This window comes from Acinetobacter sp. R933-2, from assembly GCF_030325485.1.
GTDB classification, from domain to species: domain Bacteria; phylum Pseudomonadota; class Gammaproteobacteria; order Pseudomonadales; family Moraxellaceae; genus Acinetobacter; species Acinetobacter sichuanensis.
This window is the reverse complement of sequence record NZ_JACAIJ010000011.1, coordinates 1-57,671: the sequence shown is the minus strand read 5'-3', so window position 1 is coordinate 57,671 and position 57,671 is coordinate 1. Positions and strand designations below refer to the sequence as shown.

Below are 57,671 nucleotides of genomic sequence, written 5' to 3'. Positions count from 1 at the left end.
TTTTAGCGGATTTACATTAAAAATCCGACTTAAACGCTATAAAGCAGGTCAAAAGTAGCAGTATTTCCTACTTTCGACCTATTCACTTTATCCAAATATAACAATCGACTGCAATAATTCCTCATCAATGGATGTATTTTTCAATTCAATCGAAAAATCACTAAGAGTGCTTTGTTGCTGATTATTGGATGCAGGTTCTTGACTTGGAACATCAGAAAATTCATTTAAAATATGGTCTACATATTGCTGCGAAAGCATATTTTCTTGTTGTTGCAATAAAGCATTTAAACCAGCTTCTGACTGATCAACCACTTTAGTTTGCGACATAGGCAGAGCCATTTCCTCTACAACCAATGTGTCTAATAATGTTGAAATTGCATGATCATCTTCAAGCATAAATGCTGTTGTTGTGACTTCAGCCTTTGCTTGCTCTGGCGCAATAACAGTAAAATGAAATGGATCACTCATGGCACTACTATTGGTTGCGGCATCCATTTGTGTAAATGTAAAGCTATGCTCACCTAATGCCAAATCTTTGGCTGGGGTGAATGTCCATTTACCTGTATTATCTACCGTTACAGTTGCAATGGCTAAACCATTATCATAAATCGTGACGATTGCACCAGACTCACCTGTACCTGCAAACTCAGGACGAGCATCATCTGTTTGACCTTTATTTGAAATCGTTTCTTTATTTTCTGTACCGACATCATCTGTCACTGTTTTTAAAACCACTTTATTTGGTGCAATCGTATCTTTAGTTCCAACAACTTTTGTTGTTTCAGAACGATTTCCTGCTTCATCATAGGTATAAATATCTGCAACTGCTTTATCAGTCAAACCACCATCTAAAGTGATTGTAAATTTTCCACTTTCGTCCGTTTTTCCAGCACCAATTAAAGTACCGTCTTTATTATAAATTTCGATTTTTTGGTTAGCACCTGCTTGACCTGTTACTTCAGTACCATCGCTATTTAGCTCTGCGCTTACTGCATCAGGCGCGATAGTATCCATTCCAGCCTCTATCGCTAAATCGGCAGATTGGTTACCTGCTTCATCTGTAACATTTATCGTTGCTGAGTCTTTTTCCGCTAAAGCAGGTTTAATTTGAATAGAAAAATAGCCCTGATCATCGGCTACACCTGAACCAATTTCCACACCATCACTATTTTTAATTTGGACTTTACTATTGGCTTCAGCATAACCTTGTACTTGATCTCCTGATTGACTGACTTCAACGGTAGGTTGTTCAGGTGCTAAAGTATCTTTACCCACAATCACTGAACTTGATTCAGATTTATTGCCTGCCGCATCTTCAACAATAACTTTTGCTTCATCTTCTTGAGCCAATGCTGGTTTTAAAGAAATTGAAAATGTGCCATCTGCTGCAACCGTAACAGGACCTGCAAGTAAGTTTTTACCTGTCACATCATAAATATAGATTTTTGCGCCTGCTTCTGCCTTACCTGAAATAATACTGCCTTCAGCATTAATTTGTGCATTTGCAGCATCAGGTGCAATCGTATCTTTTGTCCCTGTTATAACAGTCGATTTTGACTCATTGCCTGCTGGGTCTTTTGCATAAATCAGAACTTTTTCATTATTAATAATTTCTCGATCTAAATTTAGCTTAAAATTTCCATCTGCATCGACGGTTGCTTCACCAATCAATTTTCCATTAATGTCTTTAACATAAATGGTTGCGCCAGCTTCTGATTTTCCAGTTAATACCTTTCCATCAGCATCTAAACTTGCACTTGGTGTTGCGGGTGCAATTAAATCTGGTGTACTGCTACTATCATCATCGTCTTTGTCATGGAATGCAGCTAAATAAATCCCTTCAAGCCCCAATAAAATCAAAACAGGTTTAACCAGTTCTTTTTCATACCATGCAACTTTTTCAGTTTCCTCTGCTGTCGCAGCCTGAGGTTGTTGCACTGCCGCTTGACTTTGTTCAAGCTCATCAACCACACGTTTTGGGTCATAATTAATATGATAACCTTCAACCGTGATTACTAACTCTTCAAAAATGCCTTTGCTATTTGTTAAAACCACTTGATGCGGTGTATGTTGACCGTCTACAAAGAAATTTTCTAATATAATTTTTTCACCATTTTTAAGAATAATGATCGCATTATTGCCTGCATACTCAACTGAAGTGATGTCCTCTTTGCTATAGCCCAAGCGTACAATAGAAGCCTGATTTAAAACAATATGTTTATTTTCTGAGTTTTGCAAAGTGACCAAAGTTGATTTATCTAACACGATAATGCCTGTCATCATTCCCTCTTTTGAAATCAACATTTTATATAAAAGGCTAAGCTAACAAATGTATCGTCAAAGCACAATCAAGAACGACTGAATTAATTACAATTAAAAATCATTATAAACATATAATTAACTCACTTTTTTCTTTAGACTCTGATTAAAACAGCCAATAAGATGTAGAGACAAAAAAGCCAATGATTTATAAAAATTTAACAACGCAACATTGGATCAGTTTAGCCATCCTCTTACTTGCAATTATTATTGCCAGTATTCACCCCTTAGAGTTTGAATCTTATCTATTACATCAAATTGGCACAGTACTCATGTTAATCATGCTTTTGATCTGCCAGAAGAAAATAGGACTCAGCTATCCAACATTTTTACTTTATATTATTTTTTTACTCATTCACGTTTCAGCCGCACATTATTTATATTCCTACGTTCCTTATAATGATTGGATTAAGTCAGTATTTCATTTTGACTTAAATCAAGTGATGGGTTGGCAGCGCAATATGTATGACCGTTTTGTTCATTTTGGTTATGGCGTATTACTCTATCCATTCTTTTATCGTTTATTTCAAGTTGCTTTGCCTCATCTAAGCCCTAAAGCACTATTTTTGATTAGCATCCAATTTATTATGGCAAGTAGTTTATTTTATGAATGGATTGAATGGTGGTTAGCGATTGGTTTATCGCCAGAACAAGCTGAAAACTATAATGGGCAACAAGGTGATGTATGGGATGCACATAAAGATATGTTTCTAGCAACAATAGGCGCATTATTTACGGGTTTAATGATCTATTGGAAATCTACTCAAGCGCAGTTAACTGCTAAATAACATAAACAATAAAAATGCCAATCTTTTATGATTGGCATTCAAAGAGATCAAAAATAATCTAGAACTTAAAGTTTAGGGTCACGCATTTGCACCAAACTTGCATTAGCTTTACTCAAAGTATCGACCAATTTATTCATGACAGAAGGGATTAAACTATCCGCCATTTGTGCAGCTTGTAAACCCAACTTTTCACCTAAAGTTGGCTTACGGCGGGTTTGAATAGCATAAACATCATGTTGCGGAAGTAAACTTAAAAGATATTCATCAGATGTTTGTAATTTATCAACTAAATTCAAACTTAAAGCATCTTCACCATACCAATGTTCACCTGTAGCCACTTTTTCTACATTTAATTGTGGACGATACTTTTCAACAAAATGTTTAAACAAAGCATGTGTCTGCTGCAACTCTTCTTCAAACTTTGCTTTGCCTTCTTCGGTATTTTCACCAAACATGGTGACCGTACGTTTATATTGCCCTGCTGTATACAGCTCAAAATCAATATTATGTTCTTTCAATAAACGATTAAAATTAGGAACTTGTGCAACCACACCAATTGAACCAACGACAGCAAAAGGTGCAGAAATGATTTCAGACGCAATACATGCCATCATATAACCGCCACTGGCAGCAACCTTATCAACACAAATGGTTAAATGGAAACCCGCATCACGTAAACGTACCAATTGCGCTGCTGCCAAACCATAGCCATGCACCATACCACCCGGACTTTCTAGGCGTACCACAACACGATCACGTCCTGATTTTGCAGTCGCTAAAATTAAAGTGATTTCTTCACGTAAATTTTCAACTGCTGATGCTTGTACATCACCTTTAAAATCTAATACATAGATTTTCTGATTGTTCTTTTTACGCGCACGTGCTTCTTTTGCAAACTGTTGAGTTAATTGCAGTAATTCAAGTTTTGATGCTGTAGTTTGTGCAATTTTTTTTCGTTGTTCATTAATTCGTGCATTTAAATGACTCACACGAATTTCAGCAGGTAATGTAGGTAAATGAAATAGCATATAAATTCTAATCTCTTGAGACAATCGTTGCTTTTTAATAAAGATGCGGTCAAATTAGACTAAATTCAATGACTATTTTGAAATTTTTAAAAATATAAACCTCAGTCACTCATTTATGAACCATATTTCTGATCTATGTTTAGTTTTTATCCAATTGAATATGATCATTATATTGACATCAAAATACATATTATAAAAAAAAGCACCTTACGGTGCTTATTCACATCTTCAGCAATTAAGCTTCTGGTGCTGGGCTATACTGTTCAACAAGTGCTTTTAACTCACCATTTTGGAACATTTCTAGCATAATATCGCTTCCACCGATCAACTCGCCATTGATCCATAATTGTGGAAATGTAGGCCAATTTGCAATTTGTGGCAAAGTTGCGCGAATGTCTTGATTTTCCAAGATGTTTACATAAGCAAATGGACGACCAATTTGGCTAAGTGCTTCTACTGCACGTGCAGAGAAACCACATTGTGGGAATTGTGGTGTACCTTTCATGTAAAGTAACACTGCATGTTTAGCAATTTGATCGCGAATTAACGCTTCTGTATCACGTACTTGTTCAGTCATTGATTAAATCCTCAACTCATCTGCCTGCATTATACCTAAATCCATCATAAAGAGTATGACTTCAAGATTATTTCCAATTTTATTTGTATTTGGGCTTTAAATCTGTGTCATATTTTGCTTATATAAACTTTTATTTTTTACTTCTCAGACAAAGAAAAGAGTTCGTCATGAATAACGTTACGCTCGCTCCAATACAACCTGATCAACCTTCACATTTGATGCCTGTATTTAGCCGTCAACCGATCAGCTTTGTGCGAGGACGAGGCTCTTATCTATATACAGAAGATGGCACAGAATATTTAGATGCGCTTACAGGTATTGCTGTATGTGGTTTAGGTCACGCACATCCTGTACTTGCAGAAGCAATTGCAGAACAAGCGGCAACCTTGATTCATACCAGTAATATTTACGAAGTGCCTTGGCAAACGGCTGCTGCACAAAAACTTGCTGAAGTTTCAGGCATGGAAGAAATTTTCTTCTCAAATAGTGGTGCAGAATCAAATGAAGGTGCAATTAAAATTGCGCGTAAATTTGGTCATTTACAAGGGATTGCCAATCCTAAAATTATTGTTGCTGATCATTCTTTTCATGGTCGTACTTTGGCAACACTTTCTGCAACAGGTAACAAAAAAGTTCAAGAAGGCTTTGCTCCTTTGGTTGAAGGTTTTATTCGTGTTCCATTTGGTGATGTAGAAGCGATTGAAGAAGCTGCAATCAACCATCCTGACATCGTGGCTATTTTAGTTGAACCGATTCAAGGTGAAGGTGGTGTCAACACAGCACCTCAAGGTTTTAGCTACTTAGAAGATATTCGCCAGATCTGTAATCAACACAACTGGTTAATGATGCTCGATGAAGTGCAAACAGGTAATGGTCGTACGGGTCAGTATTTTGCGTATCAACACACAAATATTGTTCCAGATGTTCTCACCACTGCTAAAGGTTTAGGAAATGGCTTCCCAATTGGCGCTGTGATGACTCAAGGGCGTGGCGTTGGTGTACTGACAGCAGGTAATCATGGTTCAACTTATAGTGGTACACATTTAGGTTCACGTATTGTTTATACTGTGATTGATTTGATCCAAAAAGAAAATATTGTGGCAAATGCTGCTGAAATTGGTCAGTATTTAGTGGAACAATTCCGCACTCAGCTTGCAGAACAACAAGTCACTGTGCGTGGTTTTGGCATGATGATTGGTATTGAATTACCAAAAGACTGTGGTGATCTGGTCAATATTACACGAGATGAACACAAGCTGATCATTAATGTCACTTCTGGCAATGTTGTCCGTTTACTGCCTGCGCTCAACATGAATAAAGAACAAGCCGATGATCTTATTCAACGCTTAGTACCTGCAATTAAAGCATTTCTTGCCTAAATAAAATCAGATAAATCAATGAGTATCTTCGTGATACTCATTTTTTATGCCTAAAAAAACCGAGCTATTTAAATAACTCGGTTAATTTGTTAATGAGTGATGAACTTATAAAAAAATAAAGCTTAATTATAATAATCAAGAAGCTTCTTGATAAATACGCCCACCGGGTAATTGACTAAAATACTGTTTTAAAGCATCTAAACAACGATGAATTTTCATTGGTTGTTGTTCACGTTTCAATGTCATTGCATTTAAAGTAAAGGTTGGTAATTTCCAATCTGGTAATACTTCAACCAATGTCCCATTCATTAACTCTTTTTGTACATCTAAATATAAAATTCGCGCAATACCATGTCCATTTTGACATAAAGATTTCGCAACAAATACATTATTGGTTTGTAAACGATTCTGCATTTCTACATGAATGTTTTCACCCGATACTGCATGCTGAAAAGCAAAACTTTGGTAATTTTTCATGATATTAACAGGAATTAAATCATGATTAATTAAATCTTCAGGACGTGCAATTGGTGCCGTTTGATTCAAATAACTTGGTGATGCCACCAACACTTGGTCAACACGTGCCAATGGTATTGCAGTTAAATTATTCGAATCTTCTTCTTTTGCACACATGCGAATTGCAATATCAATACGCTCTTGAATTAAATCAATAAATTGATTATCTGCTTCAAAATGTACCATCAATCCACGATGTGCAGACATCCAATGAGATAAAGCAGGAACAACATGCGTCGCACCTAATTCAGGTGTGGTTGCAATACGTAATTCACCGACTAAATCATCTCTCAATTCATTAATACGAATTTTACCGCGCTCTGCTGCTGCGAGCATTTCTTGGCAACTATGAAAAAAGGCTTGACCAGCTTCTGTTAAACTCAGTTTACGTGTAGAACGATGAAGCAGAGTTACTTCCATTTCTTGTTCTAGGGATCGAACTTGCTGACTAACGGCACTGGTTGTGATGCCAAGCTCGCGCGCAGCACCACTGAATGAGCTTTTTTCAACGACACAAGCAAATACACCCATCGCTCGAAGTTGATCTAACATAAATTTCCCTCTGAAATTATGAGATGCTTCACACTTTTTGTTAAAAGCAACTCATTGTATTATACGAAGAAAATATATATTTGCATTAAATAAATTAGACAGATGGTAAAATATTTGCTGGATTAATCGGTTTTCCATCTAAACGAATTTGAAACTCTAGCATAGTTTGGGTAGCACCAGATGAGCCCATTTCCGCAATTTTCTGACCAACTGTGACATTATCGCCACTTTTCACTAAAATTTTACTGTTATGAGCGTAGGCTGTTATATAACCATTAATATGTTTAACTAAGACTAAATTACCATATTCTTTTAGACCATCGGCAGCATAAACCACCTGCCCAGCCGCAGCAGCAACAACTGGATCACCGACATTGCCACCAAAACGAATACCTTTAATATTTTGAGCTAAATTATAGTTAGCAATCACAGCACCATTAGATGGTTTAACCCAAACCAAACCATTTGATGCTACAGTTGTTGGCGTTGTGGTGCTTGGAACTGTTGGTGTTACAGGAATAACTGGTGTTGGCGTTACAGGCTTAGCTGTTGTTGTGGTCTGGTTACTTGGTAGAGTAATCGTTTGACGTTGAATACCTGTATCAGTATTACTTAATGCTTGTGTAGCTGGTCGATTATTATTTGTACTATTTGATTTTTTTAGACGAATAGATTGATTCACATAAATACGATATGGCGGTGCAATATCATTCATTTCAGCAACACTGATATAACTTAAGCCATAACGTGCAGCAATACCACTCAATGTATCACCTGAACGCACAGTATAATAATCAGGTGCATTCGCATAGCGAACAGGGTTATTAATTTGTGGTTTTGACGCACAACCTGTCATGACTAAAGTAGTAATCACAGCGGAAGATAAAACGATGGCATTTATCCAGCTTTTAGGTGATAGATAAAGTTGCTGTGATCGTAACGAAAGCATTGATTTCTTTCTCCAGAAATAGTGTTAAGTTGTATAAGATTAGCAAAAAAGCCAAGCTTTTTAAGGTTTAGCTCAGCTTTTTCACAAACTTATAACATAGAGCTCATTTAGCGCTTTTCAGGGTGTAATAACTGTTGTTGTAAGTGATTTAAAACACTGTAATTGGTTGCATCCATTTGGATGGGTGTAATACTGACATAGCCATTTGCGACTGCGAAAAAATCAGATTGAATATCTAAGTCATTTTTCTTAGGATCAGTAACCGCTTCCCCTGCTAAACCAATCCAATATACTTGACGCCCACGTGGGTCAACCTGACTGGTGATTGGTTTAGACTGGATACGTCTTCCTTGATATGTAATTTGAGCACCTTTTAATTGTTGTACATCAGGAATATTAATATTTAAAATGTGACGTTCTGGCAAAACAGGAAGACCTTGAGCAATAAAGTCGTGTACCCACTGTGCTGCAACTGCATAATCTTCTGGGTTGAGATAAGAACGGACATTACTGCCTGCTAATGACACTGCAATTGCTGCTTGCTTCATTAAACGACCTTCAAATGCAGCTCCCACTGTACCTGAATATAAAACATCATCACCAAGATTCGCGCCACTATTAATCCCACTGACAACCAAATCAAATTCAAAATCAAATAAACCATTCATTGCCAAGTAAACACAATCTGCTGGCGTACCATTTACTGCCCAAACATCTTGTGTGACCTGTACAGGTCGCAGTGGTCGATCTAAAGTCAATGCGCTAGAAAATCCACTACGTTCACTTTCAGGAGCCACAATAACAACACGTCCTAAAGGTCGTAAAGCTTGTGCTAAGGCTTGGATTCCGGGTGCAAACACACCATCATCATTGGCAATTAAAATATTCACTCAATTTCTCTTCAATTTAAACGGACAATATTGCTGATTCATCTTAGCAAAATATGACCGATTATTTTGATTTACACAGATTTAAGCGAGTTAAAACTTCGCTGTTATTACTAATACTACTAAAAACGTTACTAAATAAGCATTCGCTAAAAAATGGGATCTAATTTGAATACTGTGTTGTATTCATGTACCCAAGCTGATGTCAAATTTTCACCAAAAGATGCTATTTTATTTAAATCCAACATCTTCAATACATTTTCTCTATTTTATTTTCATAGAATACGTTTATTCTAGTCAAATCATTAAGTTAACAAGGCTCATTATGCGTACTCTTTTTAAAACTTTTGCTCTGGGGATTTTATCTACTTCTATTGCTATGCCTTATGCATTTGCAGCCGATCAAATAAAAGAAGACGCTCATGATGAAAAAATTGAAGTCACACAGGTCAATGTGACAGATCAAGAATTAGCAGCAATCTATGTACTTTCAGATATTTGCCCAAAATTAGTGAAAGATAAAGATGCCTTTGATGCAGGCTATCAACGCCTTTTAAAAGACTTTATTCCTGATGCTGCTGACCCAGAAGCAACAATTAAAAAATTAGTGAAAGAAAAATCTTTTAAAAGCATCTTAAAAGAAGCACAAGGTGATGCTAAAAAAGCTGGAAAAGAAGCAAACACAGGTGTTTGTGAAGATGTGCTCAACTATCAACCACAAAACTAATTGACCCAATCGACAAGCAACGAATTAGTTACAAATCCTATGAAATAAGCCGACTTACCCCATAGAAGTCGGCTTTGCTTTGTCCTAAAATGCTAGGCTCTTTTCGTGCTCGTACAAAGATTGGAACTACCTAGAATGACCCCAAAAAGCGCCCTCGCTGCATTGTTACTCTTTCCTTCATTTTCCTATGCAGCAACTGTTTTATCCAATCCACCAGAATTAAATAATAAATCCTATGTTTTGATGGACTATGAGACAGGGCAAATCCTTGCATCTAAGAATGAAAATGAAAAACTCGCTCCTGCATCAATGACAAAAATGATGACGAGTTACATTATTGAACAAAAACTACTCAAAGGTGACCTTACAGAAGACGAAAAGGTTCGTATGAACGAATCGGCTTGGTGTCGTGGTAGCAGCACAGAGTCATGTATGTATGTTCCTTTAAATGGCACAGCAACTGTACTTGAAATGCTGCGTGGTATTATTATCCAATCGGGTAATGATGCATCAAAAGCAATGGCTGAGCATATTTCTGGTAATGAAGGTACATTTGTACATGAAATGAACCAAGAAGCTAAACGTATTGGCATGAGCAATACAAGTTTTATTAATGCGACAGGTATGCCAGCTGAAGGTCATTATTCAACTGCAAAAGACATGGCAATGCTTGCCAAACATATTATTCACGATAGTTCAAAATATTATCCAATTTATTCAGAAAAAGAATTTACTTTTAACGGCATTAAACAAGGTAACCGTAATGCCCTTTTATATACTGACCCAAGTGTAGATGGCTTAAAAACAGGTCATACCAATGAAGCAGGTTTTTGCTTAACGACTTCAGCAAAACGAGGTCCAATGCGATTAATTTCAGTGATTTTTGGCGCACCATCAATGAATGAACGCGCATCACAAACACGCGAATTACTCTCTTGGGGTTATTCAAACTTTGAAACTGTTAATGTACAACCTGCAAACCAAGTCATGGCAAAAGCCAAAGTCTATTTTGGTAAAGAAAGTGAAGTACAAGTAGGTTTACCTGAAGCATTTAATGTCACTATGCCAAAAGGTCAAGCCAATGCCATTAAAACGCAAATCTCAGTTCAACCGAACTTAAATGCACCACTGCAAAAAGGACAAGTGATTGGTAAATTGACTGCTACGCTCAATGGCAAAGTCATTACTGAAAAACCTTTAGTTGCAATAAATGCGGTTGAAGAAGCAGGCTTTTTTGCACGTATGATTGACCATATTAAAATGTTCTTTAGCAACTTATTTTAATTTTGTTTAAATGTCATCAAAAAGAAGCATTCATGTCTAGGATATGAATGCTTTTCTTTTATACTGCACTTGGTAAATTTTACGCGTGTAAAAAATCTTATGAAAAAAAATATTCGTGGTTATTTAGAACATCATCCTAAGATTGACTCAACCTGTTATATCGATGACTTAAGCGTGGTTATAGGTGAAGTAAGCTTAGCAAAAAATGTATCCGTTTGGCCATTTGCTGTGATTCGTGGTGATGTCAATGCTATTAAAATTGGACAAAATAGCAATGTTCAAGATCATTGCATGTTACATGTAAGCCATAAAAAAGACAGCAAGCCAAATGGTTCGCCTTTAATTATTGGTGAAGATGTTACTGTTGGGCATCATGTCACTTTACATGGTTGTCAAATTGGTGATCGTGTATTAATCGGTATTAATACCGTCGTACTTGATGATGTGATCATTGAAGATGATGTCATGATCGGTGCGGGTAGTTTAGTTCCTCCACGTAAAGTTCTAAAAAGTGGCTATCTTTATGTAGGCAGTCCAGTCCAACAAATACGACCACTGACTGAAGCAGAAAAAGAATTTTTACCCTATTCAGCTCGACATTATGTCAAAGTTGCACAAAATTACTTAGATCAGGAAAATGAAAAATAAAGTCTATAATTTTCAAAGTTCCTAGTAATATTTCATTGAACATTCATAATTACATGCTTTATATAGATTAAAATCATGTCTTTATGCTACAAAGCTATTCATAGTTAAAATATCAATATTTTGAGTACATGAACACCCATGAAAATGACGCCTAAACACTTACTCGGTTTGGCAGTAATAATGGCTTTTAGCCCTGCCTTTGTCACCACGACATATGCACAATTGCATTTAGAAATTGCTAAAGCACCAGAAGAAGCACCCAAAATTGCTATTCTGCCATTTGGTAATGATCAAACAATTTATCCTATTGTAGAAAATGACTTAAACCGCTCTGGGCGTTTTAGTAGTGCATCAAAAAACCTTCCTGCAACAGCAAGCTTAAATAATATTAATGCAGAAGCATGGAAAGCAAGTGGCGTTCCTTATGTGGTTGTGGGCGATACTAAAACCAACCCTGATGGTTCATTAGCAGTACACTACCAACTCTACGATGTGGAAAAACAACAATTCTTACTCAATGAATTATTAACTGTGCCTGCATCACGTTTACGCTCCGCAGCACATATGATCTCTGATGCGATTTATCAAGCTCTGACAGGTATCAAAGGTGATTTTAGTGGACGTATTGCCTATGTGCTACGTAACCCTGCCACACCTGAGCAACGTTATACCTTACAAATCGCTGACACAGATGGCGAACAACCAAAAACTATTTTGACATCACGTGATCCAATTTTATCACCTGCTTGGACGCCTGATGCACAAAAAATTGCATATGTTTCTTTTGAAACTAAACGCCCTGCGATTTATGTACAAGACCTTGCTACAGGGCAGCGTGAAAAATTTGCAAGCTTCCGTGGTTTAAATGGTGCTCCAAGCTTCTCACCAGATGGTAAATTCATGCTGTTTACTGCATCTATGCATGACAATCCTGAAATTTATCAAATGGATTTAGAAACTCGTCAAGTTAAACGTATGACCAATGATAGTGCGATTGATACCGAAGCACGCTATGCCCCAGATGGTAAATCATTTATCTTTACCTCTGACCGCGGTGGCTCAGCACAAATTTATCGCTATAACTTGGCAGATGGTACAACCAAACGCTTAACGTTCCGTGGTGCATTTAATGCACGAGGTTCTTTAAGTGCGGATGGTAAATATGTTGCGCTTGTACACCGACCATCTGGTAGTAACTATAAAGTTGCGATTCAAGAAATCTCAACAGGTATCACAAATATCTTGACGCCTACCAGTCTAGATGAATCACCAAGTTTTTCTCCAAATGGACAAATGGTGGTTTATGCAACACGTGAAGGCTCACGTGGATTATTATCGATCATGTCAACAGATGGTCGTTTCCGCATGAACTTACCAAGTGAACAAGGTGAAGTTCGTGAACCTGCATGGGCACCTAAATAATTCAAATATAGATGTTTTTATTTCAATAATGCGGTAAATTTTAAAATAACTTTATGGAGTTAACAATGAATACGATTAAATATTTAGCACTACCTTTACTTGCAGTAAGTTTGGTCATGACAGGTTGTGCAAACCGCAAACCAACCACTGATGCCAATGCAACAACAAACCCAAATAGCGTCAATACAAGTGGTTTAAGTGAAGATGCTGCATTAAATGCTCAAAACTTAGCAGGTGCATCTTCAAAAGGTGTTACTGAAGCAAATAAAGCTTTTCTTGCAAAACGTGTGGTTCATTTTGACTATGACAGCAGTGATCTTTCAAATGAAGACTATCAAACACTTCAAGCACATGCTCAATTTTTAGTTGCAAATGCAAACTCTAAAATTGCTTTGACAGGTCATACAGATGAGCGTGGTACACGTGAATATAACATGGCACTCGGTGAACGCCGTGCAAAAGCAGTACAAAGCTATTTAATTACCAATGGTGTTAATGCAAGCCAATTAGAAGCTGTAAGTTATGGTAAAGAAATGCCAATCAATGCAGGTCATAATGAAGCAGCTTGGAAAGAAAACCGTCGTGTAGAATTAAACTATGAAGCAGTTCCTCCACTTTTAAAATAATTTAAAATCTCATTTAGAATTATTTATTCCCAATTAAAAATGCCCATTATGATCATGGGCATTTTTATAAGCTACGCTTTTGATTCCTCAGGCTTGGGGCTTTGCATGGACTCGATAAGATCATGCTTATTGAACTTTTTATATTCAGGTTTTGCTTCGTAATCCTTCCAAGCGTCCTTCACATTTTCGGCACTAATTTCATTTAAATCAATACCATCAGTTGGCGTTGGAGTCGCTTCAAACTTTTGTACGGTCATATGAGTGCTCCTTTACTCTATTCTTCTGTATCTTCAACATAACAGTTTATAAAATACTTGCAAGCGTAAAAATATGACAAATAATGCAGGATAATTTTTATTTTGAGTCAAACTCATCTAAAATAGCCGAATTGTTTAATTTGTTAGAAAATTATCGCTTTTATTGGAGCAGCTTTGCTATGTCAAATCGTACTTTATCCCAGTACTTAGAACAACAACAAGGGAATTTAACACCTGAACTTGCTGATGTTATCGAAACTATTGCTAACACTTGTAAATCTATTGACCAACTTCTTCAAAAAGGTGCATTGGCAGGTGTTTTAGGTAGCGCACAACACGAAAATGTACAAGGCGAAGAGCAAAAGAAACTTGATGTTATTTCTAACGATTATTTAATTGATGCGTTAAAAAATAACAAAAATGTGGGCGGTTTAGCTTCTGAAGAACTTGATGAATTTACCCCTGCACAAGATAATGGTCAATATTTAGTCTTATTTGACCCACTTGATGGTTCAAGTAATATTGATATCAACATGTGCGTAGGTACAATTTTTTCTATTTTACCTGCTAAAAATGCCGTAACCCAAGCCGAAGATTTCATGCAAGCAGGTACACAACAAGTTGCTGCAGGTTATGTGCTCTATGGTCCATCTACCATGATGGCATTAACTGTAGGTGCTGGTACTGTATTCTTTACATTTAACCCTGAAACTCAACAATTCCTCTTAACATCTGAAAATATTCAAGTTGCAGAAGAGACTAAAGAATATGCGATTAATGCATCAAATCAACGCCACTGGGAAGCACCAGTAAAACGTTATATTGAAGAATTACAAGCAGGTAAAACATCTGTTCGTGAAAAAGATTTCAATATGCGTTGGGTTGCATGTATGGTAGGTGACATTCATCGTATTCTTTGCCGTAGTGGTATTTTCTTATATCCATACGATACTAAAGATCCGAAAAAAGCAGGTCGTTTACGTTTAATGTATGAAGCAAACCCGATGAGTATGCTTGTAGAGCAAGCAGGTGGCGCATCTACAACAGGTCGTGTTCGTATTTTAGAGATTCAGCCAACTGAACTCCATCAACGTGTACCTGTCGTGATTGGTTCAAAAAATGAAGTTGATTTAGTGACTCATTACCACAACTGATTTTTATATTTTACTCTCTTACTTTAAGGGAGTAAGTCCATTCAGGGGTTGTCGCAATTGCACAACCCCTACTTACATTTATTGGATGCACTCCCATGCCAACCATTTTTCTAGAATCTCGTGACAATCCCAAAATCAAACACTTACGTGGATTAATCGAACAGAATACTTATCGTAAGAAACAAGGTCAGACTGTACTTGAAGGCACCCACTTGTGTCTTTCTTGGCTAGAAAAAAACCGTAAAATCAAATCAATTTTCACCACTGAACATGCACTTGAACACGAAGATTTTGTAAAAATTACAGAATATTATCAAGGTGTTATTTTTGTCGTCAGCGAAGTTTTATATAAAGATTTAAGTACTTTAGGTACCACTTTAGCATGTTTAGCTATTGTAGATTTACCAACATCTACACAGGCTTTAAATTTTACTGAAGATACCCTCATTTTGGAAAATGTACAAGATCCCGGAAATGTAGGTACATTACTACGCTCTGCCGCGGCAGCAGGCATTGAACAAGTCGTATGTACCAAAGGTTCAGCTTCACTCTGGTCACCACGTGTTTTACGCGCAGGAATGGGTGCTCATTTTTCCTTACACACCTATGAAAATATTGTCTTAGAAGACATTCTAAAACAATTTAAAATTCCCGTTTATGTCACAAGCTCTCACGAGTCAGAAAGCTTATACAGCAAAAACTTACGCTCACAATGCGTGTGGATTTTAGGAAATGAAGGTCAAGGTGTTTCAGAATTTGCCTTGCAACATGCTCAAGCTGTCACCATCCCGCAACCAGGTGGACAAGAATCACTCAATGTTGCTATTGCAGGTTCAGTATGTTTCTTTGAAATGGTACGTCAACGACTTTAATTCGTTAATTTATTTTATTGATTTACCTTTCATCTTCAAAAATCCTTTAAACTGATAAAAATAATTGTTTTTATGTGTCAACCCATCAGAGTTTTTAAACGTTATATAGATAGGTTTATAAAATAATGGTGGGTACCCAATGACGGGATTTTCCATCTCTATGGATTTAGCGCCAAAGAAGTCACAGTCTGAAACAGCCGCCGCTCTAAAGAGTACTGCTGAACAACGCCTGAAGTTTTTTATGCAGGATGTGACAGGTCGTGCCTTAGTAATGATGGAAAGTGCAACTCAGGGGCATAATGGCATCGCGATGGACTTAGTCCAAGAAGCTTTTATTTCACTGCACAAATCTTATGCTGAAAAATCCACTGAAGAATGGTATCCCCTATTTTATACGATTTTAAACAACAAGTTACAGGATTGGCGTCGTAAAGAAGCTCGTCGTGCTTCACCTTTTTCATTATTTCGTAAAGTCAGCTTAGATAATGATGATGAAGAAGCAATGGACATCGTCGATGAGTCAACGCCAAATCCATTACAGTTTTTAGATCAAGACCTTACGATTGAAGAAATTCAGGAAGCGATTAGTCGCTTACCTGTGCGTCAGCAACAAGCATTTATGTTACGTGCATGGGAAGGTTTTGACACCCAAACCACAGCATCTATCATGAATTGCACAGAAGGTAGCGTTAAGACCCATTACCATAGGGCGATTCAAGGATTGAGAACTACGTTATCGCATTTAAATCCTTATGGAGGATCATCGGATGAATAATGATGATTTTACAAAACAAGTCACATCCAAGTTAGACGGGCTTGCACATAATCATCGCAATAAAGCAGTTGTGATGAACAATGTCCTTGATCATATTCAAGACAAATCAACGTCTCGTTATGGCAACTGGAAAATGACAGGTTTTGCTCTAGCAGCAGCATTGACAGGTATTATTGTTTTACCAAATGCGTTCGATACTAAACCAACAAAACCAACTCAACAGCATGTTGCTGTGAGCCCTAAACTTTCACCACAAATGATGGAAGATTTAGAAATGTTATCAGTTTTTGGTGAGGATAAAAATTCCCATGGCAGCTAAAAAATTAGTTTTGGCTTTTTGTGCTATCGGTTTTTTGCAAACAAGTTTTGCTGGCTTAGAGCGTTTTTGGATTTTTTCCAAAGATACGACCACTCAAGCCAATGATACATGGGACTCTCTTTCTGATGATGAGCAACGTGCATTAATTAAACGCTATCAAAACCTCAAGGAAATTCCTGAAGAGCAAAGTATTGCCTTACAACAAAAAATGGATTGGTTTACACAACTTCCAGATGAAGAAAAACAAAAAATGCGTGAAGTTTGGCAACAAATGAGCAGCACTGAACGCAATGAAATGCGTCAAAAAATGCAAAAAGCCGAAACAGCAGGACAACGTAATGAATTACGAACTGAATATATTCAAAAATACCTTTCTGCTGTAAATTCAACTGCGCACTAATTCTAAGCCTCATTCTGAGGCTTTTTCATTTTTTGTATAATCCAATTCAAAAGTAACGTGCTTATTATATTTTATAGGCTATTTAGCTAATTTTAATTTATTCCTATATAGAGATAAAACATGAAAATTAAACCAATAGTCTATTTCAGCCTATTAAATTTACCTATTTCGATGAGTTTTGCTTTAACACTTACTGATGCACCTATTTCCAATGTTACGCTTTATCCAAACACAGCAAAAATTGAGCGTAACATTCCCGTAAAATCTGGGGAAAATATTGTCACATTACAAGGTCTTGCTGCAAATTTTGATATTTCTCAATTACAATATCAAACTGAAAATAATATTGAGGTAAATGCTGTTTCCCACCAAGACAGTGCCTTAGATAAGCCTTCAGGTGCTGAGTCTCGTGAATTAAAAACGCAAATAGAACAGATTGAAAATAAAATCTCAGAACAAAACTCGATTATTCAAGCAGCCGAATTGCAAAATAATTTCTTAACCAATCTAACAAAAGGCTCTGCCAATAAAGTACGAAAACAGGCTTATGACGCTTTTATTGCGATTGACCAAGCCAAAGCTGAAAAAGTGAAACTTGAGCAACGACTACAAGAATTAAGACAAGATTTAGCAGCCGTTGGAGATCATCAATTTAAACAACGCAGCCTTAAATTTTATGTCAAAGCACCACAAAATGGTGTAATTAGAATGAGTTATTTAGTGCCTTATGCGCGCTGGCAACCCATTTATAAAGCTGAACTTGATACACAGACCAAACAAGTAAAACTCACACGCATGGCTATGATTGCACAAAAAACAGGAGAAGATTGGTCAAATGTCAAATTAACGCTTTCTACCGCCACACCACAAGGCTATGTACAGCAATTAACACCACAAAACTGGTGGGTAGATTATTATGAGCCTCAGCCCATTCGTGTCACGCCTTTCAATGCAGGATATTCATTTCAAGAAGCTGCCATGCCTGCACCTGTTGCTAAACTTTCCAACACTCAAGACTCTTTAGCGCAAGAACCACAATTTCCGCAATTTCAGGCAAACAATTTAAACCTGAGCACCGAGTTTCGTTCCGATACGCAAGCTACAATTTATAGCAGTCAGCAACAAATTTATTTACCTTTAAGCAGTGAAAGCTTTCCTGCCCAACTTTCTCTTTGGGTCATTCCAAAACAAAGCCAAAAGGCTTCTATGATTGCTAGTATTGCAAAACTTGATGATCATTTACCTCATGGTTTAGTCAAATTATATCGTGATGGTGATTTTGTTGGTGAACGCCAATGGCAAAATGGGACTTCTGATCATTTAGAAATAAGCTTTGGTACAGATGATCAAATTAAAATTCATGTGATTGATTTATCAGATCAAAAAAGACCTGTTGCAGATGCTAAGTTTCAAACCGTTCAAAAGCAACAGTATAGTATTGAGAACTTACACCCTTACCCTGTTCAACTGACTGTATTTGAAGCTGAACCGCAAAGTCGCAATGGAAAATTAATGACGCATTCAACCTATCAACCACAGCCAAATCACACAACGTGGCAAGGTCAACCCAATATTAACCAATGGAATGTTGAATTAGCTTCAAAACAAAAATTTAATTTAGACCTACAACACCAGTTTACTTATCCAAATAAAGGGAACATATCGGGGTTTTAATGGTTAATCAGATCTCAGAAGACCCCAAAACAGAAAAAGAATTTTCGATTGAGATAATGTTTATTATTTTTCTCATTTTTATTGGGTTTTTCTTTCAAAATCTTGCCTTTAACGAACTAAAACAAGCGATGTTTATATATGAATATCATCAGGTTAAAGATTGGAAAACAGTCAAACTGTCTGATGATTTATTTGAGTTAAAATATAATCATTCAGGAATTAATGCACGTAAAGAAACCCCAACATTTTCAATTTATGACCCTCAACTCAAAAAACATGTCATAAAAAAACAATATTCATATCTTCAGGCAAATCTTATCTATGATGCTCAATCTATATATCCTTTAAATAGTAAGACAACATATAAGTTAGATCATGCACTATTTATAACCACCAATCAAAAAAGTGTAGTTGACCCAACCAGACCTATTATACTTTTTGTACGAGGAGAATTATTACTTGAAGATGGTCATGTTTTAACAGTTCAGGCAAATGATTATTTGCCATCATCAAAAGCCAAAGATAAAATTCAATTGCAACGTCAATTATTGTTCTTTTTTATACCAACAAGTATTTTATTCGCAATACTTTCAGTGTTTTTTTGTTTATACCAAAATTTTAAGGAAGATGGGGTGGATATCATCTGCTTTGCAATAACAGGTATTGCTCTTTTTTATCTAGGATTTATCTCTATTTCTAAAGTCATTATTCCATGGATGAAGTTGACTTGATCATTTATGAAAATAAAAAACCCGCCTAAGCGGGTTTTCTTAACTCAATTCAATCTATTAAAGACGAACCAATTCTACAATTTTCTCAGCCAATTCTTCTGCTGTTTCCTGAGCAAAAGTAACATCCGTACCCTGCTCAACATCTGTTACAACCACGACACCTGTTTGACGCAGCAAAGTAACCTGTTTAACTGTTAAACCTGCTTTAGCAATTGCCACTACACCTTGTTGAATGAGCAAGCTTTCAAGTACTTGCGCTTGCTCCAATCCTTTGGTCGTCACAGTTACAGCAGCAGGTTTTTGACCTAAGCGCGCAGCACGTGCTTCCGCAGTCACAGGTTCATCATGTGCAGTCCATTCAACTGCAGCCTCAACCATACCTGCACCAACAGTCACGTTGCTTAAACGGTCAATGAAGATGAAAGAACCTGTATAACGGCTGTCCTGATAACGGTCAAACAATACGGGTGCATCAAACTCGATTTCAACATCGGCAATCGCATTTAAATCCAGTTGATCGACCTGAGTTTTTTCCAAAGTATTCACATTGGTACGGTAGTTAATTTTCTCAACTTTGGCAGGAACAGTTTGCGTACCAATTTTGATGTTATATAACTTACCAACCACCAAAGGCTGATCTGCCATCCACACCACGGTTGCACGTACAGAACGTGATAAAGATGGTTGTTCACCCGCTTTCACCAAGACATTACCACGGGAAACATCAATCTCATCATTCAACGTCAGCGTTACAGCCTGACCTGCAATCGCATGATCCAGATTACCATCAAAGGTTACAATTTCTTTCACCGTCGATTTCTTGCCTGAAGGTAAGGTAACGATTTCATCACCAACTTTGACTGAACCTAAAGCAATCGTACCGCAGAAACCACGGAAGTCGAGATTTGGACGGTTGACGTATTGCACAGGAAAACGGAATTCATGTGCGCTGGTATCACGCGAAATTTCAACGGTTTCCAAAGTTTCCATCAAGGTTTGACCCTTGTACCATGGTGTATTTGCAGACTTGTTGACGACGTTATCACCATTCAATGCAGAAATTGGTGAGAAGATAATATTAGCAGGCTTACGATCACCCAATTGGTTGACGAAAGTATTGTATTCTTCCTGAATCTCGTTGAAACGTGCTTCAGAGAATTCAACCAGATCCATTTTATTGATCGCAACCACAATATTACGAATACCGAGTAGGCTCGCAATATACGTATGGCGACGGGTCTGGGTTTGTACGCCATATCGCGCATCAATCAAAATAATCGCAAGGTCAGCCGTAGATGCACCAGTCGCCATGTTACGGGTATATTGCTCATGTCCCGGAGTATCGGCAATAATGAACTTACGTTTTTCTGTGGAGAAATAACGATACGCAACATCAATGGTAATCCCTTGCTCACGTTCAGCTTGCAGACCATCTACAAGTAACGCTAAGTCAGGTGCATCACCTGTCGTACCGACTTTTTTAGAGTCACGCGTCACAGCTTGTAATTGATCTTCATAGATCAATTTTGAATCGTAAAGCAAACGACCAATTAAAGTCGATTTACCATCATCCACATTACCGCAAGTTAAAAAGCGTAATAAGTCTTTATTTTCGTGCTGTTTTAAATACGCCAAAATATCTTGGCTAATCAATTCTGATTGATGAGACATTGCTCAAAGCTCCACATATTCTTTAGAAATCGGTTTCTTTTAATCCCCCTGTATCCCCCTTTTTCAAAGGGGGAAATTCTCCTCTCTTTTCTAAAGAGAGGTCGGGAGAGATTCTTAGAAATAACCTTCCTGCTTTTTCTTTTCCATCGAGCCCGCTTCATCATGGTCAATCATACGACCTTGACGCTCAGAACTCGTTGCCAAAAGCATTTCTTGGATAATTTCAGGCAATGTGTCTGCTGTAGACTCCACCGCACCTGTCAATGGATAACAGCCTAAAGTACGGAAACGTACCGATTTCATTTGTGGAACTTCACCTTCTTTCAGGCGCATACGTTCATCATCCACCATGATCAGTGTGCCATCACGTTCAACCACAGGACGTTCCGCAGCCAAATACAAAGGCACTAAAGGAATGCTCTCTTGGTAAATATATTGCCAGATATCCAGCTCGGTCCAGTTCGACAATGGGAATACACGAATACTTTCGCCTTTGTTCACCTTACCGTTATAAAGATTCCAAAGTTCAGGACGTTGATTTTTTGGATCCCAACGATGTTTTGAGTCACGGAAAGAGTAAACACGCTCTTTGGCACGAGACTTTTCCTCGTCACGACGCGCACCACCAAATGCAGCATCAAACTGATATTTATCAAGTGCTTGTTTTAAGCCTTGAGTTTTCATAATGTCGGTATATTTTGAGCTACCATAATCAAATGGGTTTACATTGGCATCTTTACCTTCTTTATTTTGATGCACAATCAAATCAAATCCGTGTTGTTTTGCCATATTGTCACGGAATGTGATCATGTCCTTAAACTTCCAGCCTGTATCGACATGCAACAGTGGGAATGGAAGTTGGGCAGGATAGAATGCTTTTAAAGCAAGATGCAGCATAACCGCTGAGTCTTTCCCGATCGAGTAAAGCATGACTGGGTTTTCAAACTCAGCAGCAACTTCACGGATAATATGAATACTCTCAGCTTCAAGCTGTTTGAGATGAGTAAGTCTTTCCTCAGATATAGACATTGACAGCACCAGCTCACAAAAAGGTGTACTTATTACACATATTAAAATTTATATTCATTATAATGATTTACACTTGAGTTCTTTTGCTTGTTTTTTTATATTGATATATAAAAACATCATAAACAAAATACTTGAGTTCATTATGACCGCACAGATTATACCTCTAGAAGAAATTAATTTCGAACAATGGCTTCCACTTTGGCAAGGTTATTTAAACTTTTATAAATCACAACTGACAGATGAACAAATAAGATTATCTTGGAAGCGCATCACAAATCCTGAACAAGCAGATATGTTTGGTTATGCGATTCAAATTGAGGGTCAAGTGGCAGGTTTTGTGCACTTAATTTCCCATATGAGTATGTGGACAGATTTACCTTATTGCTATTTACAAGATTTGTATGTCAATGAGCAGTTTAGAAATCAAGGTTTAGCACGTCAACTGATTGAACATAGTTATAGCGTCTGTGCTAGAAAATTTGATCGTATTTATTGGCTGACTCAAGAATCCAATATCACAGCTCAATATCTATATGATCGTATCGCCAACAAAACAGGGTTTATTCAATATAAAAAGGCATTATAGAAATGATTTTGAATTTTTTATCTATAAATTCTTGCTTTTATACGGCTAAATCAAAATAAAAATAAAAAAAGCTTATCTCTGGAGATAAGCTATAAAGACGATTAGAAATATAATTTAGCGATTATATTCCTAATGGTAGGAATACTTCTTTATGGTCAGAAAGAAGTCTTTTCATATTAAGCGATCTATTTTTTTCATCTACTCCCTAAATAGGGATATAAATTCAAAATATTAAAAAAAAAGCCTATTTTTTCAAATAGGCTATAAAACGATTAAAAATATAATATTTAAATTATATCTTTAATGGTAGGAATTACTTCTTTATGGTCATTTAAAGAAGTCTTCACAGTTTAAATGACTTTAGCTCTGCCAAGTATCCCTGAGTTCAGGTATTTCTTGGCATTTAATGGACAATTAATAACCAAAAATTGCTTTATCTAATGGAATTTCAACACCAACCGATGCACCTGCATCATTCCCTTGATGATCTGAATCACTTACCCAAGCATTAATTTTTAAAGGCACAGTCGGTTTTAAATAATGTGTCCAAGTTAAATCAAGTGCCTTAATTTTATCATCTTCGGGGAAAGTGACATTGGTTAAACGATTTGATTGATTTACTTTAGCAAAAATCGCACGACCACTTAGACGATTCATAAGATCAAAGCGAATATCACCACCAACTGAGACCATTTCACCATCACCACCCATCGCATGACCTAAAGAAAAACCATGCTGATAATATCCATCTTTATAAATGTGATGGTTATAAGAAATGCCTTTTGCATCACCATTTGTTTCGGTGTTCGCCCATTCAGCATAAACTTGGAATGGCATATCTTTATAAGATGAAGAATAATCTGCACCCGCTAAATACATTTTTTTAGAGGGTAATAAACCAGCTTCATCTTCACCAATAAATTGCCCATACAAGCTCATCGGAACGTTAGCCAATTGTTGTAAATTCAAACGAGCATCAAAACCTGCCAATTGGTTTGATGCATTTCTTTCTCCTGAACAGCCTTGTGCATTACATTCGTTATCTTTACCAACAAAAGCATTCCAGTAAGCTTTTGCACTCCCAGGCTGACCTTCACCATCAATTTGGAAAGTACGTGATGCACCTAACTCTAAATAAGGTAAAGGCTGTGCAGTTAAACGTAAACCCACTAAATTCGTATCTGGTACTGCTTTATAATCATCTAAGCGACCTACAAATGCTTGATATTGCCAAGGTCCAATCCAAGACAACCATTTCGATTCAAAGGCATTTTGTTCTGCACGTTGTGCAGTAAAGCCATAGACAGGACGACTGGCATCACCACGAATCAAACTACCATCATGTCCAGGTCCCCAATACGTTGGAATTTGACCTGCAATCACCCATTGGTTGAATAATTTTCCTGCAAGATAAGAACCTTCAACATTGACATCTTGTCCATTATCAATTTGCGGGTCTTTCTCACCAGTTACACGTAATTTCGCATCCCAGTTTTCACCGCCTGCATTCAACTCCAATGAAGCAGCATATTGTGCTTTTTGGTTATCACCAAAAGCTTGTGGAATATTTTTTTGATCTGTTTCAGCAAATAAACCAACTTTTGCCATTTGGTTATCTGCTTTTAATGCATTTTGAATCGAGTCAATCACTTTTTGTTGTGTATTGTCAGAAACTTTTGCTTGAGATAAAGCGCGCTGAATTTCATCACCACTCATTGGCCAAGTTGATGTGCTAATTTGAATCACACCTTGTTGATTTAACCAGTTTAAATCTGTACGAATATCTTCATTATTAAGCACTAAACCTTGTGCAAAAACGGGCAAAGACAAACTTGCTAACACGGCAGCATATAAGGATTTCTTTAAAAACATGCGCATTTATTCTCTAGACATTGCTGCGCTCCACCTTAGTTTTTTTCACATTTTTTTTCAATGGTGAAACTGTTTTATTACAATATTTTAACAAGTATCATAAAAAGCTCAATTAATATTGAGTTCTCTACGCTCAATCTATAAATCTAATTGAGTAAAATATAATGATAGGTATAAAAATAATGTTAACTGAGAAATTTAAAATGAAGAAGAAAATGCACCTTTGGATACTATTTTTAATTTTACTGACAACACAACAAAGCTTCGCCGCACCAGCTTCTCATGCGTCTATTGAAGAACTCTTAAAAATCACAAAAACGGAACAACTTATTGAGCAAACTCAAAGCCAAGTTCTCCCTGTCATGCAAGAAAGTATGAATCAATCTCTTGAAGCACAAGGTGTCAAAATAACAGATAAGGAAAAAACTAAAATAGACCAGTATTTAAAAGAAAGTAATACATTGATCTTAAATGAACTGAACTGGAAAACGCTGAAAGGCGATTTTATTCAAATTTATGCAGACACATTTGACCAAGAAGAAGTCGATGGCTTGATCGCTTTTTATAAAACACCTGTGGGACAATCAACAATTGAGAAAATGCCTTTAGTGATGAATAAATCAATGCAACTCATGCAAGTTAAAATACAACAATTAATGCCTAAAATTATGAATAATTTAGATAAAAACCTAAAATAGACCTCATAAAAAAGCCGCTGAGTTCAGCGGCTTTTTCTTGCATAGCAAAAAATTAGTTTTTGTGACGCATATGTGGGAACAAAATCACATCACGAATACTTGGTGCATTAGCAAATAACATCACCAAACGGTCGATCCCGATGCCTTCACCTGCTGTTGGAGGTAAGCCATATTCAAGTGCTTCAACGAAGTCTGCATCATAATGCATCGCTTCATCATCACCTGCATCTTTTTCAGCAACCTGTGCTTGGAAACGTTCCGCTTGATCAATTGGGTCGTTTAACTCAGAGAAACCATTTGCCAACTCACGACCACCAATGAAGAATTCAAAACGATCCGTGATATGTGGATTGTCATCATTACGACGTGCTAATGGTGAAGTTTCCGCAGGATATTCAGTAATGAAAGTCGGTTGACGAAGTTTAGTTTCAACAGTTTCTTCAAATACAATCGTTTGCAACTTGCCTAAACCAAAACCAGGTTTCACTTGCTCTTTCAGTTCATTTTTAACAAAGTTAGCAAGGAAATCACGATCACCGACATTTTCAGGAGTGAACTGTGGATTGTTCTCAAGAATGGCATCAAACATTGAAATTTTCTTGAATGGACCTTTGAAGCTATACACTTCTTCGCCATAAGGGACATCGGTTGAACCCAAAATATCAATTGCCAGTTTTTCCAGCATATTTTCAGTCAATTCCATCAAATCTTTATAATCTGCATAAGCTTGATAGAATTCGATCATGGTAAATTCTGGATTATGACGTGTTGAAACCCCTTCATTACGGAAGTTACGGTTAATTTCAAATACACGTTCAAAACCACCGACAACCAAACGTTTTAAGTAAAGTTCAGGTGCAATACGTAAAAACAATGGCATGTCTAATGCATTATGATGTGTTTCAAATGGACGTGCAGACGCACCACCCGGAATCACATGCATCATTGGCGTTTCGACTTCCATATAGCGTTCATTGGTCAAAAATGCACGAATACCTGCAACCACTTTGGCACGGATTTCAAAGGTTTTGCGTGTTTCTTCATTTACAATCAGGTCTAAATAACGTTTACGATATTTTGCTTCTGTGTCAGATAAACCATGAAACTTGTCTGGAAGAGGACGTAAAGACTTAGTTAATAACTCAAAATGTTCGATATGAACATATAAGTCACCCTTACCAGAACGACCAATATACCCTTCTACAGCAATAATATCGCCAAGGTCTAAGCTCTTAATCGTTTCTAATACTTCTGGTGCAAGCTCTTTACGTGCAACATAAAGTTGAATACGCCCAGTCATGTCTTGGATCACAATAAATGACCCACGATTCAACATTACACGTCCTGCAACTTTTACATATACATGTTCGCCAGCTTCGATTTGTTCTTTAGTTTGATCAGCGAATTGATCTTGTAAGTCTTGTGCGTAATGCTCACGCTTAAAGGTATTTGGCCATGGGCTAACACCTGTTTCCTTGGCGTGATCTTGAATTTGCTTTAACTTGGCATGACGCTGTGCAATTAAATCGTTTTCGGAAATGTGTTGTTCAGAAGTCGATTGAGCGTTATGTTGCGTCATCTCTGCCTCAAATTTTAATCAATAAACGGAAGTTGCATAGCATAGCAGATTTACAACATAATAAGCAGCATACAATCACAGCTATTTCTAATTAAAGCCAAATTAAGCATCAAAACTCTATGTTAAAATTCAATTTTATTCTCATTTTACTCTTTTCTTTTTGTTCATTTAGTTTTGCTACTGAACACGATAACCACACTCAAACACTTTCTTCTGAGCCGAATATACGTACTTTAAAAATCATTGAACATACCAATTTAGATACACAAAATTATATTTGGCAATTTGAACTCACGCTAAATACTCAGGAAAAAACGATTACTTATACTTTATTGAACCCTAGCCCCAAATGGACAGTTTTAAATCAACGAGCTTCCGAACTTGCTCAAAACTATACTTATGAAAAACTCGAAAACTTAAATCAAAGCGAAAATAAAAATGCAAATAATGACCCAACAATTCAATCTTTGCCTGTTTATCACCTAAATATACGTTTTCCTCAAGGCATTGCTTGGAAAAAACAACCCCGTTTTCAACGCTTAGCAGATGCCTCAGCAAGACTGTGCAAACTTCAGCCAAATGATGCAAACTATGAAAGTGCAGTTATTCATAAAAATCGTAGTTATACCTTTAACACACAGCTTTATATGCATGCAAATGGTCAAGTAAATTATGTTGATTTACTCAATCCATCTCCCAATTCTATGCTAAATCAACTGATTTACAAAGAATTAATTTCTTCACAATTTCAACCCTTTAATGAAAATGGAGTTCCATCAAGCTTTAAAGCAGAGCAACCTATATTATTAGTATGCCCAGATTAATAAACAACCAAGCATTCTCCCAAATAGAAAGCTTTAAAAATCTGTCTTAGACCAAAATCTAACTATTTTTTTTAAACATGATGCGTACAATAATTCAAGAAATAGTTGAAAAGTAAACTATCTATATAATCCACCTATCTTTGCGAATAAAGACAGTTTTAACTGATAAAAGAATATGTATATGTCAAAAATATTATTTATGCATGGATTGGATTCTTCACGAGATTCAACCAAATTCCATGCTTTAGATGCAGCACAAAAATACTGTATTGATATTGATTATCGTAATTTAAATTACGATACCGTGGCACATTTATATCAAGATATTATTCAAAAAATTCAACCTAAAATTATTATTGGTCATAGTTTAGGTGGCTATTGGGCTTTGAAAATGTCACAGTTATTTCGTATTCCTGCCATTATTGCCAATCCAAGTCTACGACCTGACTTTCGTACAGACTATCATCCGATTACAGAACATGATTTAGAACATGACATTCCACAAACAGCTTATATTGAATTAGGCGATGAAATTTTAGATATGTATCAAACATCAAGCATACTTGAATCCTATATGCACGTTGAAATGATGCAAGGTGGGCATCATCGTTTGGCACTACCCGAAAACTTAAATCGCATGCTTGAATATATGCAAAAAACCTTTTCTATATAAAAAAAGCCTTGTAAAACAATCTTTACAAGGCTTTAATTTTTTGATTCTTTTACTTAAGCAGCAACTTCTGGTTTAGATTGCTCATCTAAAACAGACCAAATATTTAAACCTAAATCACCATGTAAACCTTTTAGATCTAGGAAAATACTGGCACCTAACACCGTATGATTACATTTTGCCATCAGTTGTTTTACGGCTTTTAGTGTTCCGCCAGTTGCTAAAACGTCATCAACAATCATCACTTTTTGTGGCTGAATATCTGCTGACATTTCCAAGCGATCCAAACCATATTCTAAGCTATAGCCCACTCCAACCACAGGAGGTGGTAATTTTCCAGCTTTACGTACTAATAACAAACCTTTGCCTGTACGTTGTGCCAATAAACTTGCCAATACAAACCCACGTGCTTCTACAGCAACAAAGCTATCTACTTCAGCCAATTGCGCTTCTGGAATACTTGCAACTAATGCATCAGTCAAAGCTTCAAGATTTTTCATGAATAGTGGTGTTAAATCATAAAAACAAATTCCAGGTTTTGGAAAATCTTGGACAGTACGAATGTGAGACCACAAAGCTGTAGACTTGTTCATAAAGGGAGACTGTAAAATGAAATAATGCTGATATTCTAGCCTGAACCCTACTTTTTTAAAAGCAACTAACACAATGAAAATAAAATCTATTTTTGTAAGTTATTGAATTTACTCATACCATTTATTTAATAAATATTAGCTATATTTTAGTTGAATATTATTATAATAAAAAATACAGAAAAACACTCTTAGACCTTGGTCTAAAATGAGAATTTTCCAATTTTTTATAGACATACTTAGGCTATTTACAAATCCAATTTTTTAAATAGATATTTATTATCTTTAAAAAAATTAAATTAAAACAAGAAATGATTAAAAAAATATTAAAAATCTGATGCTCATAAGTATTTTGTCAGACAATCATGCTATAAATTTGCCCAAACAACATTGCTTTTGTCCTACTCTGCCATTCAGCTTTGCAATTAGTTGGGTAAACTCCAATATTTACTTTACATTCGTTATTGAACTGCGTAAAAATTTATTTGAATATGTACCTATTGCAATGCATATCACTAGAGTCAATGTAGTAGCAAGATTTTTGACTGACAGCATACATACGCCATCTGTCAGATTTTGGAGAGTTAGATGAAAAAATATCAATGCATCGTTTGCGGTTGGATTTATGACGAAGCAGAAGGATGGCCGCAAGATGGCATCGCAGCAGGTACAAAATGGGAAGATATTCCTGATGATTGGACATGCCCTGACTGTGGTGTTTCTAAAGCTGACTTCGAAATGGTAGAAGTATAATCGTTACATGAAAAGACCATGTCCACATGGTCTTTTTTACATTATTGATAATATTAAAATAGGATGGAGAATCATATGCAACCAGTCGTCATCGTAGGTTCAGGAATGGCAGGTTATACCCTAGCAAGAGAATTCCGTAAATTAAGCACAGAACAAGAGCTTGTGATGATTTGCGCAGATGATGCGGTGAATTATGCAAAACCAACCCTTTCCAATGCGCTTGTTGGAAAAAAAGCACCTGATCAAATTGGTTTAGGTGATGCTGAAAAAATGGCAACACAACTCAATATGCGGATCGAAAAAGAAACGTGGGTTAAATCAATTGATGCAGAAAAACACCAACTCACGCTTGAAAAAGATGGAGAAACCTCTATTCAAGCGTACTCAAAGCTCATTTTAGCTGTCGGTGCAAATCCTATTCGTCTTGCGATTGCAGGTGATGGCAGTGATGATATTCATGTTGTAAACTCTTTGATTGATTATCGTGCATTCCGTGAAAGCTTAGACAATTGTGCAACAGGTGACTGTGCTGATAAACGTGTCGTTATTTTAGGTGCGGGCTTAATTGGCTGTGAATTTGCCAATGACTTACAAAATACAGGGCATCAAGTTACAGTGATTGACTTAGCTGCTCAACCTTTAGGTCGTTTATTGCCAAGTCATGTAGCAAACGCATTTAAACAAAATCTTGAAGAATCAGGCATCAAATTTGCATTAGGCACGACGGTTGAAAAAGTTTCAAAAGCTGATCGTGGTTATGTTATTTCTTTAGCAAATGGTCAATCTCTTGCTGCTGATGTCGTGTTATCTGCAATTGGCTTACAACCTAATCTAAATCTTGCTCAAACTGCCAATATTGCAACCAGTCGTGGCGTGATTACCAACACACTTCTTGAAACCAATCAAGCTGATATCTATGCAATTGGTGACTGTGCAGAAGTCAATGGTAGCTTACTTCCATATGTCATGCCATTAATGCAACAAGCACGTGCATTAGCAAAAACCCTAAGCGGTCAAACAACCAATGTACATTATCCAGCGATGCCTGTGGCTGTAAAAACCCCTGCTGCGCCGCTTACTGTTTTGCCTGCACCTGTAGATGTTGAAGTCACTTGGGACAATGAAGAGTTTGATGATGGTATGTTATCAAAAGCTACAGATACTGAGGGTACTTTACGTGGCTTTGTGCTTTTAGGCGCAACTGCGGGTAAACAACGTTTAGCATTAACCAAACTCGTACCTGACCTGATCCCAGCTTCAGTTTAAAAACGCTTAAATACAAAAGGATATTTTTCAAATATCCTTTTTAGGAAAATAAAAAATGAATAGCGCACTCCAACTACAAAGCTCTCCTTACACATCCTTTATGCAAGAAACCAAAGTCGACTTAGGCAATGGAATACAGTTGCATGTCGAAATGGGGGGAAATCCAGAGCATCCCACAATTTTGCTGATTATGGGTTTGGGTGCGCAAATGCTGTTTTGGCCTGATTTTTTTTGTAAATCACTGATTGATCAAGGTTATCAAGTCATTCGTTTTGATAATCGAGATATTGGTTTGTCCTCTAAAGTTCTCCATAAAGGTCCGCGTTTAAATACCATGAAAATGATGGGGCGTTTTGCTTTTGGTTTACAAAATCAAGGAGCGCCCTATAATTTATTTGATATGGCAGACGATGCTGCTTTACTCATTGAGCGCTTAGGACTGGAAAAAATCAACATTATTGGCGCTTCGATGGGTGGGATGATTGCACAAATTTTAGCAGCAAAATATCCTGAAAAAATTGAAAAAATTGGTTTATTATTTACCAGCAATAATCAGCCTTTACTTCCGCCACCATTTCCAAAGCAACTCTTTAGTCTAATAGGTAAACCTGAATCACATGATGAAGAAGGTATTATTAATCACTCTCTGAAAGTTTTTAAGACGATTGGTTCACCTGGTTATTTAAATCAAGTCGAAGCAATGCAGACAGCTCGCAAATTATATCAACGTAGTTATCACCCTGCGGGTGTACTTCAACAGTTTTTAGCAATATTATGTACAGGTTCATTGCTTAAATTGGATAAACAAATCCAAAAGCCAACACTCGTTGTACATGGTTCATGTGACCGTTTACTTCCTCCAAGTCATGGACGAGCAGTAGCAAAAGCAATTGAAGGCGCTAAGTTTGAATTAATTCAAGGAATGGGGCATGATATACCACCGCACTTTATTCCCCAGCTTAGTGGTTTATTTGCGCATCACTTTAAATCATAAACATTAGGACACTATGGCTGCATTACCATCCCTAAGACAGCTGTCATATCTAGTAACACTGTCTGAGACGTTGCACTTTACTGAAGCAGCGCGCCGTTCGTTTGTAACTCAATCTACCCTTTCAGGTGGAATCATGGAGTTAGAGCGTTTATTGGGTGGCGTACTCGTTGAACGTGATCGCCAAAATGTACGTTTAACCCCTCTAGGTGAACAAGTTGTCGCTCGAGCCCGTGTTCTACTCGCCGATGCTCAAGACTTAATGCGTTTGAGTCGTGAAATGAGTGAGCCTCTCACAGGTGATTTGCATCTTGGCATTATTCCAACAATTGCGCCTTTTATTCTTTCACAATTGTTAGAGGAAGTGCATAAGCAACTACCAAAAATTCAATTGCATTTGCATGAAGCTCAGAGTGAAAAAATTGTAGAAAAACTTGAACATGGTAATTTGGACATGATCATGTTGGCTCTACCTTTTGATACTCGCGGTTTAAAAGTCGCAGAGATTGCAAAAGAGAGTTTATTTTTAGTTTGCAACAAAGCAGATCAAAATGCTCTCAATGCACGCTCATTAGACGATTTAGATCTCTCTCACTTGATGCTTTTAGAGGAAGGTCATTGTTTACGTGACCATACTTTAAGTGCCTGCCCGATTGGCGAGCGTAAAAATGATCATCGTTTAAAAGCGAGCTCATTACCTACACTCGTAGAAATGGTCAATTCAAACTTAGGTTTTACGTTATTGCCTGAAATTGCTGTACATACGCATATGTTAAAAAGCAATGATCAGTTAGTCACCAGACCTATTGAGAATGCCCCTGCTCGTACACTTGCTTTAGTCACACGTAAAAGCACACCATTACAAAGTGAGTTTGATGTATTGGTGCAAATTTTACAGAAAATCATTGCTGTTGAATTACACTGATTTTAAATTGATTTTTATGTTAAAAATAGAATATCAGTAATAAAAAATGGAGCCTTATGACTCCATTTTTTATGCTTTAATTTTATTTAAAAGCATCAATCAAAACTTGTTGTGCATTATGTAAGGCTTCACCTTCTTTCGGTTCAGCGCGCACCCATGTCCCATCCCCTTGCAATAACCATGCTTGTTGATTGTCTTGCAAATAGTTCAGTAAGCCCTGTTGATAAATTCGTTTTTTCAAAGCAGGATCTTCAATTGGGAAGCAAACTTCAACGCGATTAAATAAGTTACGATCCATCCAGTCAGCACTTGAACAATAAATACGTGGGTTGCCATTATTACCAAAGCAATAAACACGCGTATGCTCTAAAAAACGCCCTACAATTGAACGTACACGGATATTTTCAGATAAATTTGGTAAGCCCGGACGCAGACAACAAATTGAACGAATAATTAAATCAACTTGTACCCCAGCTTGCGATGCTTCATAAAGTTTGTTAATGAGCTGAACTTCAGTTAATGCATTCACTTTAACAATAATCTGTGCAGGCTTTCCTGCTTTTGCATTGGCAATTTCTTCATCAATATAAGCAACGAGTTGTGTATGTAACGTAAACGGCGCATGTAAAAGTTTCTTCAACTTTGCCATTTTACCCATTCCAGTTAACTCTTGGAAAATACGGTGCACATCTTCACACAGCTCTTTGTCCGTTGTCAGCAAACCATAATCGGTATAAATACGTGCATTGGTCGCATGATAATTTCCTGTACCTAAATGCACATAACGAACGAGTTTATTATTTTCACGGCGTACCACCAAAATCATTTTGGCATGGGTTTTATAACCCACAATACCATAAACCACCACTGCCCCAGCTTCTTGCAAAACATTTGCAACGGCAATATTTGACTCTTCATCAAAACGTGCACGTAACTCAATTACAGCGGTCACTTCTTTACCATTACGAGCAGCTTCAGCAAGCACTTGTACAATTTCAGAGTCTGCACCACTACGGTATAAGGTCTGTTTGATCGCTAACACTTGTGGATCACGTGCAGCTTCACGTAATAAATTGATGACTGGGGCAAAAGATTCAAAAGGATGATGTAGTAAAATGTCTTGCTTTTGCATTGCTGCAAAAATATTTTCTGTCTTTTTTAATACTTTAGGAATCGCAGGAATATGTGCATCATAGCGCATATGTGGGCGTTTAAAATTTGAAACCAAACGCGCCAAATTGACAGGTCCATCAACTTTATAAAGTTGTTCTTCTTCTAAATCAAACTCATCTAGCAAATATTCGTAAATATGTTTTGGGCAATTTTCAGTGACTTCCAGACGCACTGCACGACCAAAACGACGAGAGCTTAATTCACCTTTTAATGCTTTTGCTAAGTCTTCTACATCCTCATTTAATGCCAAATCAGCATTTCGTGTGACACGGAATTGATAACAACCCGTTGCCGTCATCCCAGGAAAAAGGTCAGAGACATGTTCATGAATAATGGCAGACAACATGACAAAATGTTCTTTTCCACCTGTTAACTCATCAGGCAAACGCACTACACGTGGCAATGAACGTGGTGCAGGAACAACAGCAAGATCAATTTGACGACCGAAAGCATCTTTTCCTTCAAGTGTCACAATAAAGTTTAAACTTTTATTGACTAAGCGTGGAAATGGATGCGCAGGATCGAGGCTAATTGGAGTTAAAACAGGTGCTACTTGTTCTTGGAAATATTTTTTAATCCATGCTGATTGGGCTGGTGTTAACTCGCCACGGCGTAGAAAACAAATATCTTCTTCACGTAATTTTGGAAAGATTTCTTCATTTAAAATACGATATTGACGCTCAATCGCAGCATGTGCAGTTTTAGAAATAGATTCTAAAACTTGTTTTGGTGTTAAGCCATCAGGACTACGACTTTCATTGCCTAATGTTAACTGTTCCATCACCCCAGCAACACGAATCTCAAAAAACTCATCCATATTACGTGAAAAAATTAATAGAAAATTCATCCGATCCAATAAAGGATGTAAAGGGTCAACCGCTTGTTCTAATACACGTAAATGAAAATCTAAAATAGATAATTCACGGTTAATATAGCGTTCATTATAAGTATATTCAGCTGGAGTATTATTTACTGCGCTATTCATGCAATTCGCCTGCACTTAAAAATCTTTCTATTAGTATGCTTCAATTTTGTGACAATTTCATAAAAAAAAGCGCAAAAAATGCACTTTCCTCTCATAAAAAATACTTTATTTACATATTTTTATCTTTAGTCAGGAATCCGTGTTGCGCGCATATATTTCAAAATAAGTCCTTTACGATAATTGAGCTTACGATCTTCAGGATGTTCTTGATAATACTTCGGGTTCGTCAAGATAGCAGCTAAAAATGCAGCTTGTTCACGTGTTAAGCTTTTTGCACTTTTGCCATAATAATGTCGCGTTGCAGCTTCAACCCCATAAATATGATCGCCAAATTCAACCGAATTCATATAGACTTCTAAAATCCGTTGTTTCGACCACATGCGCTCCATCATAATGGTTGCAATGGTTTCTTGTCCTTTTCGAATATATGAACGGCGATTATAAAAGAATAAGTTTTTTGCGAGTTGTTGTGAAATGGTTGAGCCACCTGCAACAACTTTTTCTTTTTTCATATTGCGTTCTAGTGCGTTTTCAATACCATCCCAGTCGAAACCATGATGATCCACAAACTTAGCATCTTCCGCAGCAACAATGGCATGTTTAAAATTATCACTAATTTCATCATAATTTCGCCACTGATGTTGAATCGGTTTAAAATCTGATAAATAAGTCCAACGCATAAACATGGTCGTCTCAACATCATGCGTACGCCAATAGACCAAACTCGAGAAAATCCAAAGTTGAATCATAATAAGAATACTGACAATGATTAACAAAGTTCGAACAATAAAGGCTTTCATGTCAGTACCTTACTCCTGAATTTTTTAAAATTCATGCTAAGCTTAAATAAATAAGAATGCACAGAATATAATGTTATGTCAGAAATGCAACAACCTTTCCAAGTTGAACCCCGTCAGCCGATCGGAAAAATCACTTTATTCCTGATTATCATCAATGTGAGCTTGTTTGCTTGGCAAATTCTTTCAGGTGTGAGTATTACTGACCCCACAACTTTAGATGCCTTACGTTGGGGTGCGGATTATGCACCTTTAACCTTTTTAGAAGAACCCTACCGTTTATTTAGCAGCATGTTTTTTCATTTTGGCTTAATGCATTTAGGCTTTAATATGTGGGCATTATATATTTTTGGCGATGTCGCAGAAAAAACCTTTGGCAAATTTTATTTTCTTGGGCTATATCTACTTGCTGGCTTGATGGGTAGTTTGCTCAGTGGCTATCTGGATATTCGCAATAGTTATGCTTTGTTGCAACATGCTGACCCAAGCTTAATTCCTCGTGTTTCCGCAGGTGCATCTGGCGCAGTCATGGGATTAGGAGGAGCTTTAACCTTACTGTCTCTTTTCCCCCCTACAGCAACGCAAAGATTTATTTTAGATAAAAAATCACTATTAACAATTTTAGCTGTCAACCTTGCCTTTGGTTTCTTTACGTCTGGCATCAACAATGCTGCACATATTGGCGGCATGATCATGGGTGCTGTTTTGGCATTGTTATGGTATTTCACTCAGCGTCAACAAGCCAAGCCAATGTTGAATTTCGTCATTTTAATTATTGGACTCGTGATGACTTATAGCTTCTATTTATATTGTCAACACTTGGTTGAGCCACTAACTCCTCTTTGGCAAGAAGCTGTAGCACAAATGCGTAGTCAGTTAAATTTTTAAATTCCTTAGATAAAATACGCATTCCCATTTAAAAACCCATTTTACTAAACAGCAAAATGGGTTTTTCTTTAGTTTAAAAATTTATCAGCTTAATTCTCGCAAACTTTGTAAAGGCGGAATCTCTGATAAATAACTCAAACGATAACGTCCAATCAAAGCACATAACACAGCCATGACGAGCGGTAGCATTAACCAGATCTCCCAATGCAACTGCACCGCCATGTCCATACGATAACTCACAATCGCACTAATGACTTCTGCAAAAATACAAGCAACAAGTCCTGACAATAAACCAATCAAGCCGATCTCTAAACTCATCATATTTTTCAGTTGTCGTTTAGAACTTCCAAAAGAACGTAACAAAGCCACTTCTCTTTTTCGTTCATCCATCAACAAATTGATACAGGCGATCAAAACTAAAAAACCTGAAAGACTGACTAAAGCTGCCAGTACCGTGACAATTTGCACCAAAACTGAAACTAAGCGTTTAATTTCATCAAAAATCAAAGAAACATCAATAAAAACAGTATTGGAAAATTGTTGAATTAAACTGACCATTTTGGTTTTTTCAGTGGGCGGCACATAAAAACTTCCTAAATAACTGCCTGCATTTTCATCCAAAGTTTTTGGTGTAAAAATAAAGAAAAAATTTGGACTAAAGCTTTGCCATTCAACTGTACGTAAGTTCACAACTTGTGCTTGTAAACGTCCTTCAGGCAAAGTAAAAGTCAGACGATCACCAATTTTAATACCTAATTCTTCAGCCAGTTTTGCTTCAACAGACACTTGTCCAACTTGGCTTAGTTTTGCCTCACCTGAAACAATCACATTATCTTCAGGATATTGATCTGTCTGCGTAAGGTTTAATTCTCGTCGCAATGAATTACTTTTTTTCACCAATTCTTCAGAAAAAGCCTGATCATTTTTGGCAACTAAACGTCCTTTTACATTGGGATATAAAGGGGTACTTTTCCAGTGTTCTTGTGCTAATTGTTGCTTAAATGCATCAAGTTCAAAAGGTGGCAAACCATAAATAAATTGATTGGGTGTACCTTCTGGCAATTGTTGTTGCCAACGCTCTAACAAATCCGTTCTAAGTACCGCTAAAACGGTAATCAGGCTTAGACCTAAAGCTAAAGCAGTAATTTGTAATGCAGTTTGTGACGGTGAACGCACATAAGCAGACAGTTGATTGCGCATTGATTTTATAGCTTTTAAGATCATCCAAACCACTGCATACAAAACAGCAGTCAAGCTAATTACGGCTCCCATCACCAGCCCAGTCAGCATGACATTTTCCGTTAGAACTAGACTGAAAATAATTAAACTAATGATGCCAAATGACATCATCAAAGCAATAGAGCGAGCGGATTTTTCTTGTTGGCGAATCACACGAATCGGTGGTGTATTGAGCAACTGCCATAAGCTTGGCAAAATAAATCCAATTAAAACAATCGCACTGGTAAAAATCGCAATCGGCAATGGACCAATTAACATTTGCAGTAACGAAAATTGCAACTCCAAACTTGGGATCATCTGCAACATCAATTGCAATAATGAATAGCCCAAAACCAACCCCAAAGCACTACCAATCAACATTGCAATCAAAATCACAACTGCAAGCAAAGCCAAGTAAGTTCGGAAAATTTGCCCCTTACTCGCACCGACACAACGTAACAAAGCAATATGATCTTGGTTTTGTTGCACATAACGTTGACTGGTCAAAGCAATGGCTAAACCACACAGTAAAATTGTTAAAATATTGGCAAGTTGTAGAAAAGTATCTAAATTTTCAATCGGTTTAAGCAGTCGTGTATTGCCCTCTTCTGCACTGCGCAGTCTTAAATTGCTTTGATCTTCAGTCTCATTTGCATTATTTTGCAGCATTTGAGCAGACTGGTTGGTTGGTGTATCACTTTGTGAACTTGTATCTTGTTTTTCTTGAGCTTTAAATTGTTTAAAACGCTGTTGATATTGAGCAATCGCCGATTCATCACCACTGAGCAAAAGCCGATATTCAATTCGACTGCCAATTTGAACTGCATTGGTTTGTGCAATGTCAGCTTGGTGAATGATCACTGTCGGTGAAAATGCAGAAAAACCGAGTTCTTGATTCGAGTCATGCGCAATGATGCCTGTGACTTTAAAATGCCCATCTGCGATTTGTACTGAATCGCCTACCTTGACCTTAAGTAATTCTTGCGCACGTTTACTCAGCCAAATCCCGTCTTTCTGCAATTGTTGTGCAGGCTGAATTTTTAAATCACCACGCAAAGGAAATGCACCATCAATCGCCTTGACATTGACCATCACAAATTGATCATGCGTCGAAGCCATTGAACCAAGCATTGTGACATGTGACTGCTTTAATTTTAATTCATTTGCCGACTCAAGCCACTTCGACTCAATTGGATTTGTATCACTTAATACCAAATCTGCGGCTTGCATTTTTGCCGCTTGTAACGTCACTGCCTGTTGCACTTGATCATTGCTAAACTTTAAAGCAGTCGTCGCACTGATTGCCAAACTCAAAGCGATAATTAATAAGTAAATCCCTGAATTGGCAAAACTCTGTCGTAATAAAGGCTTAAATAAACTCAACATGAGACAGCCTCAACGTGTGAATGCTGTTGATGCTCAATCAATAGCCCATCTTTAAGTTCAAAGTGACGTTGGCATTGCTTGGCTAAATCGGCATCATGCGTGACCAAAACTAAAGTTGTTCCCATTTCTTGATTTAACTCAAACAATAGCTGTTCAATTTCTTGTGCAGTATGTGCATCCAAATTGCCTGTCGGTTCGTCCGCAAAAATAATTTTAGGTGCTGAAATCAACGCTCGTGCAATCGCAACGCGTTGCTGTTCTCCACCTGACAACACTTTAGGTGTTTGCTGACTTTGTCGTTCCAAACCAACTTTTACCAATAGTTTCAGTGCTTTTTGTTCAGCATCGGCATAGTGAAAATCTGGCTGTAAACGCAAAGGCAACATGACATTTTCAAGTGCGGACAGATGTGGCAATAATTGAAAAGACTGGAAAACAAAACCTATATGTTTTAAACGTACCAATGCGCGTTGTTCTTCATTTAAATGCGTGACTGATTCACCACAAACGGTTAATTGCCCTGAACTGGCTTGGTCTAGAGTGGCAAGAATTCCCAATAATGTTGATTTACCTGAACCTGAACGTCCTGTAATTGCGACTTGCTCGCCTGCTTGAATATTGAGATTTAAATTTTCAAAAATTGTAAGTGTTTGATGTGGAAGTTCAATCTTTTGTGTAAGTTGCTGTGCAGAAATGATCCCTTGTGGCATGATGGGAGAAGTTGAATTATCTTGAACCTTAGACATCATAAAGTACCCTATATGCATATCAAAAAATTGTTAAATTTGAAAATGATGAAAAAATTAACTCATTGTTTAATGTTTAGCATGATCTGTCTGTTACCTGTTAGTAGTTTTGCAAAAAGCATCATGATTGTCGGTGATAGTTTGAGTGCAGGCTATGGCATCAACCCACAACAAGGTTGGGTCACTTTATTGCAACAGCGTCTTAATCAACAATTTCCAAAGCAACATAAGGTGATCAATGCCAGTGTCAGTGGAGAAACCACTAGCGGTGCTTTGGCTCGTCTACCTAAATTATTGCAAACACATCAGCCGAATATTGTAGTGATTGAACTGGGTGGTAATGATGGTCTACGCGGTCAACCCCCACAAATGATTCAGAAAAATTTGGCACAAATGATTCAACAAAGCCAAAAAACCAAAGCCACTGTGATCTTATTGGGTATGAAAATCCCACCAAATTATGGCACTGCGTATAGCACCGCATTTGAAAATAATTACAAAGTATTAAGTCAGCAATACAAAGTAAAAATGCATCCTTTCTTTATGAATGGAATCGCAGGAAATAAAAGTTTGATGCAAAAAGATTTGATTCATCCCAATGCAGTTGCTCAGAAAATTTTACTTGATAATGCCTATCCACTGATAAAAGCTGCGCTGTGATTATTGTTATTTTTGAATAATTCTTCGCTATCCATTGGCTTTATTGAAATCAAAACTGATCTTGATTTTGTAACAACGTTGCAAATGCAAATAAACGTGCCAATAACTGATGGGTATAAGCTAATTCAACGTCTTGTTCTGTAAATAAAATTCGATGTAACAAAGGTGCGATGACAATTTCAATAATCAATGAATTATCAATGGTTAACTCATTACGTTGCAACGCACGTACTTGAATCACATCCAATTGCTGAATTAAAAATCCATAACATTTTCTCGCCAAAGGTGAATCAGTTGAAGCTAAAATATCACTCAACATACTACGCCCAACCGCAGAAGCATATTCTTCAATATATTGTTCAACCCAAGCATAAAGATCTTGTTTAAAACTGCCTAAATCTTCAGGTATGCTGTCTGGATGTAAATGATTAAAAGCAACGTCAGCAAGTAATTGGGATAAATCACCCCAACGCCGATAAATCGTTGAAGGTGTCACGCCTGCATGAGCAGCAATCATTGGCACGGTCAATTCTGATGAATCATGCTCCTTCAATAAAGTCTGAACAGCCTCATGTACTGCTGTTTGAATCCGAGCACTTCGCCCACCAGAACGTAAACCTGTAACAACTTTTGTCATATGCAAATCACTACAAATTTATAAATAAAATCAGATCAAATACTTAGACGTTTTTTGCAATTATTTAAAAAAAACACTAAAGCTAAATATTTGCGTTTAAGCCAAAATACGTTATAAAAGCAAATAAATTGCTTTTGTATGTGGCTTGATTATGAACAATTCCAATTTTAATCGTCAAGTGACTTCCTTTCAGCTCTCACCGCAAACTGCACTATACACACATACTTTTACGCTTATGCTTTTTATGGCTGCATCAAGTGCGCCAACGCCTTTGTATCGCCTTTATCAGCAATATTTTCATTTTTCTCCTGTTTTGCTTACTTTAATTTTTGCCACTTATGCTTTTACTTTATTGGCTACATTATTGATCGCAGGCTCACTCTCAGACTATATCGGACGTAAGCCTGTTATTTTTCTTGCATTGATTTTAGAAATCATTGCAATGGTGATTTTTTATTCAGCTTTTAATATTGAAATGCTGTTCTTTGCACGTGCAATACAAGGCATCGCGACAGCTCTTGCAGCCTCAACATTTGGAGCAGCTCTGCTCGACTTAAGTAAAATCCATGGTGCTCTAATCAATAGTATTTCACCAATGCTTGGTATGGCAGCAGGGATGTTTCTCACGTGTCTAATGCTTCAATTTTCAACATATCCGCTTTTACTGATTTTTGAAATTTTCATTTTGCTATTTGCATCAAGTCTTTGTATCGCATATTTTAGCCCTGAAACCGTTGAACGCCGCATTGGTGCATTGGCATCACTAAAACCTAAACTCACGCTTCCACCACAAGCAAAAAAAACGCTATTCATCGTCAGCCCTGTAAATATTGCAATTTGGATGGTCAGTGGCTTTTTCTTATCCTTAATGCCTTCTTTATTGGCACTTTCTTTTAAAAACCCAAGCGCTTGGTTAAATGGCACAATGTTTATCACGCTCACTGTTTCAGGTGCCATTGGAATTTTATGTTTACGGCAAGCCAGAAATTTATCTATTCTTCTTACAGGTGCATTTAGCCTTATTTTGGGTGCAAGTATCATCCTCATCGGTATCCATCAAACTCAAGCCAGTTTATTATTTTTAGGTGCATGTATTACAGGAATCGGTTTTGGTACAGGTTTTATGGGTGCAATCCGTACTGTGATGCCACTCGCTCAACCTGAACAGCGTGCAGGTCTAATGGCAACTTTTTTTGTCGAAAGTTATTTGGCTTTTAGCATTCCAGCAATCATTGCAGGCTACTTTGTCAACCACATCGGTTTGTTGTCTACTGCGAGTATTTATATTGCACTGATTATTTTCTTGTCGAGTATTGGTATTATTTTTAGTGTAAAAAATAAAAAACATATATAAAAATCAAAGATATAAAAAAGACGCCGAAACGCCTTTTTTCGTTTTTACTACTTAAATTTTAAAATCACTTAAGCAGGAATATCACGTACTGAAGCACTACGAATCGCTTCTTTCAAAGCTGCATAACCATGAATTGGTGGGAATTGTGGGAATTCACGAATCACATTTTCAGGCGCATCAAATAAGAAACCTTTGTCTGCTTCACCGAGCATCGTAGTATCATTATAAGAATCACCTGCTGCGATCACACGATAATTCAAACCATGTAATGCTTTTACAGCTTCACGTTTTTGGTCTGGTTGACGTAGTTTATACGCTGTAATCATGCCATTTTCGTCAGTTTCTAATTTATGACAGAAAATTGTAGGCCAACCCAATTGTTGCATTAAGGGATGAGCAAACTCATAGAAAGTATCTGACAAAATGATCAGTTGAAAATGTGTACGCACCCATTCAACAAACTCTTTTGCACCTTCAAATGGTCCCATGTCTGCGATCACAGCTTGAATATCATTCAAACCTAAACCATGTTGTTTAAGAATATTTAAACGTTGTGTCATTAACACATCGTAGTCTGGAATATCACGAGTGGTTGCTTCTAATTCTTTAATGCCCGTTTTTTTAGCAAAATTGATCCAGATTTCTGGAACCAAAACACCCTCAAGATCAAGACAAACGATTTCCATGAGTTTTCCCTAATTTCAGTTTAAAATTTTGGCAGTATCATAGCATTAAAGTTTGACGATTTTGCTGAAAGTTTATAAATCTATTTTCTTCATAACCATAGGAATTAAATTGCTAAGTGAGCTAAACTATTTACATTAAAATGAAAACATTCTGAAAAATTTATATATATAGCTTCAAGCTAAAGCCAGAGGCACATCATGACCGTTATTCCTAGCATTGACCATGTCGATGCACTTGCCGCAGAATATGCAGATAAATCACCTTCTGAAATCCTTGCCCTTGCCCTTGCTCAAGAAGGTGAAATCGCGATCTCTTTCTCAGGTGCTGAAGATGTCGTATTGATTGACATGGCACATAACCTAGGTAAACCTTTTCGTGTTTTTAGTCTAGATACAGGACGTTTACACGCCGAAACTTATCAATTCCTTGAAACTGTACGTAAGCATTATGGTATTCAAATTGAAATCTGTTTTCCTGAAGCTGAGGCTGTACAAAAGCTAGTGAATGAAAAAGGTTTATTTAGCTTTTATCAAGATGACCATAAAGAGTGTTGCGGTATCCGTAAAGTTCAGCCATTGCGCAAAAAACTTGCAACTTTAGATGGTTGGATCACAGGACAACGTAAAGACCAAAGTCCAGGTACACGTACTGAAATTCCAGTGATTCAAGCTGATGTAGGATTTTCTGGCGAAGGTAAACAACTGATCAAATACAACCCTTTGGCAAATTGGTCGAGTGCAGATGTTTGGAATTATATTCGCATGATGGAAATTCCATATAATCCATTGCATGAAAAAGGCTTTACTTCAATTGGTTGTGAGCCATGTACTCGTGCAGTTTTACCCAACCAACATGAACGTGAAGGTCGTTGGTGGTGGGAAGAAGCAACCCATAAGGAATGTGGTTTACATGCAGGTAACTTAAAATAAGCCGCATGCATATTGGTAAAAAAAAGTCACTCTATTTAGTGGCTTTTTTATTCACTAATCATTCATTAAAATGCTTGGATTTTATCCATTAAATCGTTCTATACTTACTTCTAGGTTATAATTCTAAAACTCAACACTCATGTGCGAGTTGTTGTAAAAATTGCAGTGAGGCAATCCAGAATCATGCGTCCTTTACATCCAATCGATTTTATTTTTTTAAATTTAGAAAAACGTCAACAACCTATGCATGTGGGTGGATTGTTTTTATTTGAAATCCCAGAACATGCACCCTCTACATTTATTCAAGATTTAGTTGCAGATATTCGTAATTCTAAATCTATTCCTGTTCCCCCTTTTAATAACCGTTTAAGTGGATTATTTTGGGATGAAGACGAAGAGTTTGATATTGACCATCATTTTCGCCATATTGCCTTGCCACATCCTGGACGTATCCGTGAACTTTTAGTATACATTTCACAGGAACATAGTGCCTTAATTGATCGTGCAAAGCCTCTTTGGACGTGTCATATCATTGAAGGTATTGAAGGCAATCGTTTCGCGATGTATTTTAAAATCCATCACGCCATGATTGATGGCGTTGCGGGTATGCGTTTATTGGAAAAATCTTTTTCTAAAGATCCAAACTCTAAAACGATTGTACCGCCTTGGTGTATTGAAGGAAAACGTGCCAAACGCTTAAAAGCACCTAAAGTCAGTAAAATTAAAAATATTTTATCAACAATTAAAGGGCAAATTGAGGTCACACCTAAAGTTACCCAAGAACTGTGTCAAACTATTTTTAAAGAAATGGGAAAAAACCCAGATTATGTTTCTAGCTTTCAAGCACCAAGTAGTTTATTTAATCAACGGGTAAGTTCTTCTCGCCGTTTTGCTGCTCAATCTTTTGAGCTTAATCGTTTTAGAGATATTTCTAAAGCACTCAATGTCACCATTAATGATGTGGTTTTAGCTGTCTGTTCTGGTGCATTACGTGAATATTTAACTACACAAAACGCTTTACCTAGAAAACCATTAATTGCGATGGTACCTGCTTCGCTACGTGATGATGATTCTGATATGAGCAATCGCATCACGATGATTTTAGCAAATCTTGGCACACATAAAGAAAATCCTTTAGAGCGCTTAGATATTATTAAACGCAGTGTACAAAACGCAAAAAATCGTTTTAAACGCATGAATGCAAATCAAATTTTAAATTATAGTGCTTTTGTTTATGGTGCGGCAGGTTTAAATATCGCTTCAGGTATTTTACCTCGACATCAAGCCTTCAATGTCATTATTTCAAATGTCCCTGGACCACGAGAGCCACTCTATTGGAATGGTGCAAAACTCGATGCCATGTATCCTGCTTCTATTGTCTTAGATGGTCAGGCTTTAAATATTACCATGACCAGTTATTTGGATAAACTAGAGGTTGGCTTAACAGGTTGTCGTAGAGCTTTGCCAAAAATGCAAAATTTATTGACACATTTAGAAGATGAAATTCAAAGGTTTGAACATTTAATTGATCGAACAGATCATTTGGAAGATATTGCCAATTCTGAATTAGCTTAAATCATTTTGAGATCAATATTTTTTAACAAATACCAAGAAAAGAATTAAGGGGCGATAATCTGCCCCTTAATTTTTAACATTTCGACACTGATTTAACAGCTCATGACACATATTAACCACCATATCTTTGGTGATTTTTACTTCTTGACCATTGTCATCCAACATCACACATGTATTTTTCGGTTGATTTTCTAATACATGATTCATGTTACGTGTAATTACTTGTTCAGTTGCGCTCATTTTAACCTCACTTGCTAAGACCATAAAGGGAGAAAGTCTTTGGCTACCTTTAAATCTAGTATTGTAAAATCAGCGCAAAAAGTAAAATTTTAGATGTAACAACTGTTTAACGATATCCTGTTACAAAATTAGCTCAGAATGATATCGTATTGCTCTTGCGTGTATAAATTTTCGACTTGGAACTTGATGACACGACTAATAAAATGCTCTAAATCCGCCACAGCTGGTGCTTCCGCCGTCAGTAAACGATCAATTACCGATGGGTGTGCAATCACAGTAAAACCACTTTGTGACTCATAGGCACGTGCATATCTCAAAATTTCCCGAAAAATTTCGTAACACACTGTCTCTGCAGTTTTGACATAACCACGACCTTGACAAGTTGGGCAAGACTCACAAAGTAAATGTTCAAGTGATTCACGTGTACGTTTACGTGTCATTTCAACCAAACCCAGTTCTGATACTTGGGTAATTTTGGTTTTAGCATGATCACGTTCAAGCATTTTCTCGAATTGTGTCATGACCTCATCACGGTGCTGTACTTCTTGCATGTCGATGAAATCAATAATAATAATACCACCCAAATTACGCAGTCTAAGCTGACGTGCAATAACTTGTGTGGCTTCCATATTGGTTTTAAAAACAGTGTCCTCAAGTGTGCGCCCACCCACATAAGAACCCGTGTTGATATCTATTGTGGTCATCGCCTCGGTCTGATCTATCATCAGATAACCACCAGACTTCAATGCAACCCGTGTTTGCAATGCCTTTTGAATATCTTCTTCGACATTATATAAATCAAATAATGGACGTTCACCTGGATAATGCAATAAGCGACTTTGCATGGTAGGCACAAATTCATTGACAAATTCTTGTAACTTCCCATGAATTTCACGTGAATCTACATAAATTTTTGCAGTATTTTCATTTGCCAAATCACGAATCACACGCTGCGGTAATGGAAGCTCTTCAAAAATCAGTGAAGGTACAGCAATAATTTTTTGTTTTTTCTGAATATATTCCCAAAGCTTTGCTAAATAAGCCATATCTTGTGCGATTTCTGCTTCATCCACACCTTCTGCTGCGGTACGAACAATAACGGAACCAGGAAGTTTATGCTCAGCTTGAATACGCTCAATCATTGAACGTAAACGATCACGCTCACCTTCTGACTCAATGCGCTGTGATACACCAATATGATGCCCATACGGCATTAAAACCAAGTAACGTGAGGGAATTGAAAGATCAGTGCTCAGCCGTGCACCTTTTGTCCCCAACATATCTTTCATTACTTGAACAGTCAGAATTTGCCCTGTGTGTAATAACTCAAAGACATTGGGTGTAGGTTGGTTGCGTTGCCAAACCATATCATTAATATGTAAAAATGCTGTACGAGACAGTCCAATATCGACAAAAGCGGCTTGCATTCCGGGTAAAACACGTACCACTTTTCCCTTATATATATTGCCTACAAGACCACGTTTTACTGTACGCTCAACAAATAACTCATTGACTGTACCATTTTGGATTAGCGCCACCCGACATTCCATAGGGGTGACGTTAATCAATAACTCGTCAGACATAACACAACTCAAAACATTATAAAAATTCTTGTTGAAGCAGCTAATTTAATGCCTTAACTGCTTTTAATAACTGTACCGTCTCATGTAAAGGAAGCCCAACAACATTGGTATAACTGCCTTCAATGCGGGTAACATATTGTGCAGCGATTCCTTGAATTGCATAAGCACCTGCTTTGCCTAAAGGCTCTCCTGTTGCCCAATAATATTCCATATCTGCTAGGCTTAATTTTTGTAATTTAACACGTGTTCTTACCACTTGCGTTTCTGACTTTCCAGCCATCGCAACAGAAATACCCGTTAACACTTCATGTTCATTATTGGACAATAATGACCAAATTTCAAATGCATGCTGTTTAGATTCAGGCTTGCCAATAATTTGACCATTGAATACTAAACTTGTATCGGCTGCAAGTACGATCGCATGAGGCTCATGCATTAAAACAGCTTGTGCTTTGCAAGCTGCTAAACGACTCACATAATTTTCAATGGTTTCATTTTCTAATACGGACTCATCAATATCTGGGCTAAAAATCGTAAATTCCAAGCCCAATTGTTGCAATAGTTCTTTACGTCTAGGGGAACTAGACGCCAGTATTAGATTCGCCATCTTTTTAATAAATAGTAAAGAATTGGCCAGCTAAAAATACTCGCCAGTAAAGGCTGCCAATGTCGAGTTAAAGAAAAACGTACACCAAGCATGGTTTGCGCCATGAGTGTTAATACCAAATGAGCCACAAGGGATAATGTAATAATCACCCATAAATTACTAAAAGTGAGTACACGCCGTTCACGAATAAAATAACGTGTCAGAAATGCGAGTACAACATAACTGAGCGCATTCATTCCCAAAGGAGCATCTAATAGCAAATCTGTGAATAAGCCCATTGAAAAGGCAAACCACACTCCACACCATGTTGGCTGACATAACACCCAAAACAGTGTAATCAGCAACATAAATAATGGTCGCCATCCAGCATAGGCATAGGAAAGCGGATAAACGACTAAAATTGATCCAATGATTATTGAAACAACAATAATCATAAATGGATCTTTACGCTGTTTATCTGAAGGGAAACTTTTAGCGATCAACATGTGGCTGCTCCATCGCTAGAGAATCTGAAAATAACACCACGACATGGTGACCACCCGCAAGTTGTGCCGCTGGTGCAACATCAATGCTGGCAAATTCACCTGAATTATGACGCATGACTTTGGTCACAGAACCCACTAAATATCCTGCTGGAAAATGTTGTCCTAAACCTGAACTATACACTTTATCCCCAACTTTGATATTGGCACTGGTTGGAACATATTCCATTTTTAGGCGACCTAAATCTCCTGTACCTGTCACAATTGCACGCATGCCTGAGCGCTCTAAACGTACAGATAATGAATGATCTTTATCTGAAAGCAGCATGACACGGCTACTATGAGGATAGACATTAACAATCTGCCCCATAATCCCTTTATCATCTAGCACAGTTTGCCCAACTCGCAGTTGGCTTGAAGCACCACGATTAATAATAATGATATGACGTAAAGGATCAGCATCAGTTCCAATCACTTCAGCAATTTCCATACGACCATCAATAATTAAAGGCGTATCTAATAAGCCACGTAAACGCGTATTTTCCGCAGAAAGTTCTGATAGTTTCTGTAGGCGCACCTGAGCCTGAAGCAGTTCCGCTTGCATCGCTGTATTTTCTCGACGCAATTGGGCTTCAGACTTGGTTTGTTGATTCAGCCATTCTTTCGACAAAACGGGATAGCTTGCGAGTGCATAAATAGGATTATATGCTGCATACAAGACATCTCTTGCAGGTTGAATCACATGAGGCATGCGCCAATTAAAAAATAGCACAACCAAACATGTAATCACCGCAATGATAAATGAACGAAAAGATGGCGGTTGTCTTGAAAAAAGATTCGGTTGCACCGCCTCGTCCTTAAACTGAGTCTACTAAAGTTTAGCCTACAAAAAGCATATCATGGTTTGGATTATCAAAGAATTCTAAGACTTTTCCACCGCCACGAGTAACGCAAGTTAGAGGGTCTTCTGCAACAACGACAGGTAAACCTGTTTCTTGTGCAAGTAACTTATCTAAATTACGTAATAATGCACCACCACCCGTCAACACGATACCGCGTTCTGCAATATCTGAAGATAATTCAGGTGGTGTTTGCTCTAATGCAGATTTTACTGCTGAAACAATACTTTGTAGTGGATCTGCAATGGCTTGGCTAATTTCATCTGAAGTCACTGTAATCGCACGCGGTACACCTTCAGCTAAATTACGACCACGCACTTCGATTTCTAGAGTAGCAGCATCAGCAATTGCCATACCTACTTCTTTTTTAATCGTTTCAGCAGTGGTTTCACCAATCACACAGCCATGTGCTTTACGCACATAGTTAATGATTTGTTCATCAAAGACATCACCACCGATACGTAATGAATCTGCGTAAACACAGCCTTGCAAAGAAATGATTGCAATTTCAGTGGTACCACCACCGACATCAACAACCATAGAACCACAGGCTTGTTCAACTGGCATCCCCGCGCCAATCGCCGCAGCCATAGGCTCTTCAATTAAACGTACATCTCGCGCACCTGCATTAAATACAGCTTCACGAATCGCACGGCGCTCTACAAGCGTAGATTTGCATGGAACACATACAACTACACGTGGTGCAGGTGGAAATAAACGTTTTTCGTGCACTTTACCAATAAATTGATTTAACATAGTTTCAGTGACTTCAAAATCTGCGATCACACCATCCTTCATTGGACGAATCGCAGAAATATTTGCAGGGGTACGGCCAAGCATTTGCTTAGCATCTAAGCCTACAGCCGCTACAATTTTTTGTGAGCCACTGTGGCGAATCGCCACAACTGTCGGCTCATTTAATATAATGCCCCGTCCTGGTGCATAAATAAGTGTATTAGCAGTACCTAAATCAATGGCAAGATCTGGCGAAAACAAGCCAATTAGTCGTTTTAGAATCACGGGTCGTTCTCAGTTAAACTTTAGTATGGACGCAAGATGGCAACTTTAACTAAATGTGATGCTTTGGACAAGTCAATCGCTTATTATAACGCACGATATTTTAACTTTTTTTAAAACTGATTAGGTGAGACATCATGTCAACTTCAGATGCACAGCAATCTGCAGAGTTAAATGCACAAACTGTTTCAGCAATCGCCAAGCTGGCTCGACTGGAGCTAAATGATGCGCAATCTGCTGAATATGCTCAAAGTTTAAACAAAATTCTTGGAATGATGGAAACGCTCAAAGGTATTGATACCGAAGGTGTTGAGCCTTTAAAAAGCCCTTTTGACAACCCTCAGCCACTACGCGAAGACCAAGTATCTGAAAGTAATCATCGTGAAGAATATCAAGCTGTCGCGCCTGCTGTTCAAGATGGTTTGTATCTTGTTCCTCGTGTGATTGAATAATATTTAATCAGATCAATCTATTTTTAAATTAATCGTAAAGAATTGTTCCCATGACTGATTTACATCGCTTATCTATTCGTGAAATGGCTGAAGGCTTAAAAACCGCTCAGTTTTCATCACGCGAATTGACACAACACTATTTAAACCGTATCGCAAAAATTGATACACAAGTTAAATCGTATATTACGGTAACGGCTGAACAAGCTTTAGCCCAAGCTGATGCAGCAGATACTGCGATTAAAACAGGTAATGCAACTGTTTTAACGGGTGTACCGATTGCCCACAAAGATATTTTTTGTACCCAAGGCATTAAAACCTCTGCGGGTTCCAAAATGCTCGACAACTTCATTTCACCTTATGATGCAACTGTGGTTGCCAAAGGTAAAACAGCAGGTCTAATCACTTTAGGTAAAGTGAATATGGACGAGTTTGCCATGGGTTCAACTTCTGAAAACCCATTTTATGGCGCAACCAAAAACCCTTGGAACCTAGAACATGTTCCGGGTGGTTCTTCTGGTGGTTCTGCTGCGGTGGTTGCTGCTGATCTTGCCCCTTTTTCTACAGGTACAGATACAGGCGGTTCGATCCGTCAGCCTGCGTCATTCTGTGGTTTAACCGGTTTAAAACCAACCTATGGTCGTGTTTCACGTTTTGGTATGATCGCTTATGCATCATCTATGGATCAAGGTGGTCCAATGGCACGTTCTGCTGAAGACTGTGCTTATTTGATGAATGTCATGGCAGGTCATGATGCCAAAGATTCAACCTCAGTTGAAAAAGACGTTGATGACTATGTTGCCAATTTAAATGCTACAGCAGTTAAAGGTCTGCGTATTGGTATTCCAAAGCAATACTTCAATGTTGCAGGTTTGGATGCAGACGTAAAAGCACGTGTTGAAGAATCTCTTAAAAAATTAGAAGAAATGGGCGCAGTTCTGGTTGAGATTGATCTCAACATGACAGAAGCTTATGTTCCAACGTATTACTTAATCGCACCTGCGGAAGCATCTTCAAACTTGTCACGTTTTGATGGTGTGCGTTATGGCTACCGTGCAGAAAATCCTGTTGATTTAATGGATTTATACAAACGCTCACGTTCTGAAGGTTTTGGTACAGAAGTTCAACGCCGTATCTTGATTGGTACTTATGCGTTATCTGCTGGATACTACGATGCCTACTATGTCAAAGCACAAAAAGTTCGTCGTTTAATCCAACAAGACTTCTTAAAAGCATTTGAATCTGTGGATGTGATTGCAGCCCCTTCTGCGCCAACCACAGCCTATAAAATTGGTGCGAACCTCAGCCCAACTGAAATGTATTTAGGCGACATTTATACACTTGCCGTGAACTTAGCAGGTCTACCTGCCATCAATGCACCTGTTGGTTTTGATGCAAACCAACTTCCTGTTGGCTTACAGTTGATTGGTCATTATTGGTCAGAATCTCAACTGCTTTCTGTTGTGCATCAGTATCAACAAGCGACCGATTGGCATAGCAAACGTGCAGCAATTGCGGAGGAGAATGCATAATGGCTCAAGCTCAAAAGAAACCAAAATCACTCTTGATTCATGGTTGGGAAGTCGTTATTGGGATCGAAATCCATACGCAACTTGCAACAAATTCTAAAATTTTTTCAGGTTCCTCAACCACTTTCGGTCAAGACCCAAATACTCAAGCAAGCCTTGTTGATTTGGCAATGCCGGGTGTATTGCCTGTATTGAATAAAGAAGTGGTTGATCTTGCAATTCGTTTTGGTTTGGGGATTGATGCGTACATTGACCAAGCTTCGGTATTTGCACGTAAAAACTATTTCTACCCTGACTCTCCAAAAGGCTATCAAATCAGCCAAATGGATAACCCGATTGTGGGCTTGGGTCATATCGACATTCAACTTGAAGATGGTACTGTAAAACGCATAGGCGTAACACGTGCACACCTTGAGGAAGATGCGGGTAAATCGGTTCATGACCAATTTGAAGGCATGTCAGGTATCGACTTAAACCGTGCAGGTACACCGCTTTTAGAAATCGTGTCTGAACCTGATATGCGTTCGGTTGAAGAAGCTGTTGCCTACATTAAAGCGATTCATACGCTTGTACGTTGGTTAGGTATTTCTGATGGTAACATGGCAGAAGGTTCGTTCCGTGCTGACTGTAACGTGTCTTTGCGTCAACCGGGTGATGAGTTTGGTACTCGTTGTGAGTTGAAAAACCTTAACTCGTTCCGTTTCATTGAGCAAGCGATCAATGTTGAAATTGAACGTCAAATGGATATTTTGGAAGATGGCGGTAAGATCGACCAAGAAACGCGTTTGTTTGATCCTGTGAAGATGGAAACACGTTCGATGCGCTCGAAAGAAGAAGCGAACGATTACCGTTATTTCCCTGATCCTGACTTGTTGCCTGTGATCATTGCCGATGCGCAAATTGAAGCGGCTCGTGCTGAGTTGCCTGAGTTACCGAAAGCGCGTCGTGCGCGTTTTATCGCTGACTTTGGCGTGACTGAGTATGATGCTCACGTTCTGACTTTAACTCGTGAAATGTCTGAGTTTTATGAAGATGTGGTGAACGCTGCGGGTGGTGCTGCACAAGGTAAAGTGGCAGCAAACTGGGTGATGGGTGAATTCTCTGCTGCTTTAAATAAAGCGAGCTTAGAACTTGCTGACTCGCCTGTTTCTGCTGAGAAATTGGGCGGTATGGTTGCTCGTATTGTGGATAACACCATTAACGGTAAGATCGCGAAGCAAGTGTTTGGCTTTATGTGGGATGAAGGCAAAACTGCTGACGAAATTATTGCGGAAAAAGGCTTGAAACAGGAAACTGATACAGGTGCGATTGAAGCGATGATTCAGGATGTACTTGCGGCAAACGAGAAGATGGTTGAAGAGTATAAATCTGGTAAAGAAAAAGCCTTTAACGGTCTTGTTGGTCAGGTGATGAAAGCAGCAAAAGGCAAAGCCAACCCTGCTCAAGTGAATGAATTGATGAAGAAATTGATTGGTTAAGGCTGATCTTGCTTAAGAAGAAACCCGCTTTAAAGCGGGTTGTCTTCAAACATTTTTTCATAACGTTCTAAAATATCAGTAAATATCTCAGGATTTGATTTAGGTATCTTATCAAAAAGATGGCTTTGTAGAATAGTTCCTTGTAATCCTATTTTGACCTTGTATAAGCATTTATCATGAATACCTGCTGTACAATAATCACAGGTAGATATTAAAGCCAAACTACAAGCCTGAGGTAACGTAGCTACTTGCTCCTTAACACAATCTAACCAAATATCTAATAACCATTTCCCTTTACATATATCCATCATAACATCTACATTTTTAGAAAATTCTTCTGCACACTCCAATAGAATAGAGATTTCAGTTTCATTATATAACTTTGAAATATGATTTTTAATTGCTCCAGGCTCCATATCATATTTAGCTTTAGATATATACTCCCTATCCCTTGCAGACTTTAAAGCATCTAAAACAGGAAAATAAATAATATCTAAAGTACACCTTATTGACTCTTCGAATATATAAGAGATAAGCTCATCATTAATAATACTCATCTCACCCTCAAGAATATAATGTAATATACTCTCTAATGATGTTTTATTAACAAAATAGGACTCAATAGAATAATAAATCAAAGTATATATCAAATCATTATTAGGTATTTCAAGTCTGTGATTCCGTACATCTTTATCAATTATCCCTAAAACAAATTTTTTTAATTTACTAGCAGAATGATAAGGATTAGCTTTTAAGTCATTCAAAGCATCAATAACACCCTTACAACCCTCAGTGTAATCTTTAATTAATTCAACTGGTTTAAATATTGGTTGCTTTTTGGTTGAATTACTTAAAATTCCGCTAAATTTCTTTAGATCATCATGCCCTTCAACAATTAATAAACGAGTCTTTGTCATTACTGCATTAATAAAAAGAGTATCTATATCAAGTTTTTGAGTAATCATCTATCAACTACCAACTCACATAGATAATCACTTCTTCCACTAACAATAAATGGCGAATGTGAAGCAACAATAATTTGTGTATTAGGCACTAACTCTTTCAACAAACCTAATAAGTCACTTTGCCATGATGTATTTAGAGACATTTCAGGCTCATCTATTAACAGTAGATCTCTATCATTACATTTAAAAAGAACAGTAACTAAAAATGTTAGTATATGCCTTTCACCACTAGATAAATCATCTAAACTATGTCTATTCCCCCCAACTTGAATAACAACATTTCCATTATTGTACCCCTCACTTTCGACCAATATTTTTTTATCATCGATCAAATAATCATTAAATTTATTAATAAGCAACTTAAATCTTGGTAAAAAATCATCATTATTATCAATATAATTCAATAATGATTTAAAAATAGAGGATATAAATAAATCATTTACAACATTTTCAGCCTGGTTAATATTATTAATTGATTCCAATACTTTTATAAATCTATCTTTAAAATTAAATTTTGACTCCAACTCACTAGAGTTTAAAATATTTTTTTCTTTGATTTTAAAAAATTATCAGATTCTTTTAAAATAGAAATTAGTCTTTCTTTATGTGAAAACAAATCTTTTGCTTCAAGACTTTGAATTTCAGACTCATTAGAAGGACCTTTTATATTCCTTGAAAAATGAGCATCAACTACATTATTAAAAGCCATCATAAAAGTATTATTGACATTTACGTAACGTTCTAAAATTGATTTTTTATATTCTTCCAATATTAAATATTCTAAATCTTTTACTTCAAAGTTTTCTAAATAAACATAATCAACATTAAAATCTTGATCAAGATTTTTTATATTATTAAACTTTAATTTATTTATATTTGTCAAAAAATCAAATATTTCATTACTTAATTGTCTACGCATAGGTTTTGAAATATGCGTCATAGCATTTGATAAAGAATGTTTTGTTTCAAAAAAATCTTCAATATCAGTTGCATCAACATGTTGTAAAGATTTACTACCAATTCCACGTTCAATTGATATGGACAAAGATTTTAATTTTACTAAATCAGACTTTTCAAACTGCTTCCAATCGAACATTTTCGTTTTATCATTATAACTAACAACAATTGTTATATCTTTGAAGGAAGGACTATCGGCCATCTCATTAACATAAACACAAGTTACTTTCTTGACTTTTAAAAGCTTTAAATATTCTTCATTTTGGTCTAAAAAGCTATACATCCCTTTAAGCAATGATGTCTTACCACAACCATTATCAGCATAAACTATAGAAATCTCATTTGCAAAATTGATATAGGCTGTTCTCTCTGAACTCTTAAATCCTTCAAATTTAATATATTTTAATTTTATTGCCATGAAGTAATCCTAAAATTAAATTTCATATAATTCTAACCGTTAAAGCTTTAAAAAGTAATAAAAATATTAGTTTCTACTAATATAACTGTATCAACACTAAACACCCAAAACACCACACCCTTTTCTTTATTCTCAACCTCTACCCAACCACCATGTAACTGTACAATCACCAAGCCTAAACCACCTGTTTGCACCTTTTTATGCCAACTGCCATTCACCTGATAAAACCAATCAAACACAAGCATTATAAATCCTTGCTTTAACAAAGCATTATGACCATCAAAAAAGCCTCCTCAATTACCAAACTCAAAGAACTTGGGCGTGTATGCCTCTTCGAATCATTCTTTATGCATGACTTTCTTTATAGCGAAATCGCCAATTGGTACGGTATACGAAACTTTCCTGACTACCCTGATATTGCCATTCGTACAGGCTCAGAACTCTGCCAACAACTGCTAGAACCACTCCAAGACAAATTTGGACGGCTTGAAATTCGATCTGCCTATCGTTCATGTACTGTAAATCAACTCGGTAATGAAAATAAACATAACTGTGGCAGTAACGAAAGTAACTATGCAAGTCATATTTGGGATTACCAGAGGTGGTCCCACTTGTTTGAACAACTAAAAGCGTATTTATAAGTGATATTCCGCTCTAGTTAAGCCACCTTGTTT

At 37.2% G+C, this 57,671-nt stretch carries 59 protein-coding genes; 31 read left to right on the top strand and 28 right to left on the bottom strand.

Annotated elements, in window-relative coordinates; genetic code table 11:
- Positions 1 to 87 precede the first annotated feature (87 nt).
- Positions 88 to 2,280 carry an Ig-like domain-containing protein gene (locus tag HX005_RS13505; protein ID WP_286377742.1) on the bottom strand — a complete coding sequence of 731 codons (2,193 nt, stop codon included), beginning with the start codon at positions 2,278 to 2,280 and terminating at the stop codon, positions 88 to 90.
- 182 nt (positions 2,281 to 2,462) lie between these two features.
- Here HX005_RS13505 and HX005_RS13500 point away from each other — a divergent pair, with 182 nt between their 5' ends.
- Positions 2,463 to 3,107 (top strand): DUF2238 domain-containing protein, encoded by a 645-nt coding sequence (locus tag HX005_RS13500; RefSeq protein WP_286377741.1) that lies wholly within the window; start codon positions 2,463 to 2,465, stop codon positions 3,105 to 3,107.
- A 65-nt stretch (positions 3,108 to 3,172) separates the two neighbouring features.
- Here the strand turns inward: HX005_RS13500 and sohB are convergent, their stop codons facing one another.
- Both sohB and grxD read right to left on the bottom strand, forming a co-directional pair.
- Positions 3,173 to 4,135, bottom strand: coding sequence for a protease SohB (gene sohB / locus HX005_RS13495; protein ID WP_286377740.1), 963 nt, complete (start codon positions 4,133 to 4,135; stop codon positions 3,173 to 3,175).
- A gap of 235 nt (positions 4,136 to 4,370) precedes the next feature.
- Positions 4,371 to 4,712: a Grx4 family monothiol glutaredoxin gene (gene grxD / locus HX005_RS13490; protein WP_107007778.1), complete on the bottom strand. Its 342-nt coding sequence runs from the start codon at positions 4,710 to 4,712 to the stop codon at positions 4,371 to 4,373.
- Between the two features lie 167 nt (positions 4,713 to 4,879).
- On the opposite strand from grxD, the gene HX005_RS13485 reads away from it, so the two are divergent.
- Positions 4,880 to 6,091 (top strand): aspartate aminotransferase family protein, encoded by a 1,212-nt coding sequence (locus HX005_RS13485; RefSeq protein WP_286377739.1) that lies wholly within the window; start codon positions 4,880 to 4,882, stop codon positions 6,089 to 6,091.
- Between the two features lie 135 nt (positions 6,092 to 6,226).
- Here the strand turns inward: HX005_RS13485 and HX005_RS13480 are convergent, their stop codons facing one another.
- The 3 genes from HX005_RS13480 to surE all read right to left on the bottom strand — a co-directional run bounded on the left by HX005_RS13480 (position 6,227) and on the right by surE (position 8,998).
- On the bottom strand, positions 6,227 to 7,159 hold the full coding sequence (locus HX005_RS13480) for a LysR family transcriptional regulator (RefSeq protein ID WP_107007780.1): 933 nt from the start codon (positions 7,157 to 7,159) through the stop codon (positions 6,227 to 6,229).
- Positions 7,160 to 7,253: 94 nt separating this feature from the next.
- Positions 7,254 to 8,108 carry a peptidoglycan DD-metalloendopeptidase family protein gene (locus HX005_RS13475; protein WP_286377738.1) on the bottom strand — a complete coding sequence of 285 codons (855 nt, stop codon included), beginning with the start codon at positions 8,106 to 8,108 and terminating at the stop codon, positions 7,254 to 7,256.
- 107 nt (positions 8,109 to 8,215) lie between these two features.
- Positions 8,216 to 8,998, bottom strand: a complete 783-nt coding sequence (gene surE, locus HX005_RS13470; protein ID WP_286377737.1) for a 5'/3'-nucleotidase SurE — start codon at positions 8,996 to 8,998, stop codon at positions 8,216 to 8,218.
- Between the two features lie 322 nt (positions 8,999 to 9,320).
- On the opposite strand from surE, the gene HX005_RS13465 reads away from it, so the two are divergent.
- The 5 genes from HX005_RS13465 to pal all read left to right on the top strand — a co-directional run bounded on the left by HX005_RS13465 (position 9,321) and on the right by pal (position 13,702).
- Positions 9,321 to 9,722: an MCR_0457 family protein gene (locus HX005_RS13465; RefSeq protein ID WP_502872745.1), complete on the top strand. Its 402-nt coding sequence runs from the start codon at positions 9,321 to 9,323 to the stop codon at positions 9,720 to 9,722.
- A gap of 135 nt (positions 9,723 to 9,857) precedes the next feature.
- On the top strand, positions 9,858 to 11,006 hold the full coding sequence (dacC, locus tag HX005_RS13460; protein WP_107007784.1) for a D-alanyl-D-alanine carboxypeptidase PBP5/6: 1,149 nt from the start codon (positions 9,858 to 9,860) through the stop codon (positions 11,004 to 11,006).
- A gap of 99 nt (positions 11,007 to 11,105) precedes the next feature.
- On the top strand, positions 11,106 to 11,654 hold the full coding sequence (locus tag HX005_RS13455; protein WP_286377736.1) for a gamma carbonic anhydrase family protein: 549 nt from the start codon (positions 11,106 to 11,108) through the stop codon (positions 11,652 to 11,654).
- Positions 11,655 to 11,792: 138 nt separating this feature from the next.
- Positions 11,793 to 13,076, top strand: a complete 1,284-nt coding sequence (gene tolB / locus HX005_RS13450; protein WP_107007786.1) for a Tol-Pal system beta propeller repeat protein TolB — start codon at positions 11,793 to 11,795, stop codon at positions 13,074 to 13,076.
- Between the two features lie 65 nt (positions 13,077 to 13,141).
- The gene (pal, locus tag HX005_RS13445) at positions 13,142 to 13,702 is read left to right on the top strand and encodes a peptidoglycan-associated lipoprotein Pal (RefSeq protein WP_107007787.1); all 561 of its coding nucleotides are present in this window, start codon (positions 13,142 to 13,144) and stop codon (positions 13,700 to 13,702) included.
- Positions 13,703 to 13,773: 71 nt separating this feature from the next.
- On the opposite strand, the gene HX005_RS13440 is transcribed toward pal, so the two are convergent.
- The gene (locus HX005_RS13440; protein ID WP_107007788.1) at positions 13,774 to 13,959 is read right to left on the bottom strand and encodes an NF038105 family protein; all 186 of its coding nucleotides are present in this window, start codon (positions 13,957 to 13,959) and stop codon (positions 13,774 to 13,776) included.
- A 179-nt stretch (positions 13,960 to 14,138) separates the two neighbouring features.
- On the opposite strand from HX005_RS13440, the gene HX005_RS13435 reads away from it, so the two are divergent.
- From HX005_RS13435 to HX005_RS13405, 7 genes are all read left to right on the top strand, one after another.
- Positions 14,139 to 15,113, top strand: coding sequence for a class 1 fructose-bisphosphatase (locus tag HX005_RS13435; protein ID WP_286377735.1), 975 nt, complete (start codon positions 14,139 to 14,141; stop codon positions 15,111 to 15,113).
- A gap of 95 nt (positions 15,114 to 15,208) precedes the next feature.
- Positions 15,209 to 15,985, top strand: a complete 777-nt coding sequence (locus HX005_RS13430; protein ID WP_286377734.1) for a TrmH family RNA methyltransferase — start codon at positions 15,209 to 15,211, stop codon at positions 15,983 to 15,985.
- A 160-nt stretch (positions 15,986 to 16,145) separates the two neighbouring features.
- Positions 16,146 to 16,760 (top strand): RNA polymerase sigma factor, encoded by a 615-nt coding sequence (locus tag HX005_RS13425; protein ID WP_171405105.1) that lies wholly within the window; start codon positions 16,146 to 16,148, stop codon positions 16,758 to 16,760.
- Positions 16,753 to 17,079 (top strand): hypothetical protein, encoded by a 327-nt coding sequence (locus HX005_RS13420; protein WP_286377733.1) that lies wholly within the window; start codon positions 16,753 to 16,755, stop codon positions 17,077 to 17,079. Before HX005_RS13425 ends, HX005_RS13420 begins: the two co-directional genes overlap by 8 nt.
- Complete coding sequence (locus HX005_RS13415; protein WP_107007792.1) at positions 17,069 to 17,479, top strand: DUF3106 domain-containing protein; 411 nt, start codon at positions 17,069 to 17,071, stop codon at positions 17,477 to 17,479. The genes HX005_RS13420 and HX005_RS13415 overlap by 11 nt, the downstream gene beginning before the upstream one ends.
- A 120-nt stretch (positions 17,480 to 17,599) precedes the next feature.
- The gene (locus HX005_RS13410; protein ID WP_286377732.1) at positions 17,600 to 19,153 is read left to right on the top strand and encodes a DUF4139 domain-containing protein; all 1,554 of its coding nucleotides are present in this window, start codon (positions 17,600 to 17,602) and stop codon (positions 19,151 to 19,153) included.
- A complete protein-coding gene (locus HX005_RS13405) occupies positions 19,153 to 19,884 on the top strand; it encodes a hypothetical protein (RefSeq protein ID WP_286377731.1) in 732 nt (243 codons plus the stop codon). The genes HX005_RS13410 and HX005_RS13405 overlap by 1 nt, the downstream gene beginning before the upstream one ends.
- A gap of 57 nt (positions 19,885 to 19,941) precedes the next feature.
- Here HX005_RS13405 and cysN read toward each other — a convergent pair whose 3' ends face one another.
- Positions 19,942 to 21,555, bottom strand: a complete 1,614-nt coding sequence (gene cysN, locus HX005_RS13400) for a sulfate adenylyltransferase subunit CysN (protein ID WP_286377730.1) — start codon at positions 21,553 to 21,555, stop codon at positions 19,942 to 19,944.
- Between the two features lie 114 nt (positions 21,556 to 21,669).
- Complete coding sequence (cysD, locus tag HX005_RS13395; RefSeq protein ID WP_286377812.1) at positions 21,670 to 22,578, bottom strand: sulfate adenylyltransferase subunit CysD; 909 nt, start codon at positions 22,576 to 22,578, stop codon at positions 21,670 to 21,672.
- Between the two features lie 148 nt (positions 22,579 to 22,726).
- On the opposite strand from cysD, the gene HX005_RS13390 reads away from it, so the two are divergent.
- Positions 22,727 to 23,170, top strand: coding sequence for a GNAT family N-acetyltransferase (locus tag HX005_RS13390; protein ID WP_286377729.1), 444 nt, complete (start codon positions 22,727 to 22,729; stop codon positions 23,168 to 23,170).
- A 414-nt stretch (positions 23,171 to 23,584) separates the two neighbouring features.
- Here HX005_RS13390 and HX005_RS13385 read toward each other — a convergent pair whose 3' ends face one another.
- Positions 23,585 to 25,042: a capsule assembly Wzi family protein gene (locus HX005_RS13385; protein ID WP_286377811.1), complete on the bottom strand. Its 1,458-nt coding sequence runs from the start codon at positions 25,040 to 25,042 to the stop codon at positions 23,585 to 23,587.
- A 215-nt stretch (positions 25,043 to 25,257) separates the two neighbouring features.
- On the opposite strand from HX005_RS13385, the gene HX005_RS13380 reads away from it, so the two are divergent.
- Positions 25,258 to 25,740 carry a DUF2059 domain-containing protein gene (locus tag HX005_RS13380; RefSeq protein WP_286377728.1) on the top strand — a complete coding sequence of 161 codons (483 nt, stop codon included), beginning with the start codon at positions 25,258 to 25,260 and terminating at the stop codon, positions 25,738 to 25,740.
- A 52-nt stretch (positions 25,741 to 25,792) separates the two neighbouring features.
- On the opposite strand, the gene lysS is transcribed toward HX005_RS13380, so the two are convergent.
- Positions 25,793 to 27,319 (bottom strand): lysine--tRNA ligase, encoded by a 1,527-nt coding sequence (lysS, locus tag HX005_RS13375; protein WP_286377727.1) that lies wholly within the window; start codon positions 27,317 to 27,319, stop codon positions 25,793 to 25,795.
- A gap of 119 nt (positions 27,320 to 27,438) precedes the next feature.
- On the opposite strand from lysS, the gene HX005_RS13370 reads away from it, so the two are divergent.
- A complete protein-coding gene (locus tag HX005_RS13370; protein ID WP_286377726.1) occupies positions 27,439 to 28,143 on the top strand; it encodes a hypothetical protein in 705 nt (234 codons plus the stop codon).
- A 181-nt stretch (positions 28,144 to 28,324) separates the two neighbouring features.
- Positions 28,325 to 28,816: a YqiA/YcfP family alpha/beta fold hydrolase gene (locus tag HX005_RS13365; RefSeq protein ID WP_107007802.1), complete on the top strand. Its 492-nt coding sequence runs from the start codon at positions 28,325 to 28,327 to the stop codon at positions 28,814 to 28,816.
- Positions 28,817 to 28,869: 53 nt separating this feature from the next.
- Here HX005_RS13365 and HX005_RS13360 read toward each other — a convergent pair whose 3' ends face one another.
- Entirely contained in the window at positions 28,870 to 29,406 is a 537-nt protein-coding gene (locus HX005_RS13360; protein ID WP_286377725.1) for an adenine phosphoribosyltransferase, read from the bottom strand.
- A gap of 585 nt (positions 29,407 to 29,991) precedes the next feature.
- Here HX005_RS13360 and rubA point away from each other — a divergent pair.
- From rubA to oxyR, 4 genes are all read left to right on the top strand, one after another.
- Positions 29,992 to 30,156, top strand: a complete 165-nt coding sequence (gene rubA, locus HX005_RS13355; RefSeq protein WP_065994895.1) for a rubredoxin RubA — start codon at positions 29,992 to 29,994, stop codon at positions 30,154 to 30,156.
- A gap of 75 nt (positions 30,157 to 30,231) precedes the next feature.
- Positions 30,232 to 31,422: an NAD(P)/FAD-dependent oxidoreductase gene (locus HX005_RS13350; RefSeq protein ID WP_107007804.1), complete on the top strand. Its 1,191-nt coding sequence runs from the start codon at positions 30,232 to 30,234 to the stop codon at positions 31,420 to 31,422.
- A gap of 55 nt (positions 31,423 to 31,477) precedes the next feature.
- The gene (estB, locus tag HX005_RS13345) at positions 31,478 to 32,416 is read left to right on the top strand and encodes an esterase EstB (RefSeq protein WP_286377724.1); all 939 of its coding nucleotides are present in this window, start codon (positions 31,478 to 31,480) and stop codon (positions 32,414 to 32,416) included.
- 13 nt (positions 32,417 to 32,429) lie between these two features.
- Positions 32,430 to 33,338 (top strand): LysR family transcriptional regulator OxyR, encoded by a 909-nt coding sequence (gene oxyR / locus HX005_RS13340; protein WP_107007806.1) that lies wholly within the window; start codon positions 32,430 to 32,432, stop codon positions 33,336 to 33,338.
- Between the two features lie 82 nt (positions 33,339 to 33,420).
- Here the strand turns inward: oxyR and ppk1 are convergent, their stop codons facing one another.
- Positions 33,421 to 35,496, bottom strand: a complete 2,076-nt coding sequence (ppk1, locus tag HX005_RS13335) for a polyphosphate kinase 1 (protein WP_286377723.1) — start codon at positions 35,494 to 35,496, stop codon at positions 33,421 to 33,423.
- A 125-nt stretch (positions 35,497 to 35,621) separates the two neighbouring features.
- Complete coding sequence (gene mtgA / locus HX005_RS13330) at positions 35,622 to 36,296, bottom strand: monofunctional biosynthetic peptidoglycan transglycosylase (protein ID WP_107007808.1); 675 nt, start codon at positions 36,294 to 36,296, stop codon at positions 35,622 to 35,624.
- A gap of 75 nt (positions 36,297 to 36,371) precedes the next feature.
- Here mtgA and HX005_RS13325 point away from each other — a divergent pair, with 75 nt between their 5' ends.
- Entirely contained in the window at positions 36,372 to 37,181 is an 810-nt protein-coding gene (locus tag HX005_RS13325) for a rhomboid family intramembrane serine protease (protein ID WP_107007809.1), read from the top strand.
- 84 nt (positions 37,182 to 37,265) lie between these two features.
- Here the strand turns inward: HX005_RS13325 and HX005_RS13320 are convergent, their stop codons facing one another.
- Together HX005_RS13320 and HX005_RS13315 are read right to left on the bottom strand one after the other, a co-directional pair.
- Positions 37,266 to 39,785 (bottom strand): ABC transporter permease, encoded by a 2,520-nt coding sequence (locus HX005_RS13320; RefSeq protein WP_286377722.1) that lies wholly within the window; start codon positions 39,783 to 39,785, stop codon positions 37,266 to 37,268.
- Positions 39,779 to 40,531 carry an ABC transporter ATP-binding protein gene (locus HX005_RS13315; protein WP_286377721.1) on the bottom strand — a complete coding sequence of 251 codons (753 nt, stop codon included), beginning with the start codon at positions 40,529 to 40,531 and terminating at the stop codon, positions 39,779 to 39,781. Before HX005_RS13315 ends, HX005_RS13320 begins: the two co-directional genes overlap by 7 nt.
- Positions 40,532 to 40,603: 72 nt before the next feature.
- On the opposite strand from HX005_RS13315, the gene HX005_RS13310 reads away from it, so the two are divergent.
- Positions 40,604 to 41,191, top strand: coding sequence for an arylesterase (locus HX005_RS13310; protein WP_502872749.1), 588 nt, complete (start codon positions 40,604 to 40,606; stop codon positions 41,189 to 41,191).
- Between the two features lie 49 nt (positions 41,192 to 41,240).
- Here HX005_RS13310 and HX005_RS13305 read toward each other — a convergent pair whose 3' ends face one another.
- The gene (locus tag HX005_RS13305) at positions 41,241 to 41,828 is read right to left on the bottom strand and encodes a TetR/AcrR family transcriptional regulator (RefSeq protein ID WP_286377720.1); all 588 of its coding nucleotides are present in this window, start codon (positions 41,826 to 41,828) and stop codon (positions 41,241 to 41,243) included.
- Between the two features lie 151 nt (positions 41,829 to 41,979).
- On the opposite strand from HX005_RS13305, the gene HX005_RS13300 reads away from it, so the two are divergent.
- Complete coding sequence (locus HX005_RS13300; protein ID WP_286377719.1) at positions 41,980 to 43,182, top strand: MFS transporter; 1,203 nt, start codon at positions 41,980 to 41,982, stop codon at positions 43,180 to 43,182.
- Between the two features lie 68 nt (positions 43,183 to 43,250).
- Here the strand turns inward: HX005_RS13300 and thrH are convergent, their stop codons facing one another.
- Positions 43,251 to 43,868 (bottom strand): bifunctional phosphoserine phosphatase/homoserine phosphotransferase ThrH, encoded by a 618-nt coding sequence (thrH, locus tag HX005_RS13295; RefSeq protein ID WP_107007815.1) that lies wholly within the window; start codon positions 43,866 to 43,868, stop codon positions 43,251 to 43,253.
- A 198-nt stretch (positions 43,869 to 44,066) separates the two neighbouring features.
- Here thrH and HX005_RS13290 point away from each other — a divergent pair, with 198 nt between their 5' ends.
- Positions 44,067 to 44,798 carry a phosphoadenylyl-sulfate reductase gene (locus HX005_RS13290; RefSeq protein ID WP_286377718.1) on the top strand — a complete coding sequence of 244 codons (732 nt, stop codon included), beginning with the start codon at positions 44,067 to 44,069 and terminating at the stop codon, positions 44,796 to 44,798.
- Positions 44,799 to 44,981: 183 nt separating this feature from the next.
- Positions 44,982 to 46,373 carry a WS/DGAT/MGAT family O-acyltransferase gene (locus HX005_RS13285; RefSeq protein WP_107007817.1) on the top strand — a complete coding sequence of 464 codons (1,392 nt, stop codon included), beginning with the start codon at positions 44,982 to 44,984 and terminating at the stop codon, positions 46,371 to 46,373.
- Between the two features lie 66 nt (positions 46,374 to 46,439).
- Here HX005_RS13285 and HX005_RS13280 read toward each other — a convergent pair whose 3' ends face one another.
- From HX005_RS13280 to HX005_RS13255, 6 genes are all read right to left on the bottom strand, one after another.
- A complete protein-coding gene (locus HX005_RS13280) occupies positions 46,440 to 46,613 on the bottom strand; it encodes a PA1571 family protein (RefSeq protein ID WP_171405102.1) in 174 nt (57 codons plus the stop codon).
- A 128-nt stretch (positions 46,614 to 46,741) separates the two neighbouring features.
- Positions 46,742 to 48,196 carry a ribonuclease G gene (rng, locus tag HX005_RS13275; protein ID WP_107007819.1) on the bottom strand — a complete coding sequence of 485 codons (1,455 nt, stop codon included), beginning with the start codon at positions 48,194 to 48,196 and terminating at the stop codon, positions 46,742 to 46,744.
- A 40-nt stretch (positions 48,197 to 48,236) separates the two neighbouring features.
- The gene (locus HX005_RS13270) at positions 48,237 to 48,803 is read right to left on the bottom strand and encodes a Maf family nucleotide pyrophosphatase (protein WP_286377717.1); all 567 of its coding nucleotides are present in this window, start codon (positions 48,801 to 48,803) and stop codon (positions 48,237 to 48,239) included.
- Positions 48,791 to 49,288, bottom strand: coding sequence for a rod shape-determining protein MreD (gene mreD, locus HX005_RS13265; protein ID WP_286377716.1), 498 nt, complete (start codon positions 49,286 to 49,288; stop codon positions 48,791 to 48,793). Before mreD ends, HX005_RS13270 begins: the two co-directional genes overlap by 13 nt.
- Positions 49,275 to 50,132: a rod shape-determining protein MreC gene (gene mreC, locus HX005_RS13260; RefSeq protein ID WP_107007822.1), complete on the bottom strand. Its 858-nt coding sequence runs from the start codon at positions 50,130 to 50,132 to the stop codon at positions 49,275 to 49,277. Before mreC ends, mreD begins: the two co-directional genes overlap by 14 nt.
- 31 nt (positions 50,133 to 50,163) lie before the next feature.
- On the bottom strand, positions 50,164 to 51,204 hold the full coding sequence (locus tag HX005_RS13255; RefSeq protein WP_107007823.1) for a rod shape-determining protein: 1,041 nt from the start codon (positions 51,202 to 51,204) through the stop codon (positions 50,164 to 50,166).
- Positions 51,205 to 51,338: 134 nt separating this feature from the next.
- On the opposite strand from HX005_RS13255, the gene gatC reads away from it, so the two are divergent.
- The 3 genes from gatC to gatB are packed head-to-tail and all read left to right on the top strand — an operon-like array spanning position 51,339 to position 54,657.
- Positions 51,339 to 51,653 (top strand): Asp-tRNA(Asn)/Glu-tRNA(Gln) amidotransferase subunit GatC, encoded by a 315-nt coding sequence (gene gatC, locus HX005_RS13250; protein ID WP_107007824.1) that lies wholly within the window; start codon positions 51,339 to 51,341, stop codon positions 51,651 to 51,653.
- Between the two features lie 50 nt (positions 51,654 to 51,703).
- On the top strand, positions 51,704 to 53,182 hold the full coding sequence (gene gatA / locus HX005_RS13245) for an Asp-tRNA(Asn)/Glu-tRNA(Gln) amidotransferase subunit GatA (RefSeq protein ID WP_107007825.1): 1,479 nt from the start codon (positions 51,704 to 51,706) through the stop codon (positions 53,180 to 53,182).
- Positions 53,182 to 54,657, top strand: a complete 1,476-nt coding sequence (gatB, locus tag HX005_RS13240; protein WP_286377715.1) for an Asp-tRNA(Asn)/Glu-tRNA(Gln) amidotransferase subunit GatB — start codon at positions 53,182 to 53,184, stop codon at positions 54,655 to 54,657. The genes gatA and gatB overlap by 1 nt, the downstream gene beginning before the upstream one ends.
- Positions 54,658 to 54,686: 29 nt before the next feature.
- Here gatB and HX005_RS13235 read toward each other — a convergent pair whose 3' ends face one another.
- Genes HX005_RS13235 through HX005_RS13220 form a run of 4 tightly spaced genes read right to left on the bottom strand, consistent with a single transcriptional unit; the run spans position 54,687 to position 57,242 of the window.
- Positions 54,687 to 55,622, bottom strand: a complete 936-nt coding sequence (locus tag HX005_RS13235) for a DUF4435 domain-containing protein (protein WP_286377714.1) — start codon at positions 55,620 to 55,622, stop codon at positions 54,687 to 54,689.
- Entirely contained in the window at positions 55,619 to 56,146 is a 528-nt protein-coding gene (locus HX005_RS13230; protein WP_286377713.1) for an AAA family ATPase, read from the bottom strand. The genes HX005_RS13235 and HX005_RS13230 overlap by 4 nt, the downstream gene beginning before the upstream one ends.
- An 11-nt stretch (positions 56,147 to 56,157) precedes the next feature.
- The gene (locus HX005_RS13225) at positions 56,158 to 56,997 is read right to left on the bottom strand and encodes a hypothetical protein (RefSeq protein ID WP_286377712.1); all 840 of its coding nucleotides are present in this window, start codon (positions 56,995 to 56,997) and stop codon (positions 56,158 to 56,160) included.
- A gap of 47 nt (positions 56,998 to 57,044) precedes the next feature.
- Complete coding sequence (locus HX005_RS13220) at positions 57,045 to 57,242, bottom strand: hypothetical protein (protein ID WP_502872744.1); 198 nt, start codon at positions 57,240 to 57,242, stop codon at positions 57,045 to 57,047.
- A gap of 102 nt (positions 57,243 to 57,344) precedes the next feature.
- Between HX005_RS13220 and HX005_RS13215 the strand changes: the two genes are divergently transcribed.
- Positions 57,345 to 57,638: a hypothetical protein gene (locus tag HX005_RS13215; RefSeq protein WP_286377711.1), complete on the top strand. Its 294-nt coding sequence runs from the start codon at positions 57,345 to 57,347 to the stop codon at positions 57,636 to 57,638.
- Positions 57,639 to 57,671 lie beyond the last annotated feature (33 nt).

Coding starts and splice junctions, on each gene's coding strand:
- HX005_RS13505 (WP_286377742.1), bottom strand. CDS start 2,280: ATGACAGGCATTATCGTGTTAGATAAATCAACTTTGGTCACTTTGCAA.
- HX005_RS13500 (WP_286377741.1), top strand. CDS start 2,463: ATGATTTATAAAAATTTAACAACGCAACATTGGATCAGTTTAGCCATC.
- sohB (WP_286377740.1), bottom strand. CDS start 4,135: ATGCTATTTCATTTACCTACATTACCTGCTGAAATTCGTGTGAGTCAT.
- grxD (WP_107007778.1), bottom strand. CDS start 4,712: ATGACTGAACAAGTACGTGATACAGAAGCGTTAATTCGCGATCAAATT.
- HX005_RS13485 (WP_286377739.1), top strand. CDS start 4,880: ATGAATAACGTTACGCTCGCTCCAATACAACCTGATCAACCTTCACAT.
- HX005_RS13480 (WP_107007780.1), bottom strand. CDS start 7,159: ATGTTAGATCAACTTCGAGCGATGGGTGTATTTGCTTGTGTCGTTGAA.
- HX005_RS13475 (WP_286377738.1), bottom strand. CDS start 8,108: ATGCTTTCGTTACGATCACAGCAACTTTATCTATCACCTAAAAGCTGG.
- HX005_RS13465 (WP_502872745.1), top strand. CDS start 9,321: ATGCGTACTCTTTTTAAAACTTTTGCTCTGGGGATTTTATCTACTTCT.
- dacC (WP_107007784.1), top strand. CDS start 9,858: ATGACCCCAAAAAGCGCCCTCGCTGCATTGTTACTCTTTCCTTCATTT.
- HX005_RS13455 (WP_286377736.1), top strand. CDS start 11,106: ATGAAAAAAAATATTCGTGGTTATTTAGAACATCATCCTAAGATTGAC.
- tolB (WP_107007786.1), top strand. CDS start 11,793: ATGAAAATGACGCCTAAACACTTACTCGGTTTGGCAGTAATAATGGCT.
- pal (WP_107007787.1), top strand. CDS start 13,142: ATGAATACGATTAAATATTTAGCACTACCTTTACTTGCAGTAAGTTTG.
- HX005_RS13440 (WP_107007788.1), bottom strand. CDS start 13,959: ATGACCGTACAAAAGTTTGAAGCGACTCCAACGCCAACTGATGGTATT.
- HX005_RS13435 (WP_286377735.1), top strand. CDS start 14,139: ATGTCAAATCGTACTTTATCCCAGTACTTAGAACAACAACAAGGGAAT.
- HX005_RS13430 (WP_286377734.1), top strand. CDS start 15,209: ATGCCAACCATTTTTCTAGAATCTCGTGACAATCCCAAAATCAAACAC.
- HX005_RS13425 (WP_171405105.1), top strand. CDS start 16,146: ATGGATTTAGCGCCAAAGAAGTCACAGTCTGAAACAGCCGCCGCTCTA.
- HX005_RS13420 (WP_286377733.1), top strand. CDS start 16,753: ATGAATAATGATGATTTTACAAAACAAGTCACATCCAAGTTAGACGGG.
- HX005_RS13415 (WP_107007792.1), top strand. CDS start 17,069: ATGGCAGCTAAAAAATTAGTTTTGGCTTTTTGTGCTATCGGTTTTTTG.
- HX005_RS13410 (WP_286377732.1), top strand. CDS start 17,600: ATGAAAATTAAACCAATAGTCTATTTCAGCCTATTAAATTTACCTATT.
- HX005_RS13405 (WP_286377731.1), top strand. CDS start 19,153: ATGGTTAATCAGATCTCAGAAGACCCCAAAACAGAAAAAGAATTTTCG.
- cysN (WP_286377730.1), bottom strand. CDS start 21,555: ATGTCTCATCAATCAGAATTGATTAGCCAAGATATTTTGGCGTATTTA.
- HX005_RS13390 (WP_286377729.1), top strand. CDS start 22,727: ATGACCGCACAGATTATACCTCTAGAAGAAATTAATTTCGAACAATGG.
- HX005_RS13385 (WP_286377811.1), bottom strand. CDS start 25,042: ATGTTTTTAAAGAAATCCTTATATGCTGCCGTGTTAGCAAGTTTGTCT.
- HX005_RS13380 (WP_286377728.1), top strand. CDS start 25,258: ATGCACCTTTGGATACTATTTTTAATTTTACTGACAACACAACAAAGC.
- lysS (WP_286377727.1), bottom strand. CDS start 27,319: ATGACGCAACATAACGCTCAATCGACTTCTGAACAACACATTTCCGAA.
- HX005_RS13370 (WP_286377726.1), top strand. CDS start 27,439: ATGTTAAAATTCAATTTTATTCTCATTTTACTCTTTTCTTTTTGTTCA.
- HX005_RS13365 (WP_107007802.1), top strand. CDS start 28,325: ATGTCAAAAATATTATTTATGCATGGATTGGATTCTTCACGAGATTCA.
- HX005_RS13360 (WP_286377725.1), bottom strand. CDS start 29,406: ATGAACAAGTCTACAGCTTTGTGGTCTCACATTCGTACTGTCCAAGAT.
- rubA (WP_065994895.1), top strand. CDS start 29,992: ATGAAAAAATATCAATGCATCGTTTGCGGTTGGATTTATGACGAAGCA.
- HX005_RS13350 (WP_107007804.1), top strand. CDS start 30,232: ATGCAACCAGTCGTCATCGTAGGTTCAGGAATGGCAGGTTATACCCTA.
- estB (WP_286377724.1), top strand. CDS start 31,478: ATGAATAGCGCACTCCAACTACAAAGCTCTCCTTACACATCCTTTATG.
- oxyR (WP_107007806.1), top strand. CDS start 32,430: ATGGCTGCATTACCATCCCTAAGACAGCTGTCATATCTAGTAACACTG.
- ppk1 (WP_286377723.1), bottom strand. CDS start 35,496: ATGAATAGCGCAGTAAATAATACTCCAGCTGAATATACTTATAATGAA.
- mtgA (WP_107007808.1), bottom strand. CDS start 36,296: ATGAAAGCCTTTATTGTTCGAACTTTGTTAATCATTGTCAGTATTCTT.
- HX005_RS13325 (WP_107007809.1), top strand. CDS start 36,372: ATGTCAGAAATGCAACAACCTTTCCAAGTTGAACCCCGTCAGCCGATC.
- HX005_RS13320 (WP_286377722.1), bottom strand. CDS start 39,785: ATGTTGAGTTTATTTAAGCCTTTATTACGACAGAGTTTTGCCAATTCA.
- HX005_RS13315 (WP_286377721.1), bottom strand. CDS start 40,531: ATGTCTAAGGTTCAAGATAATTCAACTTCTCCCATCATGCCACAAGGG.
- HX005_RS13310 (WP_502872749.1), top strand. CDS start 40,604: ATGTTTAGCATGATCTGTCTGTTACCTGTTAGTAGTTTTGCAAAAAGC.
- HX005_RS13305 (WP_286377720.1), bottom strand. CDS start 41,828: ATGACAAAAGTTGTTACAGGTTTACGTTCTGGTGGGCGAAGTGCTCGG.
- HX005_RS13300 (WP_286377719.1), top strand. CDS start 41,980: ATGAACAATTCCAATTTTAATCGTCAAGTGACTTCCTTTCAGCTCTCA.
- thrH (WP_107007815.1), bottom strand. CDS start 43,868: ATGGAAATCGTTTGTCTTGATCTTGAGGGTGTTTTGGTTCCAGAAATC.
- HX005_RS13290 (WP_286377718.1), top strand. CDS start 44,067: ATGACCGTTATTCCTAGCATTGACCATGTCGATGCACTTGCCGCAGAA.
- HX005_RS13285 (WP_107007817.1), top strand. CDS start 44,982: ATGCGTCCTTTACATCCAATCGATTTTATTTTTTTAAATTTAGAAAAA.
- HX005_RS13280 (WP_171405102.1), bottom strand. CDS start 46,613: ATGAGCGCAACTGAACAAGTAATTACACGTAACATGAATCATGTATTA.
- rng (WP_107007819.1), bottom strand. CDS start 48,196: ATGTCTGACGAGTTATTGATTAACGTCACCCCTATGGAATGTCGGGTG.
- HX005_RS13270 (WP_286377717.1), bottom strand. CDS start 48,803: ATGGCGAATCTAATACTGGCGTCTAGTTCCCCTAGACGTAAAGAACTA.
- mreD (WP_286377716.1), bottom strand. CDS start 49,288: ATGTTGATCGCTAAAAGTTTCCCTTCAGATAAACAGCGTAAAGATCCA.
- gatC (WP_107007824.1), top strand. CDS start 51,339: ATGTCAACTTCAGATGCACAGCAATCTGCAGAGTTAAATGCACAAACT.
- gatA (WP_107007825.1), top strand. CDS start 51,704: ATGACTGATTTACATCGCTTATCTATTCGTGAAATGGCTGAAGGCTTA.
- gatB (WP_286377715.1), top strand. CDS start 53,182: ATGGCTCAAGCTCAAAAGAAACCAAAATCACTCTTGATTCATGGTTGG.
- HX005_RS13235 (WP_286377714.1), bottom strand. CDS start 55,622: ATGATTACTCAAAAACTTGATATAGATACTCTTTTTATTAATGCAGTA.
- HX005_RS13225 (WP_286377712.1), bottom strand. CDS start 56,997: ATGGCAATAAAATTAAAATATATTAAATTTGAAGGATTTAAGAGTTCA.
- HX005_RS13220 (WP_502872744.1), bottom strand. CDS start 57,242: ATGCTTGTGTTTGATTGGTTTTATCAGGTGAATGGCAGTTGGCATAAA.
- HX005_RS13215 (WP_286377711.1), top strand. CDS start 57,345: ATGCATGACTTTCTTTATAGCGAAATCGCCAATTGGTACGGTATACGA.